Here is a 56,531-nt window from a genome sequence, read left to right as displayed (position 1 = left end):
AGGCGCCCTGCTCGTTGTCCATGGTGAGGTTCTGGATGTTGCAGTCGGTCTCCGACACGGCACCGGCCACGCGCGCCAGCACGCCGCGCGAGTTTTTGGTGAGTACGCGGATGGTGACGTCGAACAGGCGCTCTTCCTCGCCGACCTCCCACTCCACATCCACCCAGCGCCCGCGATCGCTGCGCAGCTTGGCCACGGTGGGGCAGTCGTGCAGATGCACCTCCAGCCCCTGGCCCTTACGGATGGTGCCGATGATCGGATCGCCCGGAATCGGCTGACAGCAGCGCGCCAGTTGCACGGCGATGCCTTCGCTGCCGCGGATCAGGATGGCGCCGGCGGGCTTGGGCTTGATCACGTCCGGACGGCCGGACTCCATGTCCTGCGCCTGCGCCAGGCGGCGCGCGACGATGACCGGCAGGCGCTTGCCCAGGCCGATGTCGGAGAACACTTCCTTCTTGTTGCGCACCCCGCGGTCGCGCAGGAAGCGGTCCCAGGCGAAGGTGGAGATCTGCCCCAGGGTGAGGCCGTGCGGACGCAGCGACTGGTTGAGCAGGCGCTCGCCCAGGGTTACGGACTCTTCCTGCTGGGCGTTCTTGATGAAGTGGCGGATCTGCGCGCGCGCCTTGCCAGTGCGCACGTAGGACAGCCAGGCCGGGTTGGGGCTGGCGTGCGCGGCAGAGATAATTTCCACCTGGTCGCCGTTGCGCAGCTCGGTACGCAGCGGCATCAGGTCGCCATTGATGCGGCAGGCCACACAGCGGTTGCCGATGTCGGTATGCACGGCGTAGGCGAAATCCACCGGCGTGGAGCCCTTGGGCAGCGAGAAGATGGTGCCCTTGGGCGAGAACACGTAGACCTCGCCGGGAAACAGGTCGATCTTCACGTGTTCGAGGAACTCGGTGGCCTCGCCCGAGGTGGATTGCAGTTCGAGCAGCGACTGCAGCCAGGAATGCGTCTTCTGCTGCAGCTCGGTGAGCGTCTTGTCGTCGTCCTTGTACAGCCAGTGCGAAGCCACACCGGTTTCGGCGATGTGGTGCATCTCGCGGGTGCGGATCTGCACCTCCACCGGCGTGCCGAACGGGCCGATCAGCGTGGTGTGCAGCGACTGGTAGCCGTTGGCCTTGGGGATGGCCAGGTAGTCCTTGAACTTGCCGGGCACCGGCTTGTACATGGCGTGCAGCGCGCCCAGCGCCAGGTAACAGCTAGGGATGTCATGGACGATGACGCGGAAACCGTAGATGTCCAGGACCTGGGAGAACGACAGGTGCTTTTCCACCATCTTGCGGTAGATGGAGAACAGATGCTTCTCGCGCCCCTGCACCTCGGCCGAAATGCCCCACTGCGGCAGGCGTTCCTCGATGGAGGCGAGCACCTTGCCGACCACCTCGCGGCGGTTGCCGCGCGCGGCCTTGATGGCGCGCGACAGCACGCGGAAGCGCAGCGGAAACTTGTGCTCGAAGGAGAGTTCCTGCAGTTCCCGGTAGAGGTTGTTGAGCCCCAGCCGGTTGGCGATCGGTGCGTAGATCTCCAGCGTCTCGTTGGCGATGCGCCGGCGTTTGGCCGGGCGTATGCAGTCCAGCGTGCGCATGTTGTGCAGGCGGTCGGCCAGCTTGACCAGGATCACCCGCAGGTCGCTGGCCATCGCCAGCAGCATCTTGCGGAAGTTCTCCGCCTGCGCTTCCTCGTGGGAACGGAATTCGATCTTGTCGAGCTTGGACAGCCCATCGACCAGCTCCGCCGCCGTCTTGCCGAAGCGCTCCGCGATCTCCGCCTTGGAGATGTGCGTGTCTTCCATGACATCGTGCAGCAGCGCGGCCACCAGGGCCTGGCTGTCGAGATTCCAGTCGGCGATGATGGAAGCCACCGCCACCGGATGGGTGATGTAGGGCTCGCCGCTCAGGCGGAACTGGCCCTCGTGGGCATTGGCGGAGAAATGATAGGCCGCCTCGATGCGGCCCAGGTCTTCGGCCTTGAGGTAGGTGGCCAGCTTGGCGCGCAGCCGCTCGAAATCGAGCGACAGCACGCTGGAACTCGGGGTCTGGAAAGGTTCCGGGGCCGGTGCGGCGGCTGCGTCCATGGCAGGAACTCCCTCCCCCGGAGGGGGATCAGGCTTGCCCGCGGTTGAGGACTTCCAGACCCACCTTGCCGGCGGCGATTTCGCGCAGGGCGATCACCGTGGGTTTGTCCTTGTCGCCCTTGTCGAGCTCGATCTGCGGCGTGCCGCCGATGGTGAGCTGGCGGGCGCGATAAGTGGCGGCCAAGGTCAGCTGGAAGCGGTTGGGAATGCGCTTGAGGCAGTCTTCGACGGTGATACGGGCCATGGTGTTCAGTCCTGTTCGAGAAAATCGAAATAGCTCGGGTGGCGCGCCTGCTGGTTGTCATAGCGCAGCCGTGCGGCGCGCACGACGGCGACGAGGTCGTCGATGGCGTCGTGCAACTCATTGTTAATTATAACGTAGTCAAACTCCCCCACATGGCGCATCTCGCCGCGCGCGCCGAGCAGGCGGCGGGAGATCACCTCGTCGCTGTCGGTGCCGCGCCCGCGCAGGCGGGATTCCAGCTCCTCGAACGAGGGCGGCAGGATGAACACCCCCACCGCATCGGGGAAGGCCTTGCGCACCTGCTGCGCGCCCTGCCAGTCGATTTCCAGCAGGGTATCGCGCCCGAGGGCAATCTGCTCCTTCAGCCAGACGCGCGAGGTGGCGTAGTAGTTGCCATGCACCTCGGCCCATTCGAGGAACTCGCCACGATCGCGCAGCACGCGGAAGGTGTCGACATCGACGAAGTTGTACTCGCACCCGTTCTGCTCCCCCGGACGCGGCACGCGGGTGGTGTAGGAGATCGACAACTGGACCTTGGCGTCGCGCTCCAGCAGCCCACGCACCAGCGTGGTCTTGCCGGCGCCCGAAGGGGCGGTGACGATGAACAGGGTTCCGGGCATGGCGGGGAAAGGCTCGACTAAGAGCGTCTCATCTTACTACGAGCAGTGGACTGTGTGATGCGGCGCAGCAAGTACATCGCTGACCGGCCATTCGACGCTCTGCACCTAAAGCTCGACATTCGCCACAACATGCTGATTTATATCAACAACCTTACCTGGCGACCACCATTCCCCCACGATTTACCCCACAGGATGCCTGGGTTGTCCTGGGACGGGAGGTACGCTGACGAGACGAGCGGGCCAGCGCAGGCACATGCGTTGGATTCTATCAGCCGGTTGGTGGGTTGCGAGTGAGGTAACAGGACTCTCGGTCAGAGCCTAACGAAAGACCTGCCATGGCACTTGTTCCCTTTGTGCCGCATCCTATTGTCTGTACGCCATACTGACTTGGACGGGGGCCCGCGCTGGTTCCGCTCGGGCAGGCCTCCATACGCCAACAGCAGAAAATGCCTTTCGACGAACGAACCTCGGCCGCCCCTGAATCGGCACCGACAGATCTGCTGACTGAATTCGATCATCTAGAAGAACCCGCAATGAGTACCGCGAGCCCCTTGGAAGTACCCTTGGGCGACATGCGGGTCGGTCCGGTGAGTGACGACTTGCAGGAAAAGTCCGTACCACGGCCCATCGTTAGCTATTCGCATATGGTGTAGTCATTTTACCGCCGGGGCCGCCGTTGGCGAAGAGTTGAAGGCTGGTGCCATACGGGCGAAACGCAGCCTTGATTCATTTCTGACCAGTCTATAAACTGGTCTAAGTTAACCGGAAAATGCCATGAATCTTGAAGTCGGCTCGTATGAGGCCAAGACCAAGCTGCCGGAGTTGCTCCGCGGCGTACAGGCGGGCAAGCGTTACACGATCACCCTGCGTGGCGAGCCGGTTGCCGATCTGGTGCCGGCCGAAGGCGGCAAGCAAGCGGATGCCGCGGTGGCCGTCGAGGCGATGCGCCAGTTCATGCGCGCGGCGCCGCCCGTCAAAGGGGTCGATCTCAAGGCGCTGATCGACGAGGGGCGGGCGTGAGCGCCGTCGCCCGGCCGCCCGAAGGCGGCGCTCTCCTCCCGTGGGGAGGTGGTCGCGCCGGCGGCCGGAGGGTAGTCCACTGAGCTTCGTGCTCGACAACTCGGTGGCGATGTGCTGGCTGCTGGCCGATGGCAAGCCTGCCGATGTGGCTTACGCCGAGGCCGTGCTGGATGCCCTGCGGGAACGGCAGGCGCTGGTCCCGTCGCTGTGGGCGCTGGAGGCTGGCAATGTCATCGCCAGGGGCGAGGCCAGGGGGCTGCTCACCGAGGCCCGTTCCCAGGCGTTCGTCGTCCTCCTGGGACGGCTGAACATCACGACGGATACGGCCACGGCGGCGCACGCCCTGGGCGATACCCTGCACCTGGCCCGGCGCTACAAGCTGTCGGCCTACGACGCGGCGTATCTGGAATTGGCCCTGCGAACCGGCTCACCGCTTGCGACACTGGACGCGGACCTCAAGAAGGCAACGCGGGCCGCGGGCGTGCAACCATTCGCCCCGAATTGACCTGCGGAAAGGCGGCATCCCATAGCCTACAAGATCCGTGTCGCAGGTGTACCGCACATCCGATACAGGAAGCGGGACCACCCTTGCCATGCCCCCGTCAGCCAGGCAGTGTGGAGGGTACTCGACCGGAGCGGCCGTTGGAGCACCGTCCGCAAAATTTCAGCGATGTCGCCGGTTGCTGTCGGTAGCCGCGCTCCCGGCATCTGAACGTTATCGTCTTGTATCCAGCTTCCCGTCCAAGAAATCCCCGGGCTAATTCATGAGGCAAATATCGTCTATCCAGCTTGACGTTACGACGCTGGGTCAGGTGTTCACACCGCAGTCAATCGTCGATCTAATGCTGAGTCTTCGCCAGAACCATGGTCGGACGCTGGAACCATCCGCAGGAGACGGAGCTTTTTCCCGCGCCATCCCTGGCTGCGTTGCCATCGAGTGCGACAAGAAAGTCGCGCCACCTGGCGCCAAGGTAATGGACTTCTTTGCCTATCCGGTGAGCGAAAAATTTGCGTGCGTGATTGGTAATCCTCCGTACGTTCGCTATCAAGACATTCCTACCCCGACCAAGCGCCTACTTGGTGGCGCCATGTTCGACGGTAGGTCTAATCTCTATCTGTTCTTCATCGCCAAGGCAGTGGAGCATCTGGAAGACGGGGGTGAGTTGATCTTCATCACGCCACGCGACTTCGTGAAGCTCACTGCAGCAGGAAAACTCAACGACTCGCTCTTTGAGCGAGGGACGATCACGCACTGGATCGAGACCGGAGACGCCCGAATCTTCGAAGGGGCGCTACCGAATTGTGCGATCTTCCGTTATGTCAAAGGCGATTTTTCACGCCGCACGCTTTACCGTATGCTCCAAGGCAAGGACTGGGACGAAAGAGCAATGGTGCATATCACGGGCCAACTTGCCTTCACACATGCCGAGCTAACGATCCCACTATCCGACTTGTTCGAAGTCCGCGTTGGCGCTGTTTCGGGTGCTGATACCGTGTTTGAGCATCCGGATGGAATCGAAATTGTGAGTTCCCGCACGGTAGATACTGGCGCACCACGCAGAATGCTTTACAACATGAAGCACCCCGCGCTGGAGCAACACAAGCAGCGCCTGCTACAAAGGCGCATTCGACACTTTGACGAATCCAACTGGTGGATGTGGGGACGGGGCTACGCCCAACGCTCAGGCCCACGAATCTACGTCAATGGCAAAACGAGGCGGGAGCGACCTTTCTACATCCATCGCTGCGAGGTCTATGACGGGTCCGTACTGGCGCTGTTCCCAAAGATTCGAGGCATGGACTTGAAACGTGCAGTACAGCTTCTGAACGATGCTGTTCCCTGGGATGAATTAGGCTTCGTGGTTGATGGTCGTCGGCTGTTTTCACAACGCACACTCGCAACGCTGTTACTACCGCCGATCTTTGGAGAGCTACTCAACCCTACAACAACCTCCATAAGCCTACTGCTACCGCACCGCATTTCTGCTCTACAGGATGTTTGAGCTCGTCGGTACTGGATGCTGATGTTCAGCGGCCCGACACGGTCATCGACCGCAATCGGTCACATTACTGGCATCGCTTGGGCGTTATCCCGATGGCTGGCAATGTCGAACGAGCGGTGCAGCCGATCATCAATCTGCCGCGCGACCATGCGATACACAGTGACATCATCTACGGTGGCGAGACCGTAGTGTAGGTGCTCAGGGAACCAGGCCGCGCCGCATAGGCCAAGAGCAACCTGCGGGCGCAGATTGAACGGCACGGGCCCACTGGTGCACTTGTTCAGCTATCGGCCCTCGCGCAATACCGCTACGGCGGTGGCTCTCCGTCCCGGGATCAAGCGGGGGGGGGGGCAGTCTTGATGACTGATGGCTGCGCGCCCTACACTGAAGTGGCACGCCAATGAGTTCGTGCATCTCGGGTGCTGAGCCCACGTTCGTCGTTATCTGGTCGAGGTCGAGCAGGGCATCCCCCAAGGAGCGGCACGCCAACCACCCGATGACCGGATTGATCACGCGCATCGGCCGGCTGTCCACCGTCGAGGCCCAGTAGCAGGAAGCCGCGACGGCGAGCAGATCGATGCCGTGGAGTAGCCAGTATAACTACTCCACGCTCAGCTCCACCACTGCCGCACCCTTGGAAGAGACGAAGCGGTCAGACCTCCGTTTGTACAAAGAATTACCTAATCGCCGCTGCCTTCACCACGCTGACCTTTATCGTCCAGTTGCTGGTCCTGATGCTGACGCTACTACTGTAGCGTACGAAACACATAGGCCAGCAGATATTATGTTCTCATCATGTCAGAAACAGGGGTATGATTCTCTACCGCTGCTGGAGGAGAACCATGAAGACGCTCCCGGAAGACATCCTTGCCCATGCCCGATCCCTTCCAGAGGGAGGTATCGTATCTCCGAAAGCATTCCTCCACCTAGGCAGCCGGTCCGCCATCGACCAAGCCTTGTCGCGTCTGGCGCGTGAAGGAAAGCTGCTCAGGGTGGCCCGTGGCGCCTATGTCGCCCCGGTGACAGGTCGCTTCGGAACACGCCCGCCAGCGCCATCCAAAGTAGTCGAGTCGCTTGCCATCCAGAACGGCGAGACCGTTGTTCCTCATGGCGCTACCGTCGCCAACGCCTTTGGACTTACCCAGCAGGTACCAATACGGGAAGCCTACGTAACCTCGGGCCGCACGCGCAAGATACGACTTGGCCGTGCGGAGATCCTTGTCAAGCATGGGCCAGGGTGGATGTTGACGCTAGGCAACTGCCCAGCGGGTAATGCCATACGTGCCCTTGCCTGGCTAGGCCCTCGACTGGCTCGCCAATCGGTTCCCATCGTGCGCCGCACGCTATCTGGCGATGAATGGGCAGCACTGACAACGGTCCGCGCAAGCCTTCCTTCCTGGCTGGCTCGTGCGATTGGCGAGGAGGCAAGCAATGGCCGAGCCGTTTCTTAGCCTGGGCCGCGAGGATCGACTCGAAGGACTCGAGGCAGCAAGGTCCCTCACAGGACGTCCCGCCCACCTGCTGGAGAAGGACATCTGGGTCGTCTGGGCCATTTCGGCACTCTTCGAATCAGGGCTGGGCACAAAACTAGTACTCAAAGGCGGGACATCCTTGTCCAAGGCATTCAAGGTCATCGATAGATACTCGGACAGCATTAATATTGCCTACGACGTTGGCATGATCACTGGAGGCATTGAGGCCCATTGCAACTACCTCCCATCCCAGCGAAGCGATGCCCACCGGCTGGTGGAAACTATCAACGAGCGCCTACCAGAGTGGATCGAGTCGAACATAGTCCCGGTGCTGGTGTCGGCATTAGCCAGGGACAGCCTCGCAGGACAGCTCGAGATCGTCGGCAAGCACCGCGAAAAACTCCGCCTCACCTACCCAGCAGTGGGGCAAGGAGCCACCTATGCCGTGCCTGCTGTATTGCTGGAGTTCAACGCACGCCTGGCAAGCGACCCATACCAAATAATGCCAATATCATGCGAAATCGACGAGCAAATCCCTGGAATATCGTTCCCCCATGCCAACCCACGGGTAGCAGGGGCCTCCCAGGCATTCTGGGACAAAGCCATCGTTGCCCATGCCTATTGCAAGCATGGCCAATTGCAGGACGACCGCCTTGTACGTCACTGGTATGACCTTGCCGCGCTAGCCAGAAGTGAATTCCTAGCACCCTCTATCAAGGACCGGCACGCTGCACTGTCGGCTATTCGCCGCATGGCGCTCCGCAATGGGGAAGATAGCCCAGGGACCTCCGTCGACTATGTCGACGCCGTGGGCGGCCACCTCCAGATCGTTCCAGAGGGCCAAGCCCTATCTGCCCTGGCTACCGACTACTTGGCCATGGCCGAAGACCAACTACTTATCGACGATGCACCTGGGTTCGAGGCACTCATGCAGGCCTGCAGACAAGTCGAGGCATTGGCGAACAAGGCCGCACTCCAGGCATCCCACGACATCCCTACAAGAAAACCATCGCTAGCGCCACATGGCCGCCGGGCGGCGCGACGGAGCCCGGGCTAGACATGAGCAAGTACAACTTCGTAGATCTCTTCTCTGGGTGCGGCGGCCTCTCGCTGGGCCTTTCCATGGCCGGGCTGCAAGGGCGGTTCGCAGTGGAAAGGGACCCCATGGCATTCGATACGTTCTCCGACAACTTCCTCGGCGAACGGAAGGTCCCTGTATCCAAGTTCGACTGGCCCTCCTGGCTGGAGAAGCGTGCCTGGAGCATCGACGACCTCCTGGAACAGCACCGGCCACATCTCGTCCAGTTGCAGGGGGACGTTCAGGTCCTTACCGGCGGGCCTCCATGCCAGGGATTCAGCTTCGCGGGGCGACGGCAGGAGGGAGATCCTCGAAACCTGCTGTTTGAGAAATATGTCCAGGTCGTGGATGCCGTCAAGCCCTCGATCCTGGTACTCGAGAACGTACCGGGGATGAAGGTCGCACACTTGGGCCCAGCAAAGGAAGATGGCACGCGAGAGCAGGCGGCCGAGTCATACTACGACAAACTAAGAAGGAGCCTCGAGGCCGTCGGGTATCTGGTGGACAGCATGATCGTCAATGCATCGCACTTTGGCGTACCCCAGCGTCGCTCGAGGCTGATCGTCATCGGTCTCAAGGAACATCTGGCATCCAGGCTGGAAGGCGGAGTCAAGCACGTCTTCGACGTGCTTGACTCGAAAAAGATCGAGATGCTTTCCCGGCATGGCTTGCCGAAGACGAAACAGGTCACGTCCCAAGACGCAATCTCCGACTTGCTGGTCCGGAGGAACCTCACCAGGCCCTGCGTGGATCCCTTCTCACCGAAGGGCTTCGAGGAGGTTGACTACCTCGGGCCGATCACCACGTACCAGCAGGCAATGCACAAGCACTGCCGCACGGATGCCATGGACAGCATGCGGCTAGCACGGCACAGGGACGAAGTCCGCGACAGGTTCAAGAAGATCATCAAGGAATGCGAGCAGGGCGTTAGGATGAACGAGGAAAGCCGGGCACGGTTCGGCCTCAAGAAGCACCGCATCTACCCGATGTCGGCGTGGGAGCCGGCCCCCACGATTACGACGTTACCAGACGATGTCCTCCACTACTGCGAGCCAAGGATCCTTACCGTTCGCGAGAGTGCACGGCTGCAGAGCTTTCCAGACTGGTTCCGGTTTCGAGGCAAGTACACCACTGGGGGGGAACGGCGCACCAAGGAGTGTCCTCGCTATACCCAGGTTGGCAACGCCGTCCCGCCACTGCTTGCCGAGGCGCTAGGCCTCGCCGTTGCTTCCGTCCTGGACGAGCTGGAAAGAAAGGTCCCGCGCTGTGGGCAAGAAGACCAGACCAGCCACCATTCCACCGTGGAGGCCATGTCATAGGGATGTCGAGACCGATAGGGGAGAATATGGAAAACGCATCGGGGCAAGCCCCCAGGTTCCCTGGGGAACTGCTCGATTGGGCCGGCCACCACTCCGGAGGCGTCAAGCGCCTCTTCGATCCTGATAGCGGCCGCCCTGGCAAGGAACTGCTGCGGACCAACCTGATCTCCCGGCTTGAGTCCTGGGCCGGGCAAGTGGCATCGGGAACCCTTGGCACTCCCAGGATATTGCTTCTGGTAGGAGGACCAGGAAACGGGAAGACAGAAGCGATCGAGCACACGATCGACTGCCTGGATACGGGCTTGGCCGCCGGTGGCGGCCTGCGAAGGACGCTCGCCGGGTTGTTCCGCCCACCGGTCGGCCAGCCTGTGGCACGGGTCGTCCGCGTCGACGCGGGGAGCCTTGCCTCGATACCCAGGCCGCTCGACTTGTCCATCGTGCAGGACGCCTCCGCCACCGCAGGCCATGAAGGCCACTCTGCACCGGAGCTGCTGATCGATGAATTGCTTTCGCTACTGGGTGACCGCGGAGGTCGGTACTACCTGTGCTGCGTCAACCGTGGGGTTCTCGACGACGCGTTGATACATGCCATCGACCATGGCCTCCACGAGGCACGCTCCCTGCTCGAACGCATCACCCGCTCCGTCAGCCTGTCGTCCGATGCGCCATCCTGCTGGCCCCTCTCGGACTACCCCGGAATCGCGGTATGGCCCATGGATGCGGAATCGCTGCTTACCAGTCCCGGGGACGGGCGACCTCCGCCAGCTGCGGTCCTCCTCGGCTACGCTACGAACCCAGCGCATTGGCCAGCCCAGGGCACATGTCCCGCTGGCAGCAGTTGCCCCTTTTGCCATGGCCAGGCACTGCTTGCCCGCGAGGAAGCGCGCACTGCACTGCAGCGGATACTTCGCTGGTATGAACTGGCTAGTGGCAAGCGGTGGAGCTTCCGGGACCTGTTCTCACTAGTTTCCTACCTGCTAGCCGGCAACCGGCCCGCAGGGCAAGGGCAGCCAGGCGATCCGTGCAATTGGGCCGCATACCTGGCAGAACAAGACAGGGCAGGGCAACTTTCGAAGGCTCCACGTCGCCAGCAACTGGTCGCCATCTTCCAACTGGCCACCTCTAGCTACCAGCACGCACTCTTCCACCGCTGGGACCCAGCCGCCGCGAGCGTCCTTCGACAGGGCACCAAGGACCTCGGGCTGGACAAGGTGGCAAGCGAGACCCGGACCCTGCTCGGCCTGCAGTACTTCCTGGCAGAACGCAAGGACTCATACCTGCCTGCGATGATCTCCTCCTTGCTGGAGGGCATGGTCGACTTGCTCGACCCAGCCATGGCAAGCCCGGATACCGAAGTGGCAGTCAGCGGGCGAAGCAACGTACTGCTTGCCGAGCTCGATGCCCGGTTCAGTCGCTCCATAGCAGGCGGGATCGACTTCGTGCGGAAATACCAGACACTGTCGAAAACAGAGCTCGACCTGCTACAACGACTAGCCTACGTCGATAACCTCCTGTCCTCGCCGTCTACTCGCCGCCGCAACCCCGCGGCGGCAAGCCGTGTCCAGCACATCATTCGCGACTTCGCATGCCGCCTGGTCCGGCGTAGCGTGTGCACACGGTCCGCAGTGGTAGCGGATTTCCAGACCCTGGAAGCGTTCCAGCGCGTAGTGGAGGACGACCACAAGGGCAGGCAACTCTTCGAGGTTGCAAAACAAGTCAAGAACCTACTGAACCAAAGCCAGGGCTTCGAGGTTTCCCTCACGACGACCTTCGGGCAACCTCTTCCTCCCCAGCAACGGCAGGCGACCTTGCTGGTACCGGTCCGGCAAGTCAAGGCGCTCCACCTCGCCACAGAGGGACGACCACGATCCCCTATTTGCTTCCTCCAGGTAGGAAGCGGGCAATCGCTACAGCCAATTGCGCTGACATACGACCTGTTCAAGGCCGTCAAGGAACTGGAGCGGGGAATATCCCCGGCTTCCTTGCCCCGCACCGTCGTCGCACTCCTGGACACGACCAGGGCAAGGCTGTCCGGCACGATCGTCCGGGATCCAGACGTCCTTGAGGAGTCGGCCATTGGGATCGGCGCAGACGGGACCGAGATCGGTACTGCCTGGAGTGGCTTCGTGGCGACCAAGGGAGGGAAGCAGGCATGACCCTGGCCGAGTTCAAGCAAGCCCCATGGCAGAAATCCCATTCGATCTACAAGGAATCGGCCCTATCCATCAGTCCTGCGCCGGAATACGCGAGCTCCGAGGTACTGGTGGCTTCCCTCTATCGCACGATCGGCTTCGAGTCCGTCAGCGAAGGTAGCGTCCCCCAAGCTGGCCGCGACTTGGAACGGAAGCTGCAGAAGTTTCGCGACAAGCAACAGGCCGCCCCGGATGGCGCGGCGCTCGGCGCCGACACCTGGAGCACGGTCCTGCACGGGGTACTGGAAAGCCCCAAGCTGCCAAACCAGTCTGCCAAGCGCTTCCTCCAGGTGACTCCGTTGGTGCCATCGCTATCCCTTTTTTCCGGCTCAGCACGACTAAGCAGCAATTCCTGGCCGGCAGGAAGCTTGGTACGGCGCATGGTGTGGCTCGGATCCAGGGACCATGAAGCCGCACTTGCCCTTTGGAAGGAGCTCTTTGCTGCACTGGGCGTCGGGGATGACGACGATGTATTTGCCCGCTGGCTCGAGCAGGAGACGGCTGCCTGGGATGCATCATCGACCTGGCAACTGGCCAAGGTAGAGCCGCAGGAAGTCGCCAACCTTGCCCTGGAGGACTTCGAGGGCGTGCAGTTCATGCCTGCCAAGCAGTTTGCCAGCGACTTGCGTGCGATCATGCAGGCCAAGCGGGCTATGACACGCAGGCAATGGACAAGCCTACTCGAGGCCGTCCTGAGGCTTGCTACCGTGTCGCACGTCACCTGGCTGTGCGATGTCCAGAGCCGGATCTGGCGCTGCCTGTCCGACGCCATCGATGGAGCCGGACCCGACTGCGCTGATGACATCCGCAAGGCCATCTTTCCTGGTAGCCCGCAGTACATGACATACGGGGGCAAGGCCCTGCATGCCCTCAAGGACAAGGCATCCGGCTACCTGGCTGCGCGCCTTGGGACGAATACGCTCCTATGGTACCTGGCAGAAGCAGGTGTCCCGTACGGAGGGAGGCTCTCCTCGAGCGAGGACATAGCACGCCTATGCCAGCATGTCCGCGGCAACCGGCAGGCCCTTGGCACCGCAGGGATACGGGAGACTCTTGCCGATGTCCGCGAACGAGAGGCCCGTGCGCTGAACTGCAAGAAAGGCATCGGAGCCAACATCCTCGAGTTTGCAAGGCATGCCCTGGGACAACGCCAGACAGCGATCCAGTTGCTCAGGGGCTACGACCAGGGATATGTACTCAGGAAAAGAGGGGGCAGCCCCTCTAGCCCGTGGGTAGTGTCCCTGGGGCCTGTATCCGTGCTTGCACTGGTCCATTGCGCGCTAGCCGGAATGGGTGGCCCCCGCTCGATCCATCGGCTCGGCCAGCACCTCGCGGCCTATGGCATCGTCGTCGATCGCCATGACATCGCCCGGAACGACCTGGGCCAGCAGCTCCGGATGCTCGGCCTAGTGCTCGATAGCCCGGATGCGGAAAGCGGGATGCTCCTGCTGCCGCCGTTCCCTGCCAATCCGCCCCTGGACAAGGAAGAATGAATAGACTCGTACATACCCTGGCCACCCTCGTCCAGGACAAGGTCCGGGGTGCGGCAAGAGGACAAGCAGGCGACAAGTTCGAATCCCGCTTCATCTTCCATGGCCCGCCACTCGAGCTCCTCGAGCAAGTCTTCGATGAACTGGTCGTGGATGGTGGTATCAAGCTCGAGCATGGCCAGCAAGCCGCCACGGCCACGCTACCCGTGTTGCTGGTACTACCGGTGGTACAAGCCAACCCGGGCATTGGCATGTCCGGCAAGTGCGACGAGAACCATCTCTTGCATGTCCGGAACGATCCCAACACGGCAAGCTTCGTGGCGCTCCTGCCTCCCGGGCAACACAGCAACAGGTCGGTGGCCTCGACGACCGACGAGTTCGGCATGAACGCCTCGAGCAATACTGGCCATGCAACGTTCGAGGAATGGTGGGAGGACGGCTTCGTCCAGCAACTCATCGGACAGGGGCTGGATAGCGCCGGGATCGACGAGGATTGCCTCGATGATGCAAGGACAATAATCCGGTGCGCCGCCATGGCCGCCGACGAGGTAGATCCTAGCGAGGGATACCGGGTCGCTGCATGGCAGTTGCTATCGCGCGTCTACTCGATCCAGGACGACGCCAAGGGGCTACCGCCAGGCTCGGCGCTTGCACTCGCCTGCGGCTTTCCCCCCATGCAGGATGGGAGCATGTCCGCCAAGTCGCAGACCGGCATCCTGGAGAAGGTTGCCGACGAGATGGCCGATGGCTTCAAGACAGGCCTGGATCGCCTGGCAGGCATGGCGGGCACCGACGCAACCAAGCAAGCGCTTTCGACGCTTCTTGCGCACGTCCAGCGGACTTGCCAGATACCAACGGCCTTTGAACGCGCGACCCCCGCATTCTACCTGCCGTCGGCTGGACTCGGGCTGGAAGTGCCTCCTTCCTGGTGGACCTCCCTGACATGCGAATGCTGGGCGGAACTCCTCGTCGAGGAGTCCGACGAACCTTCCGGCGATCTCTCCATCACTTGCACCAATGCCATTTTCCCGGCCTCGCGGGGAGTACCGTCGATCGTCCATTCGGAGGTAGAGCTATCCATCTCGGTTGGCCCCGATACCGAGGGCTCGCCCGTCGAAGTCCGTCTTGCCGGAGGATCGCATGGTCGTACAGGCATCCCGATACAAGTCGACGGCGCTACCACGCATCGTGACACGCCACCGCCGGGCGGACAGCGATCACCGCTCAGCTACAAGGTAGCTGCCAGCGGGAGAAAAGCCGCTACCGCCCGGGTCATCTCCCTGGCAAGCTGGCTCCCTGGCATCCTCGTCACGTCGAGGATGGCTATCAAATTTGCCCCCCCCAAGAAGCCTCGCAGGGGAAATGCAGGGGCCGACTGGGAGGCTGCGCTGTCGTTGCCCGGTTCCGGGCGCTACGAATTGCTGCTCTTCGCCTCCCCAGGCACGACGGTCGAGAAGGCAGAAGGAGTGCCCGACGATGCGACAGAGCAGGCGACCGATGCCCGGCAGGAACTCCTCCTGCACGAAATCAAGGACGGCATCTACCAAGTCGAGATAGATGCAGACGGAAAGTACCAGCTGGAGATTTCGTTCCGGAAAGCGGGCCGCCATTCCAGCGAGACATGCCGGGTCTTCATCACTTGCGAGGAAACCAGGGAAGAAGGGTGCAGGAGCGAGTTCGAACGCCTTATCAAGCTGAACCGGCGGCACCTCGAGAGGTTCGACACCAAGGCCGTGGTGCAGTTGGATCGCCATGCACGACTATCGGCCCTGCAGTCATGGATGCTCGACGAGAATTCCGTCGCCAAGTCTTTCATCCCGGTAGTCCTTTCGGACGACTACGCCGCCAAGTGGGCTGCCCCGGACTGGGATGCCCAAGCCGGACCCATTTTCTCGCGAGCACGCTTCCTGCATGACCCGCGTCCCGGCCCTGCATTGTTCGCCCCCCCGAAGGGCTTCGTGGAGGCCCGGCAGGAAATCGCCAGGCGCATAAGGGAAACAAGCGACCAGATGGGGTTGCTCGAATCATCTCCCCTTGGGAAATGGCTGGCACGCGACCCAGGCTTCCGCGAGCAAGTGGAAGCCTACTTGGATGCATACATGGCATGGATTGCCGCCGATCGTGACGTGGCCTGCTGGGTAGATGCCATTGCCGTGTGTCCACGGGAAGCAGGTGGGCGCACTCTGGCGCGCGTCCCCGACGCAATCATCCTTTCGCCATTGCACCCCCTGCGCCTGGCATGGCATTGCTTGGCCCAGCATGTGCTGCACCAGGCGGTGGAAGGCGAGGACCCGCATCCCTGCCCGGCCGCCAGCATCCTGGATCCAGACTGCATACCAGACATCCTGGAAATGCCGCTCCAGGCCCCGGGAGGGCCTGCCGGCATTGACCAAGTCGTATTCCTTTCCGTCGAATGCAACTCGGACTACTGGTCCGTGCTATGGAATGGCGCACGCCTTGACCAGATCGCCAGCAAGTCGCGGCAAGCACCATTCGATGATGCACTCGGGATCGTAGTAGGGGGAATCTCGAATGGATTCAGCCCTGCCCAGGTTGCTCGCGCGCTCGAGGATGTATCAGACCTTCTCGCCGCGAAGCCCATCGTCAGCCTTGTCGTATCCAGTGGTGGTGGTGCCACGGATGCGTGCAACGAAGGGCTCGCGACATGGTGTGCCAGACGGTTCGGCAACAACGAGGGAAACGAGCAGCGGCGCAGCGTAGGTCCGAGGGTGCTCGAGATCTTCGACACGAGACCGGCCAGTTCCCGTCCAGACCAGGCCATGATTGCCAACCTGTCGGAAGATACTGGCAACCATGTCCGCTGGTTCGACAGGCAACCACCTGGAGCCAAGCCAGACCTCGGGATCATCGCCCAGCTTGACTCGGCCCAGCCAGAATCGACGATAGTCGGCATGCGCTCTCCGCTGGGGGCAGGCGGGCTCGTGCGCCATAGGATCAGGCGCCAGCTACATGGATCGTTCCTCAGCGAATCCCGGCAGTCGTTGCCGATGCCTCCATCTGGCGAGATGTTCGCCGACAAGGTTGCCAGCTGCATCAATGCCCTGGAAAGCGGGCGGGAGAATGCCGTTGGGCTGCAGTTCGCACCAAACGTCCACGCCGTTTCCAACATCCTGGAAGAAAAGCAGGCTAGCTTCGTCGCGGTATCGTCCGCCGCAATCGATCCAGCATGCTTCCTAGGCGGCTGGATCCAAGGTACCTACCTGTGGGACTATGACCTGCCCTCCTATTCCCACAGGGCTGGCGATACCAGCGGCTACTATCTGCTATCGCAGGTAAGGGATGCCGATCGCGACGCACTAGGACGGGTCCTGCGTCCCCTGCCAGGTTGCGAAGGACTCGGCGAGCCACAGGTCGAACAGATCCTGCTCGAAGTCGCGAGGCGGGGAATCCCAACGGTACGTGGACTGTCTGGAGACGATACCGGCGCCACCGGCGACCTTGGCCTGTTCCTGGCTGTCCGCCTTCTCCAGGACCAGTTCCGCACATCAGGGAACAGGGACAGCCTCTTGCCCGTGCTGTCAGGCACGCCGGACGATGCATCCATGGCGCTGATCATCCCCGTCGATCCGTTCCGGAGCTACCTTGCAGACCTTTCCCGTTCACTGGGCAAGGAGCGGAAAGATACCTCGCTATCGCGCCCGGACCTGCTCGTCATCGGAATCCGTGCCATCGCAGGCAAGGTCCGCCTGCATCTCACGCCCATCGAGGTCAAGTGCAGGCACCAGGCCAGCACCCTGGGGCCGGGAGAGGCAAGGGAAGCCCTAGCCCAGGCACGAGCCCTGGCTATCCTCCTCAAGACGATGGACGAACGAGCGCCAAGGTCCGTGGCCTGGAAGCTCGCCTACCAGCACCTATTGCTATCGATGATAGGTTTCGGATTGCGTGTATATAGCCAACACGAGCTCATCTCCAGCCAGGCCGCGCGATGGGCCGGCTACCACGAACGCATCGCCACGGAAATACTCAGCCCGGCCCCGTCTATCACGATAGATGACACGGGGCGACTGCTTGTCGTCGACGGAACCTCCTTGAGCGACGCCATTGACCACGACAACGACGGCTTCGATGAAAGTATTTCCATTTCCCCCGGGGACGCTGGAAGAATAGTCGGTGGAGACCCCCAAGGGTTCTACGAGGCCGTACGGGCCAAGGTCGGTGATTGGCGGCTAATGCCGCCTCTGGACGACGCCATCGTTACACCGTCCACGGATGTTCCCCCTACCCCACCATCTATCGCCACTGACGACGCGGCCAGCCAGATAGCCACGGAAATCGCCACCGTTGCCCCTGGGGATGCAGGCATTGCCTCCATGGTGCCTTTCCGGGAGACCGTGGCAACCCCGATACCTTCGGAGCCATCGGCCACTTTCATGCCTGAGGACAAAGGCAGCGGCATCTTGCTCTCGGTTGGAAAGACTACCGATGGATTCGAGCCGCGCCAGTTGTCGCTGAACATCTCGGACACAAGGCTCAACCAGCTCAACATCGGTGTCGTGGGCGACCTGGGAACCGGGAAGACACAATTGCTGAAGTCGTTGATCTTCCAGATCGTCACGGCCAGCGAGGAAAATCGCGGAATCAAGCCACGCTTCCTCGTCTTCGACTACAAGCGGGACTACAGTAGCCCCGAGTTCGTCGAGGCCACGGGTGCCCGCGTAGTCAAGCCGGCGCGCTTGCCACTCAACTTGTTCGATACTGCATCCATCGGGGAATCGATGGCGCCCTGGCTGGACCGGTTCCGGTTCTTCGCCGACGTACTGGACAAGGTTTACTCTGGCATCGGCCCGGTGCAACGGGACAAGCTCAAGGGGGCAGTCCGCAATGCCTACGGGAGCTGCTCCTTGCAGGGCCGCCAACCAACCATATATGACATCCACTCGGAATACCGAGAATTGCTGGGCGGGAAATCGGATTCGCCGATGGCGATCATCGACGATCTCGTGGATATGGAAGTATTCGAGAAGGATCCCGCCAAGACTAAGCCGTTTGATGAGTTCCTCGATGGAATCGTCGTGGTCTCTCTGGATGCGATGGGCCAGGATGACCGCAGCAAGAACATGCTTGTCGCCATCATGTTGAACATGTTCTACGAGAACATGCTCAAGACACCAAAGCGACCATTCAAGGGAAGCGAACCGCAACTTCGGGTAATCGATTCATACTTGCTGGTCGACGAAGCCGACAACATCATGCGCTATGAATTCGACGTGCTGCGCAAGCTGTTGCTCCAGGGGAGGGAGTTCGGGGCCGGCGTGATCCTGGCTTCCCAGTACTTGAGGCACTTCAAGGCAAGCGCCACCGACTATAAGGAACCCTTGCTGACCTGGTTCATCCACAAGGTGCCCAACGTCACTCCTGCCGAACTAGGTACGCTCGGCTTCACCTCCGACCTTGGCGACCTCTCCGAGCGGGTCAAGACGCTGCCTAATCATCATTGCCTCTACAAATCATTCGACTCCTCCGGAGAGGTAATCCGTGGGCTGCCGTTCTACGAACTGAACAAGAAACCTTGAAAGAAGGCAAAGCCTAGGCCATGGTCGATTTCCTTTCCCAACCTGATCGTTCCGAACGCATGTCTCGGATCCGGGGAAAGGATACCCGGCCAGAGCTGGCATTGCGCAAGGTACTGCACCGGCTTGGCCTTCGCTACAGGTTGCATGGGATTGGCCTGCCAGGAAAACCGGACCTCGTCTTCCCCCGCTACAAGACCGTTGTCTTTGTACATGGTTGCTTCTGGCATCGCCACCCCGGATGCAAGATTGCCACCACACCGAAGAGCAACACTCCGTTCTGGGTAGAAAAGTTCCAACGCAACGTCGCCCGTGACCTTCGGGTAGTGGAGGAGCTACATGGCTTGGGGTGGAAAGTTCTCGTGGCGTGGGAATGCGAACTTGCCTCGCCCGCCAAGGCCCAGGCCACGGGCGAGCAAATTGCTACATTGATCCGTGACGGACCACAAGACACCTTGCCTCCAGGGAGGCCGTAGCTTCTCCTCCACTTTGCTGAAGAACATGCTGGCCAATAGGAATCCGGGGGCCATAATGAGATGGCCGGCCCGATCCACGCCCAGCGGCTACGCTGAATGGGGATTGTTCGTTTCGGAGGCGATTACCACGAATACAGCGACGTTGATCGGAATCGATCTGGGCAAACACTGCGTCCAACTTCATTCCCAGGATGAGAGGGGATGGATGGTGTCTGGCAAGAACGTGTCGCGCATTCGGATGCCGACGATGCTGGGCACGCTCTCGTCGTCCAGTTCAGGTAACCGGCGAGCGCTGCTGACGGGTCAAACTTGAATTGCAACATAATTACTAATATAAGTTTCTATCGCAGTCTTTTAAATAGTCTGCCCTGAACAACTCGTAATCCCTTGACGTGTCTTGTGTTTGAGGGCAGTAGCCAGGGGTAGATTTGCAAAGTATGGTTTTATGCAAGCCGTTTCCTTGCAAATTCCACCGAGGATTTTCATTCGCGCGAAGCCTTCGCAGCCCGCCACGGCCGAGTTGCCCCCTGACGAAGCGGTGGTCCACGCATCTGGGTAGAAAACCCCTACTGGTAGTTTTTCTGCGGCGAGACCTACCTGCAGACCGAGTTGCCCATCGATCCATCGAGCCTGACACGCAGGAGAAAGCTCATCGGCGATGCCCGCCAGCCCGGGAGCCAGTCTAGCTATTCACGTTTGCACAATTTCCCGCGAAGCCACATCCACGGCACAGGCGCAGCGCGCCAGACCGTCTCGGCTGGGCATGTCCACCCACGATGGCTTCCCAGCGCACGATCAGCCCGTCTACCTCATCTTCGGTGAGCAAGGCCACTCGATGCGAGGTTCGGTGACCGGGCCGGCTCTGCACCACCACGTATCCGTGCATGGCGACGGGTTCACCCGTCTGCCGCATGATGGCCACGCGTTGGGCGGAGAGTTCGATCACATCGGAGAGATACGGGCGATCCAGCCGGCGGGTTTTCAGTTCGACCAGGATGAGGATCCCACTGCGGTCTCGGTAGGTGCGATCGACCTTGGCGGTGAGCATCACCCGGCTGGGCGCCTTGAAGAGCTGCTCTGCGTAAGCCAGTGTGGCGCGCCGCAGTTCCCGGGGCATCCAGGCATTTTCAGGCCGTCGGCGAAGGCGATACGCCCACGCCAGCAGGACAGCCGCGAGGATCACCACGACGGCCCATTCAAGCACGGCGTCCTCCTTCGCGGCCGGCAATGCGATCCGCCCCCCACACGAAGGGGCGGAGCATCAGACGCACCGCCCCGATCAGCACGGGATGCCCGGCCAGCACACGGCACACGCCCGGCGCCGTACGGTAGTACGCCAGGATCAGGCCCCGTCCGATCGGCGAGGCGCGCAACACCCGATCGCGAAAGCGCCTCAGCACCATGACCTCCCGGCCTTCGCCGTACATCAGGGTCGCAATGAAGCAAGGGCCTCTGGAACCTTGATGCTGCTCGGCCTCGCGCAGGAACCGGCGATGCTCAGCATCGCCGCGGGCCATGTCGGCGCGTTGCTGGGCAGAGCGCCGCTGGCCGTACAGGTGCTCGAACCGAACCAGTTGTTCGCACACCCCCATCTGCGCCAGTTGGGATGCACTGACAGAGCGCCCGGACCGACGGCGCCCTCCGCCCGCCTTGCTCACCGCGCAGCCCCAGGTCTGTCGCGCATCGCCCGCCAGCGGCAGTATTCCCGGTCGATCATGAAATCAATCCGAGCCGCGGCACGCTGTCGGCGGTTTTCGGGAAGCCAATGCGTCGCCAACCAATAGAGGGGGATGAACGCCACCGATACGGCCAGCGCATGCAGCCAACCCACGGCCAGCACGGCCACCCCGATGACGGTGGTCGCGATCACGGCGTCCTGCCCGTCCGGTCGTTGGCGCATGCCACGATACAGGAGGTTCATGCCATCGCCCGTTGTGTGGTCGATGAGCGCCACCACACCCGTTGGATCGGTATTGCAGACCACAACGCTGACCTCGTCTCCAAGCCTCACCGGCCAACCCGGCTTGCCCATCGCCATCTCGACCGCTTGCTCGCCACCCTGTCGCACCCTCAACCGATACCGGGCATGCGCGGGATCGGCAAGGATGTCTTCAACCCATCCATGAATGATCCGAAAGTCTTGTTCAAACATGGCTGTTCTCTTATGCCAGGAAAAACGCTTACCACACAAATTTCCGTTTTCAAGCCCCTGCACCCGACGCGCGCATTTCAGCCACCGGTGATCGGTGCGCCAAACACGTCGGCCGCCAGCGGCATGTCGATCGGCGCCGCCGGCTCTGGTGGCGCCACGTAACCGACCTGCGCCGCCGCGGTGCGAGGCGCGGCCACAGGATGGAGCAGGCTCAACTGCATGACGACGCCTTCGCGCGCCAGCAAGCGCAACCGGTTGATCCGCTTCGTCCCCTTCTTGAAGCGGATCAGGTCGTCGTAGAGCTGGGGGTCGTCCGCCCGGTCCAGCTCGAACAGCATCCGGATCGTCTCGGGCTCGACCCGCTTCGTCTCGTCCATCACGCCCCTCCCTGAGCCGCAACACGGCTCCCGCTGAAGAGCTTGTCCACGTGGTTCATGCCGGCGATCTGGAAACCCCGGACATTGGCGTGCAGCGGATCCTTCACTTCCAGGATGCGGTGCTTCGGAAACGCCTCTTTCACCGCCTTCTTGAAGAGGTAGGCGCCGCCGCCGACGAGCACGATGTTCTGGAAGCTGTAGCTCGCGTCGATCCAGCGCATCATCGAGGCCACCGCCTGCTGGGCGATCGAGTGGGCCATGGGCATGGCCCGCGAGATGTCGTAGGGCTTCTGGTAGATCACCGGGTTCTTGCCGGTGCGCAGCGCCAGGTCGATGGCCTCGATGTCGTTGTAGGGCGTGCCGATGTCGTGGCCGATCTCCGCCGCGATGGCCTGCAGGACATCGAAGACGCCCCGGTTGACCGAGTGGCTCTTGGCCTGCACGAAGCGCATGCCCCGCGCCACCAGCCAGTCGAAGGTTCGGGAGCCCGGATCGACGATCAGGCTTTGCTCCCGCTCGATGGTGGCCATCTTCCCGTGCTGGACGGCGTAATCCACCAAGGCGCCCTGGGGCTGGGCAATGGCCAAGGCCTTGCGCACGACCACGGTCTTGCCGCCACCGATGTCGTGGGTGCCGGTCACGGCCTTTTCGAGCGCGGTTTTCTTGGTCGTGAGCGCGGCGACCGGCAGCCCGACGACCAGCAGGTCGATCACCGGCTGCCTCATCAGGGCCAGGGCGCCCCGGAGCAACGCCATGTACTCCGGCGTCTCCGTGTAGCGGTCGTGCATCTGGGTGGCACGGAAGGTATCCGCGGCCAGTTCGACCTCGTGGCCGACCTCGTAGAAGAGGCCGTTGATCGGGATCGCGACCGTCTTGCGCCGCTCGTAGCCCGGTTCGCCCGAAGGCTCGCGCATGCGCGGATAGGCGACCGAAGGAAAGCTGGCGCAGCGGATATCGCCGCCCACCACGCTGCTGATGTACTTGGTGTTGCCGAAGCCGACATCCACCGCTCTGACGACATGGTCCATGTGAGGCTCCCGTATGGGTTTGCGAGCGGCCAGCATCGGCATGCCGATCCGGCCCGTCCACGCGAAATCCGCCCCGGCTGGCCCGGTTTTCGCAATCAGCCTCGATCCCACTCGAAGCCCAGTCGATCTGGGCCTCGATAAGAATCGGGTTCCTGCGCCGGGCGCCAAAGCGCCTTCCACGTCGCACCACGGTCTCACTGGATCGGCGCCCGTCAAGGCCACATTTCCAGCCGCGGGTCGCGGGGACGGTGCTGCACCGGCTCGAAACCTTCCCGGTGGAAACCAGAGGCCAAGCGAACGGGCGTCAAGCCCTTGCGCCGCCCCGGTCCGGCCGCCTATCGCAAACTAAGCGCAGCTCAAGCCCCGATTTCCATCGCCACCCGCAACCCCCTCCATTCGGCGGTCCTCGGCGGGTTGCCCCATTGACCGGCCCGGCCTGCGGGTGTGAACTACAGGCTCCCGAGGCCACCCTGGCCTGCTCCATCGCGGAGCGAAAGGCGTTGCGGTCGTTACCCGCCTCTTCAAGCCCTGGCCCCTGAGCCGGGTTCGGCATGGTCCCCGAGGTCATGCCCGAAGCTGTCCAACCCGTAGTGCAACGCGCGACCTCGCCGGCAGTCCCTGTCGGCCGCTCCTTGAGGGCGAGTCCCGCGTTCGAGCAGTCACAGGCCGGCACCCGATGCCGCGCCACTGTTTCCGCCATCCCTTCGAGCACGCGCTTCGCGCAGCACACGGCTGTGCTGGCCCCCTGTCGGGCTCCCCGTGTGTCCCCGCTCGTGAACCTCGCACTGCCCTGGACTTTCGGTCAGGGGCGGACCCATGCAGGTGGATGGCGCTACGAATCGAGGACTGATCCCCCAGCCAGCGCAAGGCCAGACCTTTGCGCCGATGTTGCCGCTGCCCTTGAGGCGCGACGGCATCCCAACCCCCGGCGAACGCAGAAATGCGAAAGCGGGACGGATCACTGTTTCATTTTTAAGACCGACCGAGCCGGCGCGACCGCGTGTTGCGGACACCCGGCAAACCCTGGGTAGGTGTGGTGCGCTCGTGGCCGCGCGCCGTGCCGAAACGCTCGACCACGCATTGCCCGCGCAGGGAATCCGCGCGCGCGATGACGCAACGGATTCCACCCATTCCCGACTGTGGGCCGCCGGGACGGCGCACCGCTTGCACCGGAGACATGCCATGTCCAACCTCAACGCTCGCCACGTCCCCCGCCGTGTCCAAGGCGCCGCCGGCGCGTGGCGCGACGCCCGCCACCAGCCGCCGCGCCGCCAGGACTGGGCCGCGCTGACGCCCACCGAGATCCTTGCCCGCCACCGGCCCGGCAAGACCCACCCGCTGCGGGTGCTCGAGGTCCTGCTCGAGTTGTTCAACGCCCGGCACACCGCGCTGGAAAAGGTCGTCTCGCACAAGACCCGCCGGGAGCGCGCCGACTTCCTGCGCCGCTTCTTCCGCGACCTCCAGCGCAAGGCCGGCTTCAAGACGCCGCCCGACCCGCGCAACCTGGGCGACCGCCACATCCGGGCGATGGTCGCGGTGTGGCAGCGCGAGCAACTGGCGCCGGCCACCATCCAGACCTACCTGAGCTTCCTGCGCGGGCTGGCCTCGTGGCTGGGCAAGCCCGGTTTCATCCGCGACCCGGCCCACTACGGGCTGTCGCTGGCGGAGTACCAGCGCCATGAGTACGCCCGGCGCGACAAGAGCTGGACGGCGGCCGGCATCGACATCGAGGCCGTCCTCGGGCGGATCGTCGTCTACGACCGCCACGTCGGCGCCTCGCTGCGCCTGATCCAGGCATTCGGCCTGCGGCGCAAGGAATCGGTGATGTTCCGGCCGCACCGGTGCGTCGTGCCGTTCGAGGTGACCGGCCTGCCGTCCGAGGCGCGGCAGGCCGACCACTACGTGCGGATCAAGGAAGGGGCGAAAGGGGGGCGGCTGCGTTTCGTGCCGCTGGACACGCCGCAGCGCCTCGCGGCGCTGGAACTCGCGCGGGCGGTGGCCGAGGGGGAGGACGCGCACATGGGCAATCCTCGCCACAGCCTGAAGAAAAACCTGCGGCGTTATGACTATGTGATGGCGAAATTCGGTGTCACGGCAGCCATGCTGGGCGCGACGGGTCATGGGCTGCGCCACGAGGCCATGATCGACCGCTACACGGCAGAAGCCGGGGTGGCGCCGCCGGTGCGGGGTGGCGCCGCGGTATCCCCCGACGTGGACAAGGCGGCCCGTCACGCGGCTGCGCACCTTGCCGGGCACAACCGGACCAGAGCGGCGGGCGCGTACTTAGGTGGGCTGCTGGGGCGGCGGGCTTTGGCGAAGCAAGGCCGTCAGCCGGAAGAATCCGGCGATGGCGCCGAACGCTGACGTGAAAGCGCCGACCGCCGGGCCTGCCAGCATCAACGAACGGTGGCGGTCCGCAGCGGACCGCCACCGCTTTCGGGAATGCGTTTGCGGAATCCGCGTCAGCCGCCAGCGGGATGGGGCGAGGCAAAGGGGTTGAATGCTTCGATGCCCAGGGCCTTGTAGTCGGCGATGTTGCGGGTGACGACCGTCAGGCCATGCACCTTGGCGGTCGCTGCGATCATGGCATCCTCGTACAGCGTGTCGGACTGCCGGTGCATGAGCTTCGCCCAACACCTGAATACGGCCGCATCCATCGGCAGGACGTTGTAGGCCTCCGCCACCCGTTCCAGCCATGCCTCGATCTCGGCGGCCTTCGCCGTATCCTGCTCACGGGTCAGTTCGATGCCGGCCTGTATCTCTCCCACGGTGACGGCGGACAGGAACAGGCGCGCATCATCGACCGATTGCAGCCAGGCGACGACGGCGCCATGCGGCTTGGGCTTGCGCAGTTCGGAAACGACATTGGTATCGAGCAGGAACATCCGCTCACCGCATCGCTTCGACCGCGCGACGTTTGGCACGGCCTCGCGGCGGAACGATCGCCTCGGCACGCGCTTCATCCGACAGCAGCAACTGCTTCAAGGAGGGCCGCGCCGCCGCCTGCAAGCGTTTCCATTCCTGCACCGGCACCAGCACGGCGGCTTCCGTGCCGCGCTTGGTCACCATCTGCGGGCCTTCCGAAAGGCAGGCTTCCAGAAATTCGCTGAATCGCGCTTTTGCATCCTGAACCGGCCACGTATGCATGACAGTCTCCAACAGACTAGTTACCTGACCAGTTTATAGCCAAGCCACCGTCTCGTCCATGCATCATTGACCCTCCCGCCCTCTGCACTCAGGCCGCTTCCGCGACCGCGCCTTCCCCGTCCCGCCGCTTATCGGCCAGGATATAGCCGAAGCGTTCCCAAGTCTGCGGATCGACCTCGATCGGACCGGATCGCTTGCTGTCGAGATTGACCACCACGCCGTGTTGGGTAAGCCGCCCCCGCGAGAAAAGCTCGTAGAGCAACTGCGCCGCGAAGCGCACTGCCACGTCGTTGATGAACAGCCCCTGCGAGGCGAGCGACACCCGGACCGAACACGCTATCTTTTCGGCCAGCAGGCGATCCAGCAGCGGCAGCGAAGCTAGCAAGATGTTCGAAGCCGCTTCGGTCGCCACTTCGAACACGAAGTCCCGGCCGCCCCCTGGCGGCGCCCACCATCGTCGCGATACAGCTGAACGGTGAGCACCTCGCCCACGGCGGCGAAGCTCTCGCTACCAAAGCGCCCTAACTTCCATATGTCATACAGCGAAGAATTGCGAGGTCGTTCGGACGGATGAAGAATGAGTCAAAAACAAGAGGACATGAACATCAAGTAATGGGCGGATGGGCGAACCCGCAACACCTGACGCGGGAGACCGAACGCCATTGCCTTCCAACCACGCGATAATGCCCGGCGCTTGCGGGTGGCAAGGCCCCGCCTGGCCTTGAGCCGCGCAACGGGCCGCACGATACTGCAAGCGCTTTCGTGGACATCGTGTCCGCACAGCCTTCAGCGGTGGCTCCGGTCGTCCTGAAGTCCAGCTGCGCTGGCGTCGCAGTCGATACCTGCCTTCCGAGTTCGCCCGGCTGTTGCCGGGTCCGGCCGCTACGGCCCATAGCCCCCAGTGTCCGTTCGACCTTCGGGTCGAACGCAGATTGCTGCCGCCGGCCTTCGGGTTCCGCGGCATCGAGCGAAGGCCCCGTTCGCGAGAACACGGGCCTTCATCCCGCGCCCGCCTTCAGACGGGCGCCGAATCGTGCCGCCAACACCGGCGGCCTATCCCGAACGGGGAACCCCAAGTTCCCCCACCGGGAGAGGGCGTTCCCCTTCCGTTTCCGAAGGAGAACGCCATGCACGCAATCATTGCGCAATCGGACTCGCGCCCGCTCGCCGTTCTGTTGGGCGGTTCCGGCCATGCCCGGACCGTCCACTACAGCCCGCCCGTGCCGGCGCTGTTGAAACCGTACGCGTCCCAACCGGGACAGTCCGGGCGTGTTGCAGCGTCCCATCGAGTCGGCGGAGCCTGATCATGCCGCTCGATCGCTACCGTCGGCGCATCGCCGCCACCGTGATTCAACTGGCCAAGGACGATCCGTTCCTGGTCAAGGAGGTCATCGCCCGCCTGCGCAAGTCGGGCGAGATCGAAGCCGACGATCTGGTCTATCTGGACCGCATCGCCAACCGCTGGATCAGGATCGCCCGCAAGAACGCGCACAACGGCCGGCACGCCGCCTCAGCGCACCCGCGTCAAGCGCGCGGGTAGCGGGACGCCTCTGGCCTTCGCCATCTCGACGGCGATCCTTTCCAGCAGATCGGGACGTTCGTCATTCAGCGTATCGGTCCAACGGGCCAATGCCTGTTCGACGTCGCCCCACGTTCGCGCCCCGTCGAAGTCGAGTCCGAGCTTTCGGAAATCCTCGATTTCGTCGGGCGTGAACCGTAGCGAATCGCCTGCACGCAGCATGGTTCGGCACCTCATCGATCGTGAGTGTCCAGCTTAGCAGTGCCGCCGGCCCGTGCAACCCCGGGGAGTCGTCCGCCGCCTCCCTACGCGGGGAGGGGTGCTCCCTCAACGCAGCCTGGAGAAAACACCATGTCCCTGGAGAAATCCCGTTCCCGTGCTCAACGCACCAGCATCGACACCGAGGAAGCGCGCGCCTGGGTCGGCTTCTACCGGCGTGTCGGCCACGATCCGGCCATCGCCGCGGAAGTCATCACCGAGTTGGCGGCCGATCCCGAGATGAAGCGCGCCCATCTGGCGCTCTACCTGTGCTGCCGGGAATCCCTGCGGCGGCACGAGGCGCGCGAGACGCGCAACAAGCGGATCGGCCAGTTCGTCCGCGGACTGTGCCACAGCCTGTTCATCCGGCCTGTGGTCACGCTGCAGCAGCGGCTGCGCAACGGCCGCGACATGGCCGTCGAATGCCTGCCCGAAGTGGCGGACCCGCGGGCCGCGGCACAAGTGCGCCGCCTGCCCCGGAAAACCGCGGGCACGGCAACCCGCCCGGCATCCGATCAACGCCCCACCCCGGCCGACCCGGCCCCCGCCACGGCCGAAGGCCCGGCCCCGCCCGACGTGAAGGTGCCGCTCAGGGCCACCTGAGCCGGGCAGCCCCCCTCCCGATCCGCGATGCGATGGCGTCCGCCGTCGCATCGCGCTCACCCAACGTCCGCGCCCGCCGGCATCGTGGCGGCGCGCATGGCGTTCACGTCGATCGCCATCCCGCTGGCCCCGGCATGCCCTTCTGTACAGGGGCCGTCCAACCCCGCACCCGCATCGTCGCCCCGCCCGCCCATCCGCCGTGCTATTCAATACGGCACCCGCGCGTAGAATCCCCAATGTCACCGCCTGAGAGGTGGTTCAACACGGCCTTCCCTCGTGACAGGCTGCTCGACACGGCAGGGCTGCCGACCAAAGACGAAGCAAACGCAAAGGAGGCGAACATGAAAGGCAGTTGCGCCTGCGGCCGGATCCAGTATGAAGTGCAAAAACTGGCTTCGGTGATTCAGCACTGCTCATGCCGAACTTGCCGGAAATCTCATGCAGCGGCGTTCAATACGGCCGCTGCAGTCAAGCCGGAACACTTCAAATGGCTTAGTGGCGAGCAACTGCTCAGGGCATTTGAATCATCGCCCGGCAAACATCGGTATTTTTGCAGCCATTGCGGAACGCACTTGATCAAGAGGACCGACGGTCGGGCAACGTTCGCCTTGCGCGTGGCAACTCTCGATGACGATCCAAAGCAAGTGCCTGAGATCCAAATCTGGGCCTCGCATCAGGTGCCTTGGCTGCATTACGGCCCCGAGGTCGCTGTATATCCGGAATGGGGACCGGGGCATAAATAAGCAATAACGCGACAAGAACGAAGACTCAGGCCCCAACGGCATGTTCCAGCCAAGCCGTTATGGAAGCACTCCAATACAGCAACCGCTCGTCCCCCACGCCATACGCAAGCGGTAGGTGGTAGCAGGCGCTTGCGTAGAGCGTCTGCCGCCCCCTCTTGAAGCGGCGCGCCCGAAGCCAGAAACTGGCCTCGATCCACCCGCATCCTGTCTTGGATGCTGTCCGGCTCCCCGTCGGCGTCGCAGTCGATACCTGCCTTGATCTCTTCGTGCCAACCGCGTCGATACCTTCTTGGCACCTTCATCCCGAGCGGGGAACCCTCCCCGTCCGGGATGGGCGTTCCCGCTCTTTCTATCTATAGAGGAGAACGCCATGGATATGTCCACCTTGTCCCATGCCGATCTGGTCAGCGAGTTGTTCGCGTCCTCGCCCCACGGGGCGCGCCCTGCCCCCCTGCATGTCGCCGAGGCCGCGGTCCCTGCCGCGGCCATTCCGGTCACCGATGCGGCCCTGTCCCATCGGCTGGCGGTGGCCCGCGAGTTACTGCTGCGCGGCCTGCACGAACGGATGCGCGGCCAGCCGATCCTGTCGTCACCGCAGGACGTGCGCAACTGGCTGTGTCTATACTGCGCCGGACTGGAGCGCGAAGTGTTCCTGGTGCTCTACCTGGACGTCCGTCATCGTTTGATCGAAAGCGAAGAGCTGTTCCAGGGCACGCTGACCCAGACTTCCGTCTATCCCCGGGAACTGGTCAAGGGGGCGCTTTCCCGCAATGCCGCCGCCTTGGTCGTGGCGCACAACCACCCATCGGGGATAGCCGAGTCGTCGCCGGCGGACGAAGTCCTGACCCGAACGCTGCAAACGGCGCTGCAACTGATCGATATCCGGATCATCGACCATTTCATCGTGGCCGGCAGCAGCGTGGTTTCGTTCGCCGAACGCGGGCTTCTGTAAAGCCGTACGCCAGTCACCCATCGCGCCATCCCCGGCCGCATGCCTGCCGTACCGTTCCCGTCATCCGTTGTTACCCGAGGAGCGCATCGTGCCGTCCTACTGCCCCGTCTGCGCGGCCGAGGGCGTGCCACTCGGCACGCTCGGCAGTCTGCGCTGGTTTCGTTGCCGCGACTGCGGCGCGACTTTCAGCCGCCGGGCTGCGCGTGCCAAGCGCCGCCCGGCATCCCACCCACAAGGAGGAGAACCGCATGGAGATACAAACGGTGAACAGCCTGCGCGCGCAGATCGAACCCCTGGCCGCGCTGTCGTTGTCGCACCTGAGCACGGCCACCCGCCGGAAACTGGCTGACGATGAATTGTCGGTCAATGCCTATCCGACCGACTGTGGTGGCTTCGTCTACGTCGGCGCGCCACGCTACCGGATTCCGGAAGAAAGGGATCTGGCGACGATCTTCGAGGCCGCCGAACGGGCCGGCATCATCTGGCTGAAGTTCGACAGCGAAGCGGCCGTGATCGATGGACTCGAGGTTTTCGACATGGCGGAACCTACGCCGTGAACCGGCCCTCGGCCGGCGCGGCATCGGCCCGCTGACCGACGCCCCATGTTCCCGCAGGGCATTGCGCCAACAGGCCGATGCCCTGTCTTTCCCTCACCGAGACGGCCCGCCGTGCGCGGCATGCGCGTCCAGGACGCGGGCCGCCGCGCCCTCATGCTTCCCCGGCGTCGCGCCCGTCGAACCGGGAAGACCGGAAAATCTCCCGCGAGGCCGGGTGCGCGGCCACGTAGGCGGCGTGCGCCTCGATCGCCCAAGGCACGAACACGATGTCGGTCACGCCTTGGCAGGCGACGATCCTGTCCAGCTTCGCGGGTTCCACGAAAGCGGCCAGTACCGGCCCCTGGAGCCGGCGCAGCTGGATTTTCTCCGTCAGCAACTGGATCGTGATGCCCTTGATATCCAGCCGGTTGTCCCGATCCAGCACCCGGACCACGTCTTCGCCGAACACGCTGCGGACGGTCCCGTCGAGGTTGTTCTTGGCGTGCACGGCCAGCCCCATGGTAGTGCAGCCGCGTGTCTGCAGCAGCGCGCCGCAATGCAGAAAGGCGGCCCGCAGCGCGTCCTCGTCAGGACCGATCGAGCAGGTGTGGAAGCGTTCGGTCATCATGGCAATGCTGTTTTCGTGAACTTGGACCCTGGTTCGTACCGCCGCGCGACGCGGCAACGTGCTCAGCGATGCCCGGCTGACTTCAGCGCGGCTATACGCATTCAAATGGTACGCCAGACGCGCATACCCCGCGATTCCGTACCCAACTTCAATTCACACACCGAATCGATGCGGACAGCGGGGACGTGTGCGTGGACGCGGCGTAGGCCTCTAGGTCGATCACCGCGTCCGCCATGGCCGTCAGCGCCGGCGTCTGGGACACGAAGAACTCGCGCCGATACCCACCCAGGCGCAGCACTTCCCGCTTCATCGCCATGAACATGCGCTTGCGTCCGGGGTCCAGCGGCCCGTCGGCCTCATCCGAGAACAGCGTCTCGTAGCGCCGCCCGGCGTGCTGGGCGAGGTACAGCGCCACCGCCCGGATCAGGCATTCGTTGATCCATACCCGTTCCCCTCCGCTCATCAGGCCGACGCGCTTGCTTTCGCCTGACTCGCCGTCGTGCACCTGGATGTCGAAACCCTCCTTCTGCTCGCCCCGGGCGCTTTCCACCAAGGTGAGCATGGACACGGTGAAGCGCGGGCCATAGCAGGCCAGCAGCAGATCGTTGGCCAGTCCCGACAAGGCCGGGCCGGCATCGTCGATGGCCAGCGCGATCAGGCCGTCGTGGCTCATGCACCTGGCGAACAGGTTCCAGTTGCCCAATTCGGCTTCGACGTGGGCGATGCGGCCCGCCACCTGCGCCTGGCGGCCGGCCACGGCATCCACCTGCCGCGCCAGGGCGCCCAGGGCCTCGGCGTCCCGCACCGCGGCCAGGTGCGCCTGTTCGGCGGCGGCGGCCGATCGCGCCGCGTGCTCCATCTCCGTTTGTGCATCGGTCAGGCGCTGCTCGTCATAGGGCGCCGGCGATGCCGCCAGCGCCTGCCGGAGCCGATCCAGCGTGGCGCGGTAGTGCCGGGCCTGCTGCGCGCGGCGCGCCGCAATCGCTTGCCGGGCCGCCTGGATCTGCTTGCGCTCCGCAGCCTCCTCGGGGTGCTCCGCCGGCTGCAGCCCGGCCTCGGCCTCCGGCTCCGCCGCACCTTGCAACCCCGCCAGTTCCCGCTCGACCTCGGCCAACCCCGTCTCGGCCCTCGCCAGTTCGCCGGCCTGGGCCGCCGCCAGGGCAAACCGCGCCGCCCGGTCGCGGGCCGCGTCGGCACGGTGCTCGGACCGGGCCAGCGCCCGCGGTGCCGCGGCGAGCGCCTCGCGCTGCCTGCGAACGGCCGCCAACGCCTCTTGCGCTTTCGCCTTCTCGCGCGCCAGCCGCGTGATCGCCCCGCGGGCACTGGGCATGAGGGCCTGGGCGGCACGCGCATCGCCCAGGAGCTGGCAGCGCCCCTGCAGGCCGGTGCCGGCACACGGCACTTCCCCGGCCAGGCCAAGGCGCCGGGCCAGGTCCTCGGCCTGGAGCGCCGCCTGCCCGGCCTCGCGCTCGATCGCGGACAACTGCTCCCCGACGAGGCGCTCCGATGCCTGGCACTGGGCCAAGCGCTGGACCTGCTCGCGGTAGGCGCCCAGTCTTTCCAGGCGCAGGGTGGCAACCCGCTCGGCCAGCGGCAGGCGGACCTCGGCGCACCGCGCGGCCGGCGCCCCCGACAACAGGGCGAGGTACTGCCGGCGCTGGTGCTGCAGTGCCTGGCGGCGACTGCGCTCCCGCGCCAGGCGTTGCGTGATGCGCTGTTCCAGTTGATCCAGCCGCCGGGATTCGCGCCGATCCTCATCCTTCAAGGCTTCGATCGCCTGGGTGCCGGCCTGGATCACCGCCTGGCATTCGCCCTGCAACTGCGCCCGGCGGGCTTCCACGCCGCGGGACTGCCCGTGCTCCGCCAACAACTGGGCATGCCGGGTCCGGGCCGCTTCCAGGGCGGCCTGGGCCGTCCGCAGGGCCGCCCGATGCGCCGCGACGCGGGCCGGGGCACCGTCGAGCCGCAGGCGTTCGTGCGCAATCCGCCGCGCCTCGGCTTCCAGCCCGCCCTGCTCCTGCCGGATCGCCGTGAGGCCCGCCTTGAGCAGCCGCGCCGTCTCGGCCGCCTGCTGTCCCATGGCCTGGATTTCCGCCTGCCCCAGCAGGTCGGCCAGCAGCGCCTTGATCTCGCCGTTGCGGTAGGTGCTGAGCTGGCGCTTGTTCTGCGCCGAGAACACCGAGGTGAAGAAGGTGTCGGCGCTGCCGCAGACGGCTTCGACGCAGCGGACGTAGGTGTCCACCTTGCCGTCCGATACCGTGCCATCCTCGAGTGCCAGCGGCTTCCAGCGTCCATCGCCCTCCCCCACGAACAGGAAGGCTTCGGTCCTGCGCCGGCCGTTGAGGCGGATCACCACCTGGGAGCGATAGCTGCACCCGTCGTGCTGCCAGACCAGGTCTTTCTCGTTCTCGGGAAGGCACACGTGCTCGTAGTACGAGAAACCGCCCGGCCCGGCCAGGGCGGCGCGGGAAGGCATGGCCAGGTAGGGATGCAGATTGTCCATCACCGTGGTCTTGCCGCGCCCATTGGCGCCGGCGATGGCGACCAGTTCGGCGTCACCGGCCAGTTGCGCGAGGTCGAGCGTGAGCGCATCCAGGCCAAGGCCATCGCGGATGCCGCGAAAACCCTTGAGCGTGAGGGAGAGCGGTTGCATGGCGTACTCCGGAAGAGAAGACCCGACCAGCTTCTTCCACGACTCGGCGCTTTCAACCCCGCAGGCCGTGCCGGGTAGCATCCCGCCGACGCAGTACCCTCCGTGCGTCGCGCTGACGCACGGACCGACAGAACCGCAGCACCACGTTGGGCAGTTGCACGTGGTCAGCGGCTTGGCTTTATTCTGATGAGTCGAATTGGTGGCGTGATCGCAAGAGCATCAGAAATCGATCCGGAGCAGAGGTTGAAGGTCACACCGCGACGACTGCCATGCAGCGGAAAGCAGCCGTAGCCGGTTGACCTCACGTTTCGCCCCGAATGCGAGCACACTTGAGGCCCGGAGCACAAAGGAGCGGTATATGACTACAAAATACACACTCGAGCAACGCGTCGTCGGACCGCACCTGCAAATGGATATCACCGAGGAGCGCTACAACGAACTGGCACATGCGCGAGAGGTTCTGTCGGACGCGTTGGCCTTCGAGCAACGCTATGAATTGCTGCTTGGCAACTTCATCTCGATGGAACTGGCCTTCACAGAGATTTGCCTGCGCACGATAGTTGAGCCGCAATATCGATATCCGGAGATAGCCGAAACCATCCGGCAGGCGAATCGCCACATCGTAAATATCCTCACTGCCATGCGAGGCTATGCTGACCAGGTACGGCAGGACTTCAAGTGCGTAGAACTAAAGCCTCGGTTCAGCCTGATTGCCAAAGCGGAGCTGGTCAAGGTTTTCGAGCGCAGCCCAGACTACCGATTTATGTGTGAATTACGGAATTATGTCCAGCACAAAGCGACTGCCATCCACGGCTTCGAGGAAGCAGGTGCTGCGAGCAACGACCCCAATGGCTGGGTCGAGATGATCAAGTTTTACGCGAGCAAGGCGTCCCTGAGCGCAGACGGAGACTTCAAGACGCGAGTCCTTGATGAACAGCCGGAGAAGATTGATGTTCGCCGGTGCGCAAGACAAAGTGTCCAAGAGATGGGAGTGGCGCACTTGGCGTTGCGTAGAGCAATCGCGGAGCATGTCGTGCGAGCACGATCGGCCTTTGAATCGGCTATCCGCGACTACGAGGAAGGCGGAGCCGAGTCGGTCCTCGGACTTTGTGCAAGGCGGCGTGTGGGGGATGTTAGCGATGACGTACCGGTGCTGCTGGACTGGGACGACGTTCGACTCCAACTGGTCGAGAAGAACGACCGCCCGCCGCGACTTTGGCCGAGCCACACTCATCGCGAACCCAGTACTGAAAAGATAGTCGCACTACGAGAAGAGGCTCAACACTCACAGGCTGAGGCGGCAGCAGCAGTGTTCGTTCCCAAAGAGCGCTGGCGAGATTATGAAGGGGGACTACCGATGCCAGAGGGGCTGTTCCATCTGTATCAGCTTCAGGTGGGACGTCATCCAACGCACCGCCTGCAGCCGTCAAACTCCGCTGATGGTCAGAGACAGCTTACGGACTGATGCAGCCGCTCACTGTGCCATCACAGCAGTCTGGTCCTGGCCAGGCTGCAGATCGGCCCTCACCGGCAGTCTGCCGAAGAACTGGCCCCGAGCCCTCCAGCGCCTTGCAGTACCCGCTCGGCGATCGCGGCAGGGGCCTCCGCCTCCAGGACAGCCAGGCAAGCGAGCAGCCCCGCAGGCCCGACCCCGGTGAGTTCAGCCCATACCCGGACCTTGTCTGCCAGCGAACCGAGTTGCGCGATCCCCGCCGCCCGCGTGCGCACCACCGGCACGATCCGCCCCTCCAGCTTGGTCTGCGCCGCCCCGGCGAGCAGCCGCATGATCGCGGCCCGGTCCACCGCGTGGCGATCCTCGTCCGCCACGGTCCAGCGCACCCGCACGCGGGCACCGTCGACGCCGTGGCGCGCGATGGCCTCCCGCAGCGCGTCCAGGTCGGGGCGCCCCTCGAAGACGATGTCCACCGTTCGGCACGCCGGTGTCGGTAGCAGTTCGCAGTCCGCCGCGTCGGCCGCCACCGTCCACAGCAGGAAGCCCTTGTCGCCCTCCTCGCCGTAGTGGAAGCGCCCGATGGAGCCTGCGTAGGCGATGCACTGGCGCCCCGCCGGCCCATCCTGTTCCCAACGCTGGTGCCGATGGATGTGGCCGAGCATCACGGCGCGGGCCTCGGTGGCGAACAGGGCGCCGGTGCTGAATTCGTGGTCGAACCCCGCCATCGGCACGCCATGCTCGTTCACGCTGCCGAACACGGTTCCGTGGGAGACGGCGATCGTCGGGATATCCTGCGCCCGCGCCCGCCGGTTCGCGGGCGCGAAACCCGCCAGCAGCCGCGCCAGGTGTTCGCCCACCGCCTGGGCGGCTTCGGCGCTCCCCACCGTGGCGGCCACCACGGCCTTGTTGATGGTCGGCACGCAGGAGAACAACGCGCGTGCCCCGGGCGGCACCGCATCGAAGCACCAGCCCGCCGAAGCCTGCCAGCGGCCGTCCGCCAGCAGGGCCACCTGCTCGATGCGCTCGGCCGCATGCACCGGATACCGCGCGCCCAGCAGCCGGAACACCGCGAGGGTGCCCGGCGGCTCATGGGAAAACGTCCCCTGCAGCATCAGCACCGGGCAGTGGCTGGCGAGCCGGCGCACCTGGGCGAGCAGCCGCAGGGCCGCGGGCTCGTGCAGATCCAGGCCGTGGTCGGTGGCGTCCCCGGAAAGGACCGCCGCCTCGGCCCGAGCCGCGATCGCGCGGTCGACGGCGGCCCCGAAGCAGCGGTCCGCCTCGTCCAGCGTCGCCGTACCGTAGTGCAGGTCGGAGAAGTGGGCGATGCGCATCGTCAGTCCCTCCCCGCCCGCGCCGCCAGGGCGCCGTCGATCTTGTCCGCGTAGCCTGCCGGATCGTTGGCGTGGCGCTCCAGTTCGTCCCAGGCGCGGGCACGGCCATGAGGGTTGATCTTCCAGCCCTGCCCCCAGCGGCGCTCCGCGAACCGCTGGAAGCGTGCGCCGGCGATGCCCATGGCCTCGGCGCGGCCCAGCACCTGTTCGAGCGTTGGATTGCCCGGGCGCATGGGCACCTCATCCGGCTCGGGCGCCATCGGCGGCGCGCGATCAGTGACCGACGCCCCATCCTCCGTCGCGCCGGGCATCGGCACGCCCTCCAGCACCTGTTCGGCCATGGCCGCCTGCATGAGCACCGTCTCGGTGTCCTCGCCGTCGCGCAGCAGGGCGGTCACGTCGACGGGCGCTTCCAGTTCGATGATCCACTGCGCCACGCGCAGGGCGCGCCCTTCCTCGTCGATGTGGGGCACGTCGCGCAGCACCTTGGTCAGGTAGAAGGTTTTGCGGGCCCCGCCGAGGAAACCCGAGATGCGCCCGCCACGCATGTGGCCGATGGCCTGGAAGCGCTGGATCGCGTTGCTCATCGCGTAGAAGCTGGTGGTGGGCAGTTCCACGGCGCTGATCGTGCGGATGCCCGGGATGAAGAACAGGAAGCGCCCGCTCAGGTTGCACTGGCGTGCCTGGTACTCGGGGCAGGATTCGGGATCGCAGACGCCGCCGTTGTCCTCGCGCGGCATCGTCTTGCGCCCGCCGAAGATGCGGATGCTGCGCCGGCCGGTGTGGTCCATGGGCACCGGCGCATGGCACATGCAGTGGCGCACCTGGCCGTCGGCCGCATACTGCGACCAGAAGCGCTTCTCGTGGACGCCCCAGGCGGCCAGTTCGTGGGGCATGACGCTCTGCCAGTGGTCGGCCGGGAAAACGACCGGGAAGCGGTACAGGCGCCGGCCCTGGCCGCGGTCCTCGCCATAGGCGTCGAGAATCTGGCGCGCCACCTCGGGATTCGGGAAATCCTGCGGGCGCACGGTGAACCACGGCACGTTGCGCGGCACCAGCGGCGACTTGAGCTGCGGCAGCGCTTCCTTGAGCGCGCGTTCGATCTACTCGAAGGATTGCCCGCCGGCCACCCCCTGCTGGTAGATCTCCTTGGCCTGGGGCACCTCGGCCGCCTTCTTCGTGAGCACCATGATGCCCGGGCGGATCTTGCCGCCGGTCGGGATGCGTGCGGGGCCCTGCCCCAGCAGGGTCGGCAGCGCGGCGGGGCCGCACTGGACCGTGACGATGGAGTTGGTCATCTTTCGCTCCTTCATGAACCTCGGCGGATGCCGACGATTCATGCTCCCAGGGAGCGCAAGGTTTTCAAGGGCGGCTACGGACATCCCCGCGGTCAACGCACGGCAAGCCGCCGCATTCCTATGACCATTGGAATATCACGGCGCAATGAATGTCGGAATTTATTGCGACGCAACAATAGCTTAGATCAACACTGAGGCGCATATCGCAACTTGAGACTTGCGTCTCCTGTGTTTAAGATGCTTACAAAAGGAGTGTAGGCAACAACAAAAAAGATAACGACACCGCCTGTCGGGGGTGCGAGGAGCAAGGAGCATGAACAGGGACACTTCACTGGCCACGGCCAGTGCGGCGTGGCACCGTTTCGTGGACACGGGCCAGGTGGACGATTCGCTGGTACGCCCGGAGGTGGCGCAGTCGTGGCAGCGCTGCCGCGTGCTGGGGATCGACCCGCGCGCGCCCAAGCTGCCGGTGATGCTCGATGCGCGGCGCCTGGCGGCGGTGCGCGAGGACAACCGCGTGCTGATGGAGACCGCGCTGCCGTTCATGCGCTTTCTCAAGACCGCCGTCCAGGGCACCGGCTTCATCCTCGTGCTCACCGAGCGCAGCGGCGTGGTGCTCGACGTCTTCGGCGACGAGCACATCCTGGCCATGGCCCGCGAGAACAACTACGTGCCCGGCTGTTCGCGCGCCGAGGAGGTGGCCGGCACCAATGCGATCAGCCTCGCGCTGATCCAGAAGCGGCCCATCCAGCTCACCGGCGCCGAGCACTGGAACGTGCGCCACCACCTGTGGACCTGTGCCTCGGCGCCGGTGTTCTCGCCCGAGGGCATGCTGCTGGGCACCGTGACCCTGTCGGGCGAGACCATCCACGCCCACCGCCACACGCTGGGCATGGTGATCTCGGCGGCCGAGGCGATCCACGAGCGCCTGCGCGAGCGCGAGACCGCCGAGGAGAAGCACGGCATCGACGTCATGCTCGCCTCGGTGCTGGGCAGCGTGTCCGAGGCCATCATCACCATCGACGCGGCGGGGATCGTCACCAACATCAATCCGGCCGCCTGCAAGGCGCTCGCCGTCGAGCCCGGCGAGGCCGCGGGCAAGCCCCTGCCGCGGCTGTTTCCGGCGCACCCCGAACTGGCCGGCCTGCTGCCGCTCGAACGCGACTGCCCCACCTTCGAGGTGACCGCCGAGCGCCCGGCCGGGCGCGCCCACTTCGTCATCACCCCTTACCTGATGCTCGCCGGCGAGGCCGCCACCGGGGCCATCCTGGCGCTGCGCGAACGGCGCGAGTTCCTCAACGAGGTGCGCGGCTTGTCGGGCCTGAACGCGGTGTTCAACTTCGAGGACATCGTCGGCCAGTCGCCCGCGCTGCTGCGCCAGATCGAACTGGCGCGCGTGGCCGCGCGCCAGAGCACGCGCATCCTGATCCTGGGCGAGACGGGCACCGGCAAGGAGCTCTTCGCCCAGTCCATCCACAACTGTTCGCAGCGCCGCCACGGGCCGTTCGTCGCGCTCAACTGCGCGGCCATCCCGCGCGAGCTGATGGAGGCGGAGATCTTCGGCTACCGCGGCGGCGCCTTCACCGGCGCGCGCAAGGGCGGGCAGGTGGGCAAGCTGGAGCTGGCCGACGGCGGCACGCTGTTCCTCGACGAGATCAACCAGATGCCGCTGGACCTGCAGTCCAAGCTGCTGCGCGCGCTGCAGGAGGGGGTGGTCACCCGCCTGGGCGACAGCAAGCCGATCCGCGTCGACGTGCGCGTGATCGCCGCGGCCAACGAGGACCTGTACGCCAAGAGCCAGGCCGGCGAGTTCCGCCAGGACCTGTACTACCGGCTCAGCGTGGTCGAGCTGGCGCTGCCGCCGCTGCGCGAGCGCACCGAGGACATCGCCCTGATCGCCCGCCACCTGCTGGCCAAGCTCGGCGAGAAGACCGACCAGCGGGCGCTGGCGCTGTCGCCCGCGGCCGTCGAGCTGCTGCGCGGCTATCCCTGGCCGGGCAACGTGCGCGAACTGGAGAACATCCTCGAGATGGGCGCCATCATGGCCGACGGGCGCACCATCGAGACCGAACACCTCGCCTACCGCATGCGGGAGAGCCCGCTGCGCGATGCGCCGCGCAAGGCACCGGCGCCGGGGCACATCGAATCCCGTCCGGTGCGGGATATCGAGGTGGACATGATCCGCGACGCCATCGAGGAGTTCAACGGCAACATCGAACTGGTCGGGCAGAAGCTCGGGCTTTCGCGTGCGACCGTCTATCGCCGCATGCAGCAGCACGGCATCGTCAAGGCGGTCACCGTCAAGTAGTGCAGTCGCAAAATGCGACGCCTGTGCGAGCGTGATACGGACGTATCACGCTCGCACCTCCCCAGCGAAAAAATTCCTCCAATAATCAGCGCCTTGCACTGGTGCCGTGCATTGGCACAGCCTTTGCTCACTCTGTTCTACGGGAAACCCGGCCCACCGTGCCGGGCTGGATCGCATTCGAACGTTCAAGAGGAGATACGCTGCAATGAACAACCCGCTCTTCAGTCCCATCGAGCTTCGCGGCCTGACGCTCAAGAATCGCCTGGTCGTCTCCCCGATGTGCCAGTACATCTCGGAAAACGGCTCGGCCAACGATTGGCACCTGTATCACCTGGGGAATTTTTCCATCGGCGGATTCGGGCTGGTGATGACCGAGGCGACCAATGTCAATGCGGTCGGCAAGATCACCCACAAGTGCGCGACGCTGTGCTCCGACGAGAACGAGGCGGCGCTGAAGCGCGTCATCGACTTCGCCAGGAAATTCGGCGTGGCAGCCCAGGGGATCCAGCTCGCGCACGCCGGCCGCAAGGGCTCCACGCTGCCGCCCGCGCTCGGCGGGCAGCCGCTGGAGCCCGGCGACGGCGCCTGGGAGACGGTGGCGCCGTCGGCGATCCCCTATGCCGCCGGCTGGCACGTCCCGCGCGCGCTGACCAAGGCCGAGATCCAGCAGTTGCACGACGATTTCGTCGCCTCGGTGCAGCGCGCCGAGCGCGTCGGCTATGACCTGGTCGAGATGCATGCGGGCCATGGTTACCTGACCCACCAGTTCCTCTCCCCCCTGTCGAACCAGCGCACCGACGAATACGGCGGCAGCCTGCAGAACCGCATGCGCTTTGCGCTGGAAACCTTCGAGGCGATGCGCGCCGCGTGGCCCAAGGACAAGCCCCTGGGCGCCCGCGTTTCCGCCTGCGACTGGGTGGAAGGCGGCTGGACGGTGGACGAGAGCGTCGTGTTCGCGCGCGAGCTCAAGAAACTCGGGTGCGACTACATCGACGTTTCCAGCGGCGGCCTGCACCCCGCGCAGTCGGTGCCGCTCGCAGCGGGCTATCACGCCGAGATCGCCCGGCGCATCCGGCAGGAAGCCGACATCAAGACGATGGTCGTCGGCTTGATCGCCGATCCGCACGTCGCCGCCGGGATCGTCGAGTCGGGCCAGGCCGATTTCGTCTGCATGGGCCGCGGCGCGATGTGGGATCCGCGCTTCCCCTGGCATGCCGCCGAACTCTTCGGTGCCGAGGCCCAGTATCCCGCCCGTTCCACGCCCTGCCATCCCAAGCTGCGTCCGCAGCTTTTCCCCGACCGCCAGGAAACGCCGGCTTGAATGCCGGCGCGGCGGCAACAGACGATAAACCGAGGAGACAGACATGAAATACAACCGACCGCACGCCACCGCGGCCTGGGGGACGATGGCCAAGGACTGGGAGATGGGCATCGACTATCCCCGCATGGTCAGGGAACGCTTCGAGCGCGCGCAGCAGGCCGTCAAGGCCGCGGGCCTGGGGGCCGCCCTGTGCTTCAACGTGGACAACGTGCGCTACATCACCGGCACCCACATCGGCGAATGGGTGCGTGACAAGTTCGACCGCTATGCGCTGTGCCCGCGCGACGGGCAGCCCTATCTGTGGGACCCGGCCCCGCCCGCCAAGCGCATCAGTTCGCCGTGGATCGCCGATCACCTGGCGGCGCCGATCAGCAACATGCAGGGTGCCCTGCCGCCGAAGGTCGGCGCGCAGCAGGACTTTGCCCGCCAGATCAAGAAAATGCTGGTGGACTACGGCATCGACAAGGAGCCGCTGGGCATCGACCTGCTGGAACTGCCCATGCTGCGGGCACTGGAGAAGGAAGGCATCGAGGTGGTCGATGGCCAGCAGGCCATGCTGGACGCCCGCGAGGTCAAGACGCAGGACGAGATCCAGTGCCTCAAGGTCGCCGCGGCGATGGTGGATGCCACCTACTACGACATCTGCAAGGCCATCCGCCCGGGCATCCGCGAGAACGAACTGGTCGCCATTGCCAACGACCGCCTGTTCCGCCTCGGCTCCGAGCGCGTCGAGTGCGTGAATTCGGTGGCCGGCCCGCGCGGCACCCCCCATTCGCACACCTTCTCCGACCGCATCATCCAGCCCGGCGACATGATCTATCTGGACATCATGCATTCGTTCAACGGCTACCGCACCTGCTACTACCGCACCTTCGTGTGCGGCGAGCCGAACAGGCACCAGATCGAAGCCTACGATCTCGCCTCCAAGTGGATCAGCGCCTCGATCGACGCAATCAAGCCCGGCGCGACCGTCGAGGAAGTGGCGAGCGTATGGCCCGCGGCGCAGGAGTTCGGCTATGCCAACGAAGAGGAGGCCTTCCTGCTGCAGTACGGCCACGGCATCGGCCTGAGCCTGTGGGAGCGCCCGATCATCAGCCGGCGCTTCTCCGGGCAGAACACGGTGCTCAAGGAAGGCATGGTGTTCGCCGTCGAAACCTGGAAGGGCGCCGCCGACGGTTCGGGCGCGGCGCGCATCGAGGAGGAAGTGGTGGTGACCAAGGACGGCTGCGAGGTCATCACCAACTTCCCCTCGGACCGCCTGATCTCCTGCGGCCTGCCCGGTTGCGATGTGTTCTGAGGCGGTTCGCGGCCGCCTGGTGCACAGCCCCGGGCAGACGCCCGTCTGCCCGGCGCGGCACACGCTCACCGAAGCCCGCGCGCTGGTCAATGGCAAGACCGTCGGCGCGAGCCAGGTCGAACTCTACCTGGTGGAAATCCACCCGGGCGGAGAAGGGCTGGAAGACCGCCACCCCGGATGCGAGCACGGCTTCTTCATCCTCGATGGCGAAGGCGAAGCGTACGTGGAAGGCGAGCGTTTCACCCTGCGGCCGGAGGACAGCCTGTTCATTCCGCCCGGCGCGCGGCATTCCGTCAGGCCGGCCGGAGCGCAGTCCCTGAAGATGATCGTGTTCATGGCACCGCAGCGCTGACGTGCCGGTGCCCCCAACCTGCTCTGCTGATACCCGAAGGAACGACAATGGCATTCAGTGTTTCGGCATTCGATCTTACCAATGGCGCGGTGCTGCTCCGGGTCATCTGCGGCCTGTTCTTCTTTCCCCACATCTATTTCAAGATCGTGGGCAACCCGCCGCCGGCGCTGGGCTTCTTCAAGGCGGCCGGGTTCAGGCCCGCGGGCTTCTGGATGCGGGTCGCGCTGGTCGTCGAACTGGCGGCGGCCGTGGCGCTGCTGTTCGGCGTCTATACCCAATGGGCCGCGCTCCTTGCCGCGGCGAGCCTGCTGGTGGCGGCGATCGCGGTCTGTTTCTCGAACCGCTGCGTGAAGTGGCTGTGGAACCTCAACGGCATGGAATTCCCGCTCTTCTGGGCGCTGTGCTGCGTGGTGGTGGCCATGCTGTACTGGGGGCAGCCATGAGTGCGCAGCCCGCCGCCCATGCCACCCATGCCGCCAACGCTCCGCGGGTCGGCTGGATCGGCCTGGGCAAGATGGGGACCCCGATGGCGGCCAATCTGCTGGCCGCCGGCTTCGCGCTGCGGGTCTACAACCGCTCGCCGGCGCGCGCCGCAGCCCTGCTGGAAAAGGGCGCCACACTCGCGCCGTCGGTGCCGCTGCTGGCGCAGGAATGCGACGTGGTGATCTCCATGGTCAGCGACGACCCGGCGCTGCAGGACGTCGCGCTGAACGAGGGCGGCCTGTTCGCAGCCGCCGCGCCGGGGCTGGTCTTCATCGACATGAGCACCGTCTCCCCCGCCCTGTCGGCACGGGTTGCCGAAGCGGCGCGGCAGCGGGGCATCGATTACCTGCGCGCCCCGGTGTCCGGCAGTACCGCGACCGCGGCCGCCGGTGCGCTCACCATCCTGGCCTCCGGGCCGCAGGATGCCTACGACCGCTGCACCCCGCTGCTGCAGGCGATGGGCAGCAAGCTGCACTACCTCGGCCCGGCCGAGCAGGCGCGCTACCTGAAGGTCGCCATCAACATGATGGTCGGCGTCACCGCCGCCATGCTGGGCGAGGCGCTGGTGCTGGGCGAGCGCGGCGGGGTGGACTGGCAGCAGATGATCGAGGTCATCAACAGCAGCGTGGTCGCATCGCCGCTGCTCGGCTACAAGACCGCGATGCTGGCCACGCGCGACTTCGCGCCGATGTTCACCGCGGCACAGATGGCCAAGGACTTCGACCTCGCACTCGATGCGGGGCGCAATGCCAACGTACCCATGCCGCTCGCCGCGGTGTCGCGCCAGTTCCTCGGGGCGATGATCGCCTCGGGACGGGGGGAGATGGATTTCTTTGCCTACGTGACCCTGCTGGAGGAGCTTGCCGGCATCGGGGACGCGGGCGATCGGGCTTGAGGAGCTACGACATGCTGAATCTGAACGACGCCGCGCTGTTCCGCCAGCAGTGCTACATCGACGGTGCCTGGCGCGACGCCGACGGCGGCGGGACGCAGCGCGTCGCCAATCCATCCACGGGCGCGGCGCTCGGCACCACGCCGCGCATGGGCGCCGCCGAAACCCGGCGCGCGATCGCGGCCGCCGAGGCGGCCTGGCCGGCGTGGCGCGCGAAGACCGCCAAGGAGCGCGCGGCGATCCTGCGCACGTGGTACGAACTGATGCTGGCCCACCAGGAGGACCTCGCGGCGCTGCTGACCGCCGAGCAGGGCAAGCCGCTGGCCGAGGCGCGCGGGGAGATCCTGTACGGCGCGTCCTTCATCGAATGGTTCGCCGAGGAAGCCAAGCGCATCTACGGCGACACCATTCCGCAGCCCGCCGCGGGGCGGCGGCTGGTCGTCGTCAAGCAGCCGGTGGGCGTGGTCGCGGCCATCACGCCATGGAACTTCCCCAATGCGATGATCACCCGCAAGGCCGGCCCCGCGCTGGCGGCGGGCTGCACGGTGGTGGTCAAGCCGGCCAGCCAGACGCCCTACTCCGCGCTCGCCCTGGCCGAGCTCGCGGCGCGCGCCGGCATTCCGCGCGGCGTGTTCAACGTCGTCACCGGCGCCGCCGGGGCGATCGGCGGCGAACTCACCGCGAACCCGGCGGTGCGCAAGCTCTCCTTCACCGGATCGACCGAAATCGGCCGGGAACTGATGGCGCAAAGCGCCGCGACGGTGAAGAAGATCTCCCTCGAACTCGGCGGCAACGCACCGTTCATCGTCTTCGACGACGCCGACCTGGATGCGGCGGTGGCGGGCGCCATCGCATCGAAGTACCGCAACACCGGCCAGACCTGCGTATGCACCAACCGGCTGCTGGTGCAGGCCGGCATCTATGACGAATTCGCGCGCCGGCTGGCCGAGGCGGTGTCCGGCCTGAAGGTCGCCGACGGCTTCGAGCCGGGCTCGCAGCAGGGGCCGCTGATCGACGAGGCGGCGGTGGCGAAGGTCGAGGCCCACATCGGCGATGCCGTCGCCAAGGGGGCGCGGATCGTGGCCGGCGGCAAGCGGCACGCGCTCGGCGGCACGTTCTTCGAGCCGACCGTGCTGGCCGACGTCACCCCGGAGATGGCGGTTGCGCGCGAGGAAACCTTCGGCCCGGTGGCGCCGCTGTTCCGCTTCGACACCGAGGAGGAGGCCATCCGCCTGGCCAACGACACCGAGTTCGGCCTGGCGTCGTACTTCTACTCGCGCGACATCGGCCGGGTGTGGCGCGTCGCGGAGGCGCTGGAGTACGGCATGGTGGGCATCAACGAGGGGCTGATCTCCACCGAGGTGGCGCCTTTCGGCGGCATCAAGCAGTCGGGCCTGGGGCGCGAGGGGTCGAAGTACGGCATCGAGGAGTATCTCGAGGTCAAGTACCTGTGCATGGGCGGCATCGGCGCCTGACATTCGAGGAAACCATGGCCAGAACCCCCGTCACCCTCCTCACCGGCTTCCTGGGGAGCGGCAAGACGACGCTGCTGAACCGGGCGCTGCGTGATCCGCGCTTGCGCGGCACGGTGGTCATCGTCAATGAATTCGGCGAGATCGGCCTGGACCATGAACTGATCGAGGCCAGCAGCGATGCCGTGGTGCTGCTGCAGAACGGCTGCCTGTGCTGCTCGGTGCGCGGCGATCTGGTCAACACCCTGATCGACCTGCACCAGCGGCAGTTGCAGGGCGAACTGCCGGCATTCGACCACGTCGTCATCGAGACCTCGGGGCTGGCGGAGCCCACGCCGGTGGCCGAAGTCCTGCTTGCCGCAGCGGGGGTCAAGCCGTGTTTCAGCCTGGCCGGGATCGTCGCCACCGTCGATGCGGTCAATGGGCAGGACACGCTCGACGCCCATGAACAGTCCGTCAAGCAGGTCGCGCTGGCGGACCGCATCGTGGTGACCAAGTCGGACCTGCACGCCGACGACGGGTTGATCGAGCGCCTGAAGCGGCTCAATCCCGCGTCCGAGGTGGTGGATGTCCATGAGGCCGACCCGGCCGCCCTGATCCGCGCCTCCCACGGCAGCGGGTTCGAGCCGGGATGGCGGCCGGCCGCCCCGGCGCCGCACCGCCCGGGCCTGCGCGGCCAGGACGCCCGGAGCCGGCACGACGAGCGGATCGGACGCTTCTCCATCGTCCGGGACGAGCCCTGGGACCTGGACATGCTCAGGCTCTTCCTCGACGCCCTGGCGGCCAACGCGGGGCCGGCGCTGCTCCGCGTCAAGGGGATCATCAACGTCGAGGGCTCGCCCGAGCGCCCGGCGGTGATCCACGGCGCGCAGCAGCTCGTGCACAGCCTGGCGTGGCTCGACCGCTGGCCAAGCGAGGATCGGCGCACGCGGATCGTCTTCATCACCCTGGACCAGGCGGCCGGCGACATCGAGGAACTGGTCGCCGACATCGAGCGGCTCTCCCGGCGGACGCGCGCGGCGCGCGAACGCGCGGCCCGCCCGCATGACGGGGTGCGGCAATGAAGGCGGCCGCGCACGGCCTCGCGGTGCGCAGGGACTTCGAAGTCATCTCCCTGGTGGGCCTGGCGCATGCGGTGTCGCACTTCTTCCAGATGGTGCTGCCGCCGCTTTTCCCGTGGCTCATGGACGAGTTCTCCCTCAGCTTCACCTCGGCCGGACTGCTGATGAGCACGCTTTTCGTCGTCTCCGGCATCGGCCAGGCGGTGGCCGGGTTCGCCGTCGACCGCTTCGGCGCGCATCGGGTGCTGCTGGCGGGCCTCGCGCTCCTTGGCGCGTCCGGCCTGCTGCTGGCCGCCGCACGGGACACCGGCATGCTGTTCCTCGCCGCGGCCGTCGCCGGGCTCGGCAACGCGGTCTTCCACCCCGCCGACTACACCTTGCTGAACAAGCGGGTCTCGCCCTCGCGTCTCGGCCATGCCTTCTCCACGCACGGCCTCGCCGGCACGCTCGGCTGGGCGGCGGCGCCCGTGCTGATGTTCGCCGTCGCCAGCGCCGCATCCTGGCGCGTCGCGGCGCTGGCCGCGGCGGTGGTGGTGGTCCTGCCCCTCGCGCTGCTCGCCTGGCGCGGCGACCAGGCGGCGCCCGCCGGGGACGCGGATCATCCGGCCGGCAAGGCGCCGGGGACGCGGGGCCGGGCGTTCGGCTTCCTCGCCGCGCGCGAGGTATGGATGTGCTTCGCCTTCTTCCTGTGCTGGACGCTCGCCTTCAGCGCCGTGCAGAACTACCTGGCGCCCGCCCTGGGGCAGATCTATGCGCTCTCGCTGTCGGTCGCCACCTCGGCCGTCAGCGCCTACATGCTGGGCAGCGCGGCGGGCATGCTGGGCGGCGGGTTTCTCGTGGCCGGACCCGCGCCCGACCGCATCGTCGCGGCGGGTCTGGCCGCCGCGTCGGCCATCGCCCTGGTCCTGGCGAGCGGCCTGTCCCTGCCGGTCCTGGTGCTGCCGCTGATGGCGGCGATGGGCTTCTTTGCCGGCCTGGCCGGGCCGTCGCGCGACATGCTGGTGCGCAAATCGGCGGTTTCCGGCGCCGGCGCCGCGTCGTACGGCCGGGTATACGGATTCGTCTACTCGGGGCTGGATACCGGCCTCGCCGTCTCGCCACTGATCTTCGGCCGCCTGATGGACGGCGCGCAACTGCACGAGGTCATGGTGGGGGTGGCCGTGTTCCAGGGCCTGGCGATCCTGGCCGCGCTGCGGGTCGGCCGGCGGCTTCCGCTTGCGGCGAGGCCATCCTAAAAATGAAACACACCACGCCTGCGCCGTGCGCAAACCCCTCCCCCCTCGCGGGGAAAGGAAGCCAGGCCGTGCCGCGTTTCATGCGCCGTGGGTCGCGCCACGCGCGGTGGAACAACTGAGATGGTAACGACCATCCTGCAAGACCGCTTCGGCAGGCGCATCGACTACCTGCGGCTGTCGGTCACCGACCGCTGCGACCTGCGCTGCACCTACTGCATCCCGGAAGGGTTCAAGGGTTTCAACGAACCGGACGACTGGCTCGGCAGCGCGGAGATCCTGCGCATCGCGGAGGTCTTCGTCCGCCTGGGGGTGGGCAAGATCCGCCTGACCGGGGGCGAGCCGCTCACCCGCAGGCACATCGTGGAGATCGCCGCCGGGCTCGGACGGCTGCCCGGGATCGAGGACCTGTCCCTGTCGACCAATGCCACCCAGCTCGCCAGGCATGCCGGCGAGCTGCGGCGGGCGGGGGTGGGCCGCCTCAATGTGAGCCTGGATTCGCTGGTGCCGGAACGCTTCGCCCGCATCGCGCGCAGGGACTGCCTCGACCAGGTGCTCGGCGGGCTGATGGCGGCCAGGCGGGAAGGTTTTTCGCCGATCAAGATCAACATGGTCGTCCTCGACGGCGTCAACCTGGACGAGATCGACGCCATGGCGGCCTTCTGCATGCGGCATGGATTCGTCCTGCGGCTGATCGAAACCATGCCGATGGGTTCAAGCGGCCGCGACGCGGGCCATGTGGACCTGGGGCCGGTGCGCGAGCGCCTGCGCAAGCGCTTCGGCCTGCTGGACGGACTGGTGAAAGGCAACGGCCCGGCGCGCTACCTGCAGAGCGCGGACGGCGCCTTCAGCGTCGGCTTCATCACGCCGATCTCCCAGCATTTCTGCGCGGCGTGCAACCGGGTGCGGCTGTCGGCCGACGGCACGCTGTTCCTGTGCCTCGGCCAGGACGAACGGGTGGACTTGCGCGCGCTGCTGCGCGGCGGCGCATCGGACCGGGATCTGGAAGGCGCGATCCGCGGGGCCATCGAGATGAAGCCCGAGCGGCACGAATTCAGCGAGAAACCGCAGCAGGTCCTGCGCTTCATGTCGGCGACCGGCGGATGACCCGCCCCCGCCGCGGCCGGCCGCGGACAGCAAATTCAGGGAGATGACGATGATGCAGAAGGAAATAATCTACTTTGGCGATCCGATGTGCTCGTGGTGCTACGGCTTCACCGGGGTCATCCAGGAAATACGGGCGCGCTACTGCGACCGGGCCGGGGTCCGCCTGGTGATGGGCGGGCTGCGGCCGGACGGCACCCACGTCGTCGACGTGCGCTATCGCGATTTCCTCCGCGGCCACTGGCAGGAGATCGGCCACCGGACGGGGCAGCCGTTCGACCTTTCCATCCTCGACAAGACGGGCTGGATCTACGATACCGAGAAGGCCTGCCGGGCGGTCGTGGCCGTCCGCAAGCTCAGGCCCGAAGCGGAGTGGGCGTATTTCGCCGCGGCCCAGCGCGGCTTCTACCTGGCCAACCACGACCCGAACGACCCGCGCTCCTTTGCGCGCATTGCGGAGACTTTCGGCATCGACCAGGCGCTTTTCCTGGCCACCTACGCCGATGCGGAGACGATCGGGACGACGCGGGCGGATTTCGACTTCGCCCGCAGCGTCGGCGTGAACAGTTTCCCGACGGTCCTGCTGCGGGACGGCGAGGGGCTGGCGGTGCTGACGATCGGCTATCGGCCCCTGCAGGCGCTCCTCGCCCCGCTCGACGCCTGGTGTTCATGAGCTTCGCGCCGGGGAAGGGCCGCCTCAGATCCTGAACCGCCCGACCGAGGCCCGCAAAGCCTCGGCCAGGCCGTTGAGGTCGTCCGCGATGGCGGCCGTCCTGGCCGTTTCGTCGGCATTCCCCCGGTTCATCTGCGCAACGTTGTCGACGCGGGCGGCAACCTCCCCGGCCGCCGCGCTCTGCTCGTTCAAGGACGCCGAGATGCCGTCGATCGCCGCCTTCACCCGCCCGGCATCGTCGCGGATGGCTTCCATCTGCCCGGTCGCCTGATTCGCCAGGGCCTTGCCGTGGTCCACCTGGGGGACGACCGCGGCCATTTCCTCCGCCGCCTCCCGCGCCGATTTCTGCATCTCGGAGACGATGCTCGCGATCTCCTCGGCGGAGCATGTGGTGCGCTCCGCCAGGGAGCGGACTTCGTCGGCCACCACCGCGAAGCCCCTGCCGCCCTCGCCGGCGCGCGCCGCCTCGATCGCCGCGTTCAGCGCAAGCAGGTTGGTCTGGGCCGCCACCTCCTTGATCACCTGGGTGACGATCGAGATGCCGTCCGATTGCCGGCTCAGCCTGGCGATGGTCTCGCCGGCCCGCGCCACCGTATCCGCGATCCGGTCGATTTCCCCGGCCGCGCCGAAGATGACCTCCCTGCCTTCATCGGCCCCGCCGCCCGCGCGGCGCGCGCACTCGAGGGCCTGCCGCGACGCCGCCGAGATGCGGCCGATGGTTGCCGTCATCTGCTGGATGGCCTCGGCGATCGCGGACACCTCCCGGCTCTGGATGCGGGAAGAATCCGACACGTGGCCGGCGGCGCCCGCCACCTGCCGGACGGCCGCGGAGATCCGCGCGGCGTTGCCCGAGACCTCCTGCAGGGAATGCTGCACTTCTCCCAGCAAGGCATTGAATGCCCCCGCCGCCTCGGCCACTTCGTCCTTTCCGCGGACCGCCAGACGGGCCGAGAAATCGTTTTCCGCGGACACCAGGATCATCGTCCGCCGCAGCCGGTCCAGGGAACCGGTGACGCTGCGTATGATCAGCCAGGCCATGAGCGCGAGCCCGGCCAGGGCGCCCGCAAACACCAGGACGATGACGACCCTGGCCGCCGTCTTCGTGGCCTCGCCCGCCTCCCTCGCCTGCCGGGCGTGGCGTTCGTTGAATTCGAGCAGCGCATCCAGCCCGGCGCCCATCTTCCGCAGGGTGTCGATCGAGTCGTCGTCCTGCCGGTGCAGGACGGAGATGCCGACGGGCACCTTGCTCCATTGGTCCGTGTCGCTCAATTCGCCCAGGCGCTGCACGATCTCGTCGTTCAGGACCCCGTACCTGTTCCAGTCCTCCTCGAACTCGCGCCACGAGGCGGCCTCTTCCGCCGTCTTCGGCAGCGCCGAGAACCGTTCATAGGCTGCCTGCGCGCTGCGGTCGGCTGCCTGCTTGTTCCTGAGGACGTCGGCGAAAAAGGCGTGCGCCTCCTGCACCGCGTCCCGGGGGTCCAGGAAGTCGAACTGGGCGTAGTCCCAGGAGCGCGCGCGCCGGATCTCGCCGACGGAAAGCAGTTGCGAGGTATGCAGCGTCATCAGGGCACCGCTGGACGCGCTCCGGTCGCTCACGGTATCCAGCGCCCTCCCCAGGGAGCTCACGCCCTGCCAGCCCGTCACGCAGACCGCGCCCAGCAGGGTCAGCGACAGCAGGATCAGCAGGATGAATTTCGTCCTGATCGAAAAGCGGTCCATCGAGTCCTGGTCTCCCGTCAGCGCGCGGTGACTGCCTTGACGATGCCGTGCTGCTGCATGCGGCGGTAGAGGGTGCTGCGCGACAGCCCGAGCCGGCGCGCGGCTTCGCCGACGTTGCCGTTGCACCCTTCGATGGCGCTGCGGATCATGTCCAGTTCGATCGCCCCCATCGTCTGCGCCCGCTCCCGGGGCGGCAGCGGCCGCGCCGCTGGCGGCGGCGCGGCCGTACGCATGCGGTAGGCGAGGTGTTCGGTCTCGATGGTGCGCCCGTCGGCCATGATGGCGCCCATCTCGAGGATGTTCTCCAGCTCGCGCACGTTGCCCGGCCAGGGATAGCCGCGCAGCAGCTCGACGGCCGCGGGCGACAGCGCCAGCGCCCGCTGGCCGGTCTTCTCGCCGAGCTTGGCCAGCAGGTGGCGGGCGATCAGCGCGATGTCCTCGGTGCGCTCGCGCAGCGGCGGCAGCGCCAGCTCGACCACGCTGAGCCGGTAGTACAGGTCCTGGCGGAACTCGCCGGCCTGGCTCTTGGCGTACAGGTCCTCGTTGGCCGCGGCGATCACGCGCACATCGACGCGGATCGGCTTGCTGTCGCCCAGGCGGGTGACCACCCCCTCCTGCAGCGCGCGCAGCAGCTTGGACTGCAGGTCCAGCGGCATCTGGTTGATCTCGTCGAGGAACAGCGTGCCGCCGTCGGCCAGCTCCAGCTTGCCCACCTGCCCGCCCTTGCGCGCGCCGGTGAAGGCGCCGCCGCGGTAGCCGAAGATCTCCGCCTCCATCAGCTCGCGCGGGATGGCCGCGCAGTTGAGCGCGACGAACGGCCCGTGGCGGCGCTGCGAACAGTTGTGGATGGACTGGGCGAAGAGCTCCTTGCCGGTGCCCGTCTCGCCCAGGATCAGGATGCGCGTGCTCTGGCGCGCGGCCACGCGCGCCAGTTCGATCTGGCGCAGCAGCGCGGGCGACTGGCCGACGATGTCCTCGAAGTTGAACACCGCGTTCAGGCCCGACAAGCCGCGCACCTCGTTGAGGAACTCGCGCCGTTCGCGCAGCGCCAGGATGGCCCCGGTAGCGGCCTCGCCGGCGAGCATCACGTAGGGGGTGATGACGAAGTGGGCGCGCCCGGCCGGACGCTCGGCGGTCACCTCGAAGGTGGGGCAGTCGCGTTCGAGCGGCAGCAGGCCGGCCAGTTCGGGGTGCGCCGGGAACAGCCGCGGCAGGGGCTTGCCCGCGGCCTCGCCGGGCTCGACGGCGAGCGCCTTGCAGGCGGCCGGATTGATGTTGGTGACGATCCCCGCCGCGTCGATGGTGATGATGGCCTCGGACACGCTGCCCAGCACCGAGGCGAGCATGACGTCGATGCCGTGCTTCTCCTCGGCGGTCTCGCGCTCGCGCAGGCGCTCGTGGATCGCCTCGGCCGCCGAGATCACCATGCCCAGCGTGTGGCGGTGGGCGTGGATGGTCTCGCCCGACAGGGTCACGGTGCCCAGCAGCATGCCCTCGGGCGAGAACACCGGCGCCGAGGCGCAGGTCCACAGGTGGTGGCGCACGTTCCAGTGCTCGGCGCCGGTGAGCTGGATGGGGCGCTTCTGGATCAGCGCGAGGCTGATCGCATTGGTGCCGGCCACCTCCTCGGCGCGCGAGCAGCCGGGCACGTAGTTGTTCTCGCGGGCCATGGCCAGGATGTGCTCGTCGCCGAAGACGTCGAGCACCACGCCGCTGCGCTCGGTGAGCACGAGGATGAAGCCGGTGCCCTGGACGGCGGTCTTGAGAAAGCGCATGAACGGCAGCGCGGTCTCCATCAGCACGCGGTTGTCCTCGCGCACCGCCGCCAGGCGCCGCGCATCGAGCATCACCGGCAGCTTGGGCGCGCGCGGGTCGATCCCCAGCACGCGGCAGCGCTGCCACGACTGCGCCACCTCCGGGCGCACCAGCGAATCGTCGACCTCGCCCGTGTCCACGAAACGGTGCCACTCGGCCTGCGTGCTGGCGAGAAAACGTTCCCTGTTCATCATCGGCTCCCGGCGCGCGCCCCGCGGACGGCTCAGATGTGGATCGCCCGGCCGTAGGCTGCCAGGGCTGACTCGTGCAGCATTTCCGACAGCGTGGGGTGGGGGAACACGGTGTGCATCAGTTCGGCCTCGGTGGTCTCCAGGGTCTTGCCGATGGCGTAGCCCTGGATGAGTTCCGTGACTTCCGCGCCGACCATGTGGGCGCCGAGCAGCTCGCCCGTCGCCGCATCGAAGACGGTCTTGATGAAGCCCTCCGTTTCCCCCAGCGCAATCGCCTTGCCGTTGCCGGCGAAGGGAAAGCGCCCCACCCTGACCTCGCGGCCGCCCTCCTTCGCCTGCGCTTCGGTGAGGCCGATGCTGGCAACCTGGGGGCGGCTGTAGGTGCACCCGGGAATCCGCGTCCGGTCGAGCGGATGCAGCCCCTCGACGCCGGCGATGCGCTCGGCGCACAGCATGCCTTCGTGGCTCGCCTTGTGCGCCAGCCAGGGGGCCCCCGCCACGTCGCCGATGGCGTATACGCCGGGCTCTCCGGTGCGGCACCATGCGTCGGTGACGATGTGGCGCTTGTCCACCTGCACGCCGGTGCCTTCCAGGCCGAGATGCTCCACGTTGCCGACGATCCCCACCGCGGCGATCACGCGCTCGGCGGCGATCTCGACCTGCGCGCCCTTGACGTCCACCCGCGCCACGACGCTGTCGGCCCGCTTCTCCAGCGACACCACGGTGGCCGAGGTGAGGATCTGCATGCCCTGGCGTTCGAAGGCCTTGCGGGCGAAGTCGGAGACTTCGGCATCCTCGACGGGCAGGATCCGCGCCTGCACCTCGACCACGGTCACCTCGGCGCCGAGGGTACGGTAGAAGCTCGCGAATTCGATGCCGATGGCGCCGGAGCCGACCACCAGCAGGGATTTCGGCATCCGCGCGGGGGTCATCGCTTCCTTGTAGCTCCAGACCAGGCGGCCGTCCGGCTCCACGGGCGCCAGGGCGCGCGCCCGCGCGCCGGTGGCGAGGATGACGTGGGACGAGCCGATCTCCAGCGCCCCGGCCCGCCCCTCGACGTGCACGGCGCCCGGCCCGGCGAGGCGGGCGCTGCCGTCGAACACCTGCACCTCGTTCTTCTTCAGCAGGTGCTTGACGCCGCCGTTCAGCTGGGCCGCCACCGCGCGCGAGCGCGCCACGATCTTCGCCAGGTCGAACGAGACCTCCCGCGCTTCGAGGCCGAACGAGCCGGCGTGCCTGAAGTGGTCGAAGACCTCCGCCGAGCGCAGCAGGGCCTTGGTCGGTATGCACCCCCAGTTGAGGCAGATGCCCCCCAGGTGCTCGCGCTCCACCAAGGCCGTGCGCAGGCCCAGCTGGGCGGCGCGGATCGCCGCCACGTAGCCGCCGGGCCCGCCGCCGATCACGGTGAGGTCGAATTTTTCCTGCGTCATCCTGGCGCCTCCTATGCGAGCAGACCGAACGGGTTTTCCAGCAGCCCCTTGAAGGCAGCCAGGAATTCCGCGCCGACGGCGCCGTCCACCACGCGGTGATCCACCGACAGCGTGCAGTTCATCACCGTGGCGGGGACGATCGCGTCGCCCTCGACCACGGGCCGCTTCCGTGCCGCGCCGACGGCCAGGATGCAGGCCTGGGGCGGATTGATGATCGCGGCGAAGCTGTCCACGCCGTACATGCCCAGATTGGACAGGGTGAAGCCGCCGCCCTGGTATTCGTCGGGCCGCAGCTTGCCCTGGCGGGCGCGTTCGGCGAGGTCCTTCACTTCGGCCGAGATCGTGCCGATGCTCTTCGCGCCGGCCTGCCGCAACACCGGCGTGATGAGGCCGCCGGGCGTCGCCACCGCGACCGCGACGTCGATCTCGCGGTAGCGGCGGATGCCGTCGGCGCCCCACGAGGCATTGGCTGCGGGCACCCGCTTCAGCGCCGCGGCGACGGCCTTGACGACGAAGTCGTTCACCGACAGCTTCACCCCCTCCAGCGCCCCGTTGAGCTGCTGGCGCAGGGCCAGCAGCGCGTCGAGCCGGCAGTCGACCGACAGATAGAAGTGCGGCACCTGCTGCTTGGATTCGCTCAGCCGCTGCGCGATCACGCGCCGCATCGAGGTGTGCGGGACGAGCTCGTAGCCGGCCTCGGCGGCCGTCGGCGGAACGGCCTCCACGGCGCTGGCCGAAGACGGCGCCGCAGCGGCGGGCTCGGCCCGGGCCTCGGCCGCCAGGGCGGTGTCGATGTCCCGTTTGACGATGCGCCCGCGCGGCCCGGAACCGCCGATCGCCGCCAGGTCGAGGCCATTGGCCAGGGCCAGCCGGCGCGCCAGCGGGCTGGCGAAGATGCGCGCGCCGTCGCGCCCGGGCGATGCCTGCCGCGCTGGCGCGGCAGGGGGCGCTGCGGCGGCGGCAGCCTCCTTGCCGTCCGGC

50 protein-coding genes (1 of these 50 running past the window's edge) are annotated in these 56,531 nt (G+C 65.8%); 28 read left to right on the top strand and 22 right to left on the bottom strand.

Annotation, left to right across the window (positions count from 1 at the left end; translation table 11 throughout):
* The 3 genes in view from E6C76_RS21155 to gmk are tightly spaced (at most 28 nt apart) and all read right to left on the bottom strand, a layout consistent with a single transcriptional unit that may run on beyond the window.
* Positions 1–2,077, bottom strand: partial view of a RelA/SpoT family protein gene (locus tag E6C76_RS21155; RefSeq protein ID WP_136350253.1) — the 5' portion only. The gene continues 128 nt to the left of window position 1, outside the view; 2,077 of the gene's 2,205 nt are visible here — the first part of the coding sequence; its start codon is at positions 2,075–2,077; the stop codon falls past the left edge of the window.
* A 28-nt stretch (positions 2,078–2,105) separates the two neighbouring features.
* A complete protein-coding gene (gene rpoZ, locus E6C76_RS21150; protein ID WP_136350252.1) occupies positions 2,106–2,321 on the bottom strand; it encodes a DNA-directed RNA polymerase subunit omega in 216 nt (71 codons plus the stop codon).
* Between the two features lie 5 nt (positions 2,322–2,326).
* Complete coding sequence (gene gmk, locus E6C76_RS21145; RefSeq protein ID WP_136350251.1) at positions 2,327–2,941, bottom strand: guanylate kinase; 615 nt, start codon at positions 2,939–2,941, stop codon at positions 2,327–2,329.
* A gap of 774 nt (positions 2,942–3,715) precedes the next feature.
* Between gmk and E6C76_RS21140 the strand changes: the two genes are divergently transcribed.
* The 3 genes from E6C76_RS21140 (at position 3,716) to E6C76_RS21130 (ending at position 5,964) form a co-directional block, all read left to right on the top strand.
* The gene (locus E6C76_RS21140; protein WP_136350250.1) at positions 3,716–3,961 is read left to right on the top strand and encodes a type II toxin-antitoxin system Phd/YefM family antitoxin; all 246 of its coding nucleotides are present in this window, start codon (positions 3,716–3,718) and stop codon (positions 3,959–3,961) included.
* Between the two features lie 88 nt (positions 3,962–4,049).
* Entirely contained in the window at positions 4,050–4,466 is a 417-nt protein-coding gene (locus E6C76_RS21135) for a type II toxin-antitoxin system VapC family toxin (RefSeq protein WP_230976359.1), read from the top strand.
* A gap of 259 nt (positions 4,467–4,725) precedes the next feature.
* The gene (locus E6C76_RS21130; RefSeq protein ID WP_136350249.1) at positions 4,726–5,964 is read left to right on the top strand and encodes an Eco57I restriction-modification methylase domain-containing protein; all 1,239 of its coding nucleotides are present in this window, start codon (positions 4,726–4,728) and stop codon (positions 5,962–5,964) included.
* A 59-nt stretch (positions 5,965–6,023) separates the two neighbouring features.
* On the opposite strand, the gene E6C76_RS21125 is transcribed toward E6C76_RS21130, so the two are convergent.
* Positions 6,024–6,224: a hypothetical protein gene (locus E6C76_RS21125; protein ID WP_136350248.1), complete on the bottom strand. Its 201-nt coding sequence runs from the start codon at positions 6,222–6,224 to the stop codon at positions 6,024–6,026.
* Positions 6,225–6,776: 552 nt separating this feature from the next.
* Here E6C76_RS21125 and E6C76_RS22535 point away from each other — a divergent pair.
* Genes E6C76_RS22535 through E6C76_RS21085 form a run of 7 tightly spaced genes read left to right on the top strand, consistent with a single transcriptional unit; the run spans position 6,777 to position 19,522 of the window.
* Positions 6,777–7,415, top strand: coding sequence for a DUF6088 family protein (locus E6C76_RS22535; protein WP_331000041.1), 639 nt, complete (start codon positions 6,777–6,779; stop codon positions 7,413–7,415).
* Positions 7,396–8,493: a nucleotidyl transferase AbiEii/AbiGii toxin family protein gene (locus tag E6C76_RS21110; RefSeq protein WP_136350246.1), complete on the top strand. Its 1,098-nt coding sequence runs from the start codon at positions 7,396–7,398 to the stop codon at positions 8,491–8,493. The genes E6C76_RS22535 and E6C76_RS21110 overlap by 20 nt, the downstream gene beginning before the upstream one ends.
* 2 nt (positions 8,494–8,495) lie before the next feature.
* Complete coding sequence (locus E6C76_RS21105) at positions 8,496–9,833, top strand: DNA cytosine methyltransferase (protein WP_136350245.1); 1,338 nt, start codon at positions 8,496–8,498, stop codon at positions 9,831–9,833.
* Between the two features lie 26 nt (positions 9,834–9,859).
* Positions 9,860–11,989 (top strand): hypothetical protein, encoded by a 2,130-nt coding sequence (locus tag E6C76_RS21100; RefSeq protein WP_136350244.1) that lies wholly within the window; start codon positions 9,860–9,862, stop codon positions 11,987–11,989.
* Positions 11,986–13,518 carry a hypothetical protein gene (locus E6C76_RS21095; RefSeq protein ID WP_136350243.1) on the top strand — a complete coding sequence of 511 codons (1,533 nt, stop codon included), beginning with the start codon at positions 11,986–11,988 and terminating at the stop codon, positions 13,516–13,518. Before E6C76_RS21100 ends, E6C76_RS21095 begins: the two co-directional genes overlap by 4 nt.
* Positions 13,515–19,049, top strand: a complete 5,535-nt coding sequence (locus E6C76_RS21090) for an ATP-binding protein (protein ID WP_136350242.1) — start codon at positions 13,515–13,517, stop codon at positions 19,047–19,049. Before E6C76_RS21095 ends, E6C76_RS21090 begins: the two co-directional genes overlap by 4 nt.
* A gap of 20 nt (positions 19,050–19,069) precedes the next feature.
* The gene (locus E6C76_RS21085) at positions 19,070–19,522 is read left to right on the top strand and encodes a very short patch repair endonuclease (protein ID WP_136350241.1); all 453 of its coding nucleotides are present in this window, start codon (positions 19,070–19,072) and stop codon (positions 19,520–19,522) included.
* A 682-nt stretch (positions 19,523–20,204) separates the two neighbouring features.
* Here the strand turns inward: E6C76_RS21085 and E6C76_RS21075 are convergent.
* The 5 genes from E6C76_RS21075 to E6C76_RS21055 all read right to left on the bottom strand — a co-directional run bounded on the left by E6C76_RS21075 (position 20,205) and on the right by E6C76_RS21055 (position 23,079).
* Positions 20,205–20,726 (bottom strand): PD-(D/E)XK nuclease family protein, encoded by a 522-nt coding sequence (locus tag E6C76_RS21075; RefSeq protein WP_136350240.1) that lies wholly within the window; start codon positions 20,724–20,726, stop codon positions 20,205–20,207.
* Entirely contained in the window at positions 20,719–21,108 is a 390-nt protein-coding gene (locus tag E6C76_RS21070) for a CFI-box-CTERM domain-containing protein (protein ID WP_136350239.1), read from the bottom strand. Before E6C76_RS21070 ends, E6C76_RS21075 begins: the two co-directional genes overlap by 8 nt.
* A gap of 68 nt (positions 21,109–21,176) precedes the next feature.
* Positions 21,177–21,674: a hypothetical protein gene (locus tag E6C76_RS21065; protein WP_136350238.1), complete on the bottom strand. Its 498-nt coding sequence runs from the start codon at positions 21,672–21,674 to the stop codon at positions 21,177–21,179.
* A gap of 77 nt (positions 21,675–21,751) precedes the next feature.
* The gene (locus tag E6C76_RS21060) at positions 21,752–22,051 is read right to left on the bottom strand and encodes a hypothetical protein (protein ID WP_136350237.1); all 300 of its coding nucleotides are present in this window, start codon (positions 22,049–22,051) and stop codon (positions 21,752–21,754) included.
* On the bottom strand, positions 22,051–23,079 hold the full coding sequence (locus E6C76_RS21055) for a PRTRC system protein D (RefSeq protein ID WP_136350236.1): 1,029 nt from the start codon (positions 23,077–23,079) through the stop codon (positions 22,051–22,053). The genes E6C76_RS21060 and E6C76_RS21055 overlap by 1 nt, the downstream gene beginning before the upstream one ends.
* A gap of 1,182 nt (positions 23,080–24,261) precedes the next feature.
* Here E6C76_RS21055 and E6C76_RS21050 point away from each other — a divergent pair.
* Positions 24,262–25,443, top strand: a complete 1,182-nt coding sequence (locus E6C76_RS21050; RefSeq protein ID WP_136350235.1) for an integrase domain-containing protein — start codon at positions 24,262–24,264, stop codon at positions 25,441–25,443.
* A gap of 98 nt (positions 25,444–25,541) precedes the next feature.
* Here the strand turns inward: E6C76_RS21050 and E6C76_RS21045 are convergent, their stop codons facing one another.
* The 3 genes from E6C76_RS21045 to E6C76_RS22325 form a co-directional block, all read right to left on the bottom strand.
* Positions 25,542–25,964, bottom strand: a complete 423-nt coding sequence (locus E6C76_RS21045) for a type II toxin-antitoxin system VapC family toxin (protein WP_136350234.1) — start codon at positions 25,962–25,964, stop codon at positions 25,542–25,544.
* A gap of 4 nt (positions 25,965–25,968) precedes the next feature.
* Positions 25,969–26,226 carry a type II toxin-antitoxin system Phd/YefM family antitoxin gene (locus tag E6C76_RS21040; RefSeq protein WP_136350233.1) on the bottom strand — a complete coding sequence of 86 codons (258 nt, stop codon included), beginning with the start codon at positions 26,224–26,226 and terminating at the stop codon, positions 25,969–25,971.
* A gap of 88 nt (positions 26,227–26,314) precedes the next feature.
* Positions 26,315–26,647: a ubiquitin-activating E1 family protein gene (locus E6C76_RS22325; protein ID WP_230976358.1), complete on the bottom strand. Its 333-nt coding sequence runs from the start codon at positions 26,645–26,647 to the stop codon at positions 26,315–26,317.
* Between the two features lie 885 nt (positions 26,648–27,532).
* Here E6C76_RS22325 and E6C76_RS21030 point away from each other — a divergent pair.
* Positions 27,533–27,766, top strand: a complete 234-nt coding sequence (locus tag E6C76_RS21030; protein ID WP_136350232.1) for a hypothetical protein — start codon at positions 27,533–27,535, stop codon at positions 27,764–27,766.
* On the opposite strand, the gene E6C76_RS21025 is transcribed toward E6C76_RS21030, so the two are convergent.
* On the bottom strand, positions 27,737–27,967 hold the full coding sequence (locus E6C76_RS21025) for a hypothetical protein (RefSeq protein WP_136350231.1): 231 nt from the start codon (positions 27,965–27,967) through the stop codon (positions 27,737–27,739). The two genes, E6C76_RS21030 and E6C76_RS21025, sit on opposite strands and share 30 nt — an antisense overlap.
* 129 nt (positions 27,968–28,096) lie before the next feature.
* On the opposite strand from E6C76_RS21025, the gene E6C76_RS21020 reads away from it, so the two are divergent.
* From E6C76_RS21020 to E6C76_RS21005, 4 genes are all read left to right on the top strand, one after another.
* Positions 28,097–28,606, top strand: coding sequence for a hypothetical protein (locus E6C76_RS21020; RefSeq protein ID WP_136350230.1), 510 nt, complete (start codon positions 28,097–28,099; stop codon positions 28,604–28,606).
* A gap of 341 nt (positions 28,607–28,947) precedes the next feature.
* Positions 28,948–29,349, top strand: a complete 402-nt coding sequence (locus E6C76_RS21015) for a GFA family protein (RefSeq protein WP_136350302.1) — start codon at positions 28,948–28,950, stop codon at positions 29,347–29,349.
* 370 nt (positions 29,350–29,719) lie between these two features.
* The gene (locus tag E6C76_RS22595) at positions 29,720–30,301 is read left to right on the top strand and encodes a JAB domain-containing protein (protein WP_136350229.1); all 582 of its coding nucleotides are present in this window, start codon (positions 29,720–29,722) and stop codon (positions 30,299–30,301) included.
* Positions 30,302–30,549: 248 nt separating this feature from the next.
* Positions 30,550–30,858: a DUF5983 family protein gene (locus tag E6C76_RS21005; protein ID WP_136350228.1), complete on the top strand. Its 309-nt coding sequence runs from the start codon at positions 30,550–30,552 to the stop codon at positions 30,856–30,858.
* A 151-nt stretch (positions 30,859–31,009) separates the two neighbouring features.
* Here the strand turns inward: E6C76_RS21005 and E6C76_RS21000 are convergent, their stop codons facing one another.
* Positions 31,010–31,465 (bottom strand): hypothetical protein, encoded by a 456-nt coding sequence (locus E6C76_RS21000; protein WP_136350227.1) that lies wholly within the window; start codon positions 31,463–31,465, stop codon positions 31,010–31,012.
* A gap of 148 nt (positions 31,466–31,613) precedes the next feature.
* Complete coding sequence (locus E6C76_RS20995; protein ID WP_136350226.1) at positions 31,614–34,118, bottom strand: DNA repair protein; 2,505 nt, start codon at positions 34,116–34,118, stop codon at positions 31,614–31,616.
* 358 nt (positions 34,119–34,476) lie between these two features.
* Here E6C76_RS20995 and E6C76_RS20990 point away from each other — a divergent pair, with 358 nt between their 5' ends.
* The gene (locus tag E6C76_RS20990) at positions 34,477–35,583 is read left to right on the top strand and encodes a hypothetical protein (RefSeq protein WP_136350225.1); all 1,107 of its coding nucleotides are present in this window, start codon (positions 34,477–34,479) and stop codon (positions 35,581–35,583) included.
* Positions 35,584–35,642: 59 nt separating this feature from the next.
* Here E6C76_RS20990 and E6C76_RS20985 read toward each other — a convergent pair whose 3' ends face one another.
* The 3 genes from E6C76_RS20985 to E6C76_RS22525 are packed head-to-tail and all read right to left on the bottom strand — an operon-like array spanning position 35,643 to position 38,200.
* Positions 35,643–36,902 (bottom strand): metallophosphoesterase family protein, encoded by a 1,260-nt coding sequence (locus E6C76_RS20985; protein WP_136350224.1) that lies wholly within the window; start codon positions 36,900–36,902, stop codon positions 35,643–35,645.
* Positions 36,903–36,904: 2 nt separating this feature from the next.
* Positions 36,905–37,957: a recombination directionality factor gene (locus E6C76_RS20980; RefSeq protein ID WP_230976357.1), complete on the bottom strand. Its 1,053-nt coding sequence runs from the start codon at positions 37,955–37,957 to the stop codon at positions 36,905–36,907.
* 48 nt (positions 37,958–38,005) lie between these two features.
* Positions 38,006–38,200 (bottom strand): hypothetical protein, encoded by a 195-nt coding sequence (locus E6C76_RS22525; protein ID WP_230976356.1) that lies wholly within the window; start codon positions 38,198–38,200, stop codon positions 38,006–38,008.
* Between the two features lie 313 nt (positions 38,201–38,513).
* On the opposite strand from E6C76_RS22525, the gene E6C76_RS20975 reads away from it, so the two are divergent.
* From E6C76_RS20975 to E6C76_RS20925, 11 genes are all read left to right on the top strand, one after another.
* On the top strand, positions 38,514–40,508 hold the full coding sequence (locus E6C76_RS20975; protein ID WP_136350223.1) for a sigma-54-dependent Fis family transcriptional regulator: 1,995 nt from the start codon (positions 38,514–38,516) through the stop codon (positions 40,506–40,508).
* A gap of 205 nt (positions 40,509–40,713) precedes the next feature.
* Positions 40,714–41,829, top strand: a complete 1,116-nt coding sequence (locus E6C76_RS20970) for an NADH:flavin oxidoreductase/NADH oxidase (protein WP_136350222.1) — start codon at positions 40,714–40,716, stop codon at positions 41,827–41,829.
* 43 nt (positions 41,830–41,872) lie between these two features.
* Positions 41,873–43,126 carry a M24 family metallopeptidase gene (locus E6C76_RS20965; protein ID WP_136350221.1) on the top strand — a complete coding sequence of 418 codons (1,254 nt, stop codon included), beginning with the start codon at positions 41,873–41,875 and terminating at the stop codon, positions 43,124–43,126.
* Between the two features lie 19 nt (positions 43,127–43,145).
* On the top strand, positions 43,146–43,478 hold the full coding sequence (locus E6C76_RS20960) for a cupin domain-containing protein (RefSeq protein ID WP_168734404.1): 333 nt from the start codon (positions 43,146–43,148) through the stop codon (positions 43,476–43,478).
* A 47-nt stretch (positions 43,479–43,525) separates the two neighbouring features.
* On the top strand, positions 43,526–43,921 hold the full coding sequence (locus E6C76_RS20955; RefSeq protein ID WP_136350219.1) for a DoxX family protein: 396 nt from the start codon (positions 43,526–43,528) through the stop codon (positions 43,919–43,921).
* Complete coding sequence (locus tag E6C76_RS20950) at positions 43,918–44,856, top strand: NAD(P)-dependent oxidoreductase (RefSeq protein ID WP_136350218.1); 939 nt, start codon at positions 43,918–43,920, stop codon at positions 44,854–44,856. Before E6C76_RS20955 ends, E6C76_RS20950 begins: the two co-directional genes overlap by 4 nt.
* An 11-nt stretch (positions 44,857–44,867) precedes the next feature.
* On the top strand, positions 44,868–46,328 hold the full coding sequence (gene gabD, locus E6C76_RS20945; RefSeq protein ID WP_136350217.1) for an NADP-dependent succinate-semialdehyde dehydrogenase: 1,461 nt from the start codon (positions 44,868–44,870) through the stop codon (positions 46,326–46,328).
* Positions 46,329–46,342: 14 nt separating this feature from the next.
* Positions 46,343–47,389 (top strand): CobW family GTP-binding protein, encoded by a 1,047-nt coding sequence (locus E6C76_RS20940; RefSeq protein WP_136350216.1) that lies wholly within the window; start codon positions 46,343–46,345, stop codon positions 47,387–47,389.
* Positions 47,386–48,621, top strand: a complete 1,236-nt coding sequence (locus tag E6C76_RS20935) for an MFS transporter (RefSeq protein WP_136350215.1) — start codon at positions 47,386–47,388, stop codon at positions 48,619–48,621. The genes E6C76_RS20940 and E6C76_RS20935 overlap by 4 nt, the downstream gene beginning before the upstream one ends.
* A 120-nt stretch (positions 48,622–48,741) precedes the next feature.
* Complete coding sequence (gene moaA, locus E6C76_RS20930) at positions 48,742–49,725, top strand: GTP 3',8-cyclase MoaA (RefSeq protein WP_136350214.1); 984 nt, start codon at positions 48,742–48,744, stop codon at positions 49,723–49,725.
* Between the two features lie 49 nt (positions 49,726–49,774).
* A complete protein-coding gene (locus E6C76_RS20925; protein WP_168734403.1) occupies positions 49,775–50,395 on the top strand; it encodes a DsbA family protein in 621 nt (206 codons plus the stop codon).
* Positions 50,396–50,419: 24 nt separating this feature from the next.
* On the opposite strand, the gene E6C76_RS20920 is transcribed toward E6C76_RS20925, so the two are convergent.
* The 4 genes from E6C76_RS20920 to E6C76_RS20905 form a co-directional block, all read right to left on the bottom strand.
* Positions 50,420–52,114 carry a methyl-accepting chemotaxis protein gene (locus tag E6C76_RS20920; protein ID WP_136350212.1) on the bottom strand — a complete coding sequence of 565 codons (1,695 nt, stop codon included), beginning with the start codon at positions 52,112–52,114 and terminating at the stop codon, positions 50,420–50,422.
* A gap of 17 nt (positions 52,115–52,131) precedes the next feature.
* Positions 52,132–54,120 (bottom strand): sigma-54-dependent Fis family transcriptional regulator, encoded by a 1,989-nt coding sequence (locus E6C76_RS20915; RefSeq protein WP_168734402.1) that lies wholly within the window; start codon positions 54,118–54,120, stop codon positions 52,132–52,134.
* A 32-nt stretch (positions 54,121–54,152) separates the two neighbouring features.
* Positions 54,153–55,550 carry a dihydrolipoyl dehydrogenase gene (gene lpdA / locus E6C76_RS20910; protein ID WP_136350210.1) on the bottom strand — a complete coding sequence of 466 codons (1,398 nt, stop codon included), beginning with the start codon at positions 55,548–55,550 and terminating at the stop codon, positions 54,153–54,155.
* Between the two features lie 11 nt (positions 55,551–55,561).
* A partial coding sequence (locus tag E6C76_RS20905; RefSeq protein ID WP_136350209.1) for a 2-oxo acid dehydrogenase subunit E2 occupies positions 55,562–56,531 on the bottom strand: 970 nt, incomplete at its 5' end.

Source organism: Pseudothauera nasutitermitis (assembly GCF_004801295.1).
In the GTDB taxonomy this organism is placed as follows: Bacteria; Pseudomonadota; Gammaproteobacteria; order Burkholderiales; family Rhodocyclaceae; genus Pseudothauera; species Pseudothauera nasutitermitis.
Note: the sequence above shows the minus strand (reverse complement) of the source record. Positions and strands in the feature narration are given on the sequence as shown.

Excerpts from the sequence above, each read along its gene's own strand:
- rpoZ (WP_136350252.1), bottom strand. The coding sequence starts at position 2,321 with ATGGCCCGTATCACCGTCGAAGACTGCCTCAAGCGCATTCCCAACCGC.
- gmk (WP_136350251.1), bottom strand. The coding sequence starts at position 2,941 with ATGCCCGGAACCCTGTTCATCGTCACCGCCCCTTCGGGCGCCGGCAAG.
- E6C76_RS21140 (WP_136350250.1), top strand. The coding sequence starts at position 3,716 with ATGAATCTTGAAGTCGGCTCGTATGAGGCCAAGACCAAGCTGCCGGAG.
- E6C76_RS21130 (WP_136350249.1), top strand. The coding sequence starts at position 4,726 with ATGAGGCAAATATCGTCTATCCAGCTTGACGTTACGACGCTGGGTCAG.
- E6C76_RS22535 (WP_331000041.1), top strand. The coding sequence starts at position 6,777 with ATGATTCTCTACCGCTGCTGGAGGAGAACCATGAAGACGCTCCCGGAA.
- E6C76_RS21110 (WP_136350246.1), top strand. The coding sequence starts at position 7,396 with ATGGCCGAGCCGTTTCTTAGCCTGGGCCGCGAGGATCGACTCGAAGGA.
- E6C76_RS21105 (WP_136350245.1), top strand. The coding sequence starts at position 8,496 with ATGAGCAAGTACAACTTCGTAGATCTCTTCTCTGGGTGCGGCGGCCTC.
- E6C76_RS21100 (WP_136350244.1), top strand. The coding sequence starts at position 9,860 with ATGGAAAACGCATCGGGGCAAGCCCCCAGGTTCCCTGGGGAACTGCTC.
- E6C76_RS21095 (WP_136350243.1), top strand. The coding sequence starts at position 11,986 with ATGACCCTGGCCGAGTTCAAGCAAGCCCCATGGCAGAAATCCCATTCG.
- E6C76_RS21090 (WP_136350242.1), top strand. The coding sequence starts at position 13,515 with ATGAATAGACTCGTACATACCCTGGCCACCCTCGTCCAGGACAAGGTC.
- E6C76_RS21085 (WP_136350241.1), top strand. The coding sequence starts at position 19,070 with ATGGTCGATTTCCTTTCCCAACCTGATCGTTCCGAACGCATGTCTCGG.
- E6C76_RS21065 (WP_136350238.1), bottom strand. The coding sequence starts at position 21,674 with ATGTTTGAACAAGACTTTCGGATCATTCATGGATGGGTTGAAGACATC.
- E6C76_RS21060 (WP_136350237.1), bottom strand. The coding sequence starts at position 22,051 with ATGGACGAGACGAAGCGGGTCGAGCCCGAGACGATCCGGATGCTGTTC.
- E6C76_RS21055 (WP_136350236.1), bottom strand. The coding sequence starts at position 23,079 with ATGGACCATGTCGTCAGAGCGGTGGATGTCGGCTTCGGCAACACCAAG.
- E6C76_RS21050 (WP_136350235.1), top strand. The coding sequence starts at position 24,262 with ATGTCCAACCTCAACGCTCGCCACGTCCCCCGCCGTGTCCAAGGCGCC.
- E6C76_RS21045 (WP_136350234.1), bottom strand. The coding sequence starts at position 25,964 with ATGTTCCTGCTCGATACCAATGTCGTTTCCGAACTGCGCAAGCCCAAG.
- E6C76_RS21040 (WP_136350233.1), bottom strand. The coding sequence starts at position 26,226 with ATGCATACGTGGCCGGTTCAGGATGCAAAAGCGCGATTCAGCGAATTT.
- E6C76_RS21030 (WP_136350232.1), top strand. The coding sequence starts at position 27,533 with ATGCCGCTCGATCGCTACCGTCGGCGCATCGCCGCCACCGTGATTCAA.
- E6C76_RS21025 (WP_136350231.1), bottom strand. The coding sequence starts at position 27,967 with ATGCTGCGTGCAGGCGATTCGCTACGGTTCACGCCCGACGAAATCGAG.
- E6C76_RS21020 (WP_136350230.1), top strand. The coding sequence starts at position 28,097 with ATGTCCCTGGAGAAATCCCGTTCCCGTGCTCAACGCACCAGCATCGAC.
- E6C76_RS21015 (WP_136350302.1), top strand. The coding sequence starts at position 28,948 with ATGAAAGGCAGTTGCGCCTGCGGCCGGATCCAGTATGAAGTGCAAAAA.
- E6C76_RS22595 (WP_136350229.1), top strand. The coding sequence starts at position 29,720 with ATGGATATGTCCACCTTGTCCCATGCCGATCTGGTCAGCGAGTTGTTC.
- E6C76_RS21005 (WP_136350228.1), top strand. The coding sequence starts at position 30,550 with ATGGAGATACAAACGGTGAACAGCCTGCGCGCGCAGATCGAACCCCTG.
- E6C76_RS21000 (WP_136350227.1), bottom strand. The coding sequence starts at position 31,465 with ATGATGACCGAACGCTTCCACACCTGCTCGATCGGTCCTGACGAGGAC.
- E6C76_RS20995 (WP_136350226.1), bottom strand. The coding sequence starts at position 34,118 with ATGCAACCGCTCTCCCTCACGCTCAAGGGTTTTCGCGGCATCCGCGAT.
- E6C76_RS20990 (WP_136350225.1), top strand. The coding sequence starts at position 34,477 with ATGACTACAAAATACACACTCGAGCAACGCGTCGTCGGACCGCACCTG.
- E6C76_RS20985 (WP_136350224.1), bottom strand. The coding sequence starts at position 36,902 with ATGCGCATCGCCCACTTCTCCGACCTGCACTACGGTACGGCGACGCTG.
- E6C76_RS22525 (WP_230976356.1), bottom strand. The coding sequence starts at position 38,200 with ATGACCAACTCCATCGTCACGGTCCAGTGCGGCCCCGCCGCGCTGCCG.
- E6C76_RS20975 (WP_136350223.1), top strand. The coding sequence starts at position 38,514 with ATGAACAGGGACACTTCACTGGCCACGGCCAGTGCGGCGTGGCACCGT.
- E6C76_RS20970 (WP_136350222.1), top strand. The coding sequence starts at position 40,714 with ATGAACAACCCGCTCTTCAGTCCCATCGAGCTTCGCGGCCTGACGCTC.
- E6C76_RS20965 (WP_136350221.1), top strand. The coding sequence starts at position 41,873 with ATGAAATACAACCGACCGCACGCCACCGCGGCCTGGGGGACGATGGCC.
- E6C76_RS20955 (WP_136350219.1), top strand. The coding sequence starts at position 43,526 with ATGGCATTCAGTGTTTCGGCATTCGATCTTACCAATGGCGCGGTGCTG.
- E6C76_RS20950 (WP_136350218.1), top strand. The coding sequence starts at position 43,918 with ATGAGTGCGCAGCCCGCCGCCCATGCCACCCATGCCGCCAACGCTCCG.
- gabD (WP_136350217.1), top strand. The coding sequence starts at position 44,868 with ATGCTGAATCTGAACGACGCCGCGCTGTTCCGCCAGCAGTGCTACATC.
- E6C76_RS20940 (WP_136350216.1), top strand. The coding sequence starts at position 46,343 with ATGGCCAGAACCCCCGTCACCCTCCTCACCGGCTTCCTGGGGAGCGGC.
- E6C76_RS20935 (WP_136350215.1), top strand. The coding sequence starts at position 47,386 with ATGAAGGCGGCCGCGCACGGCCTCGCGGTGCGCAGGGACTTCGAAGTC.
- moaA (WP_136350214.1), top strand. The coding sequence starts at position 48,742 with ATGGTAACGACCATCCTGCAAGACCGCTTCGGCAGGCGCATCGACTAC.
- E6C76_RS20925 (WP_168734403.1), top strand. The coding sequence starts at position 49,775 with ATGATGCAGAAGGAAATAATCTACTTTGGCGATCCGATGTGCTCGTGG.
- E6C76_RS20920 (WP_136350212.1), bottom strand. The coding sequence starts at position 52,114 with ATGGACCGCTTTTCGATCAGGACGAAATTCATCCTGCTGATCCTGCTG.
- E6C76_RS20915 (WP_168734402.1), bottom strand. The coding sequence starts at position 54,120 with ATGAACAGGGAACGTTTTCTCGCCAGCACGCAGGCCGAGTGGCACCGT.
- lpdA (WP_136350210.1), bottom strand. The coding sequence starts at position 55,550 with ATGACGCAGGAAAAATTCGACCTCACCGTGATCGGCGGCGGGCCCGGC.